The following is a 57,039-nucleotide window of genomic DNA, read 5'->3' as shown; positions in this document are numbered from 1 at the left end:
CGCAACGAAGAGATCCCTGAGGACAAAGAGGTTCAGGCCAAGGCCCGCCGCTTCCGCGATTTCATCATTGCCGCTTTTGCGGGCCTCGGGCTGGCGCTGATTTCTTATGCGCTGATGACCCGTCCGCTGATCCCCAATATCGGCGACTGGTTCCTTCGCAACGCCTATTATGAGGGCGGCGGCACCAATACCGTCAACGTCATCCTGGTCGACTTCCGCGCCTTTGATACCTTCGGTGAGATCACCGTTCTGGCGATCGTGGGTCTGACGGTCTATGCGCTGCTGCGCCGCTTCCGGCCTGCGCCGGAAAGCACTGTGCTGCCTTCGCAACAGGGGCCTTTCGTGGCTGAGGCGCTGAAGGATTATCTGATGATCCCCTCGCTCATCATGCGCTGGATGTTCCCGGTGCTGATGCTGGTGGCGGCCTATTTCTTCTTCCGGGGCCACGATCTGCCGGGCGGCGGCTTCTCGGCCGGTGTCACCATGGCGATTGCGTTCCTGCTGCAATATATCGCCCATAACGTCCGCTGGGTGGAAAGCCGCCTGACCGTGCTGCCGATCCGCTGGATGGGCTTTGGTCTGCTGATCGCGGGGGCGGCCGGGGTGGGGGCATGGCTCTTTGGCTATCCCTTCCTGACGGCCCATGCGCGCTACATTGATGTGCCGCTGATCGGCAAAGTGCCTGCCGCTTCGGCTATGATCTTTGACACCGGCGTCTTCGCGCTGGTCATGGGGGCCACTGTCCTCATGCTGATCGCCATCGCTCACCAGTCGCTGCGGTCATCGCGCCGCCGCGACCAGGCGGGCGAGGCAGAGAAAGACACCAACGCCAGGAAGGAGACCGCCTGATGGAATTCGTGCTGTCCTGCGCCATCGGGATACTCGCCGCCTCCGGCATCTGGCTGATGATGCGCCCGCGCACCTTTCAGGTGATCGTGGGGCTGTGCCTGGTGTCTTATGCGGTCAACCTGTTCATCTTCTCGACCGGCCGTCTGACCATGGGCGCGCCGCCGATCATGCCGAAGGGCTGGTTTGTGAACCCTGCTGCCTATGCCGATCCCCTGCCCCAGGCTCTGGTGCTGACGGCTATCGTCATCAGCTTTGCCACCACGGCGCTTTTCCTGGTCGTCATGCTGGCCTCGCGCGGGTTTACCGGCACCGACCATGTTGACGGGAAGGAGCGCGACTGATGATGGGACTGAGCGATCATCTGATCATCCTGCCGATCCTGATCCCGTTCTTCGCGGGCGCGATCATGCTGCTTTATGATGACCGGCAGCGCAAAGCGAAGCTTGGCATCAGCCTTGTGGCGACGCTGGCGACGCTGGTTGTGGCGATTGAGCTGCTGAACCGCTCTAAGGGGAACGCGCTGTCGGGCGGCAACGATATTGCCTTTTATCTGCTCGGCGACTGGGCGGTGCCTTATGGCATCATTCTGGTGATCGACCGGCTGTCGGCGATGATGCTGGTGCTGACCTCGCTGCTGGCGATCCCGGCGCTGCTTTATTCGGGCGCGGGCTGGCACCGGCAGGGGCAGAACTTCCAGTCACTGTTCATGTTCCTGCTGATGGGTCTGAACGGGGCCTTTCTGACCGGGGATCTCTTCAACCTCTTTGTGTTCTTCGAAGTGCTGCTGGCGGCCTCTTATGGGCTTTTGCTGCATGGCTCAGGCCAGCTGAGGGTGCGGGCGGGGCTGCATTACATCGCGATGAACCTTGCGGCATCGCTGCTGTTCCTGGTCGGCGTGTCGCTGATCTACGGGGTGACCGGCACGCTTTCCATGGCGCAGCTGTCGAACCTTGTGGCCACGGTTCCCGATGCGGACCGACCGCTTCTGCACGTCGGCACCGCCATGCTGGGGATCGCCTTCCTGGTGAAGGCGGGGATCTATCCGCTCTCGTTCTGGCTGCCGACCGCTTATATGGCCGGCTCGGCCCCGGTGGCGGCGATGTTTGCCATTATGACCAAGGTCGGGATCTATATCATCCTGCGCATCACCATGCTGGTCTTTGGCGCGGGCGCGGGCAGCTCTGCCGGTTTTGCGGCGGAGGTGCTGGTGGCACTGGGTCTGGCGACCATTGCCTACGGCAGCTTCGGGGTGCTGGCCTCGCAGGGGCTTGGCCGGGTGACGGGGCATCTGGTGATGATTTCGTCGGGCACGCTTTTGACGGTCAACGGCCTTGCGCTGATGGGCGGCGGCATCGGGATGCTGGCGGGGGCGCTTTATTATCTCGTCGGCTCGACGCTGGCGACCGGGGCGCTCTTTCTGCTGATTGAGCCATTAAGCCGCGAGGAGGGTGGCATTGCCGCCATGCTCGCGCTGACCGCCGATGCCTATGGCCTGGATCAGTCGGATGAAGACAGCACCGAGCAGGACGAGGAAGGCCTCGCCATTCCGGGCGTCATGACCATTCTGGGGCTTTTGTTCGGGGTCTGCCTGCTGATGCTGGCGGGGATGCCGCCGCTTGCAGGTTTTATCGGCAAGCTGGGGATCCTCGGCGGGGCGATGTCGGCCCCTGCCCTGCCTGCGGCGCTGGTCTGGGTCTTTGTGGCGCTGGTGATCGTCTCGGGCCTCGCCTCGCTGCTGGCGCTGGTGCGGATCGGCATTCAGACCTTCTGGGCAGCCGACGGCACGCCGCCGCGGGTGCTGGCGTCTGAGATTGCGCCCATCGGGGTGCTGGCGGGTCTGGTGATCCTGATGACCATCCAGGGCCAGGACATCTTCCGCTATATGGAGGCCACCTCCCGCGCCCTGCACGCCCCCGAGATCTACGTTCAGGGCGTGATTGAGGCCCCCCGCGTCGTTGACGGAGGAGACCGGCCATGATCCGTCTGATCCCGCATCCGCTGCTGTCGCTGGCGCTGGTCTTCATGTGGCTGCTGCTGACCAGCTTTTCGCTGGGGCATCTGGTGCTGGGCGCGATGCTGGGCCTGGTCATCGGCTGGATTTTCCGCCTGCTGGAGCCGGAGCGCCCGAAACTGCGCCGCATCTGGCCGCTGGTGAAGCTCTCGGGCATCGTGGCGCTGGATATCCTGCGCTCCAATATCGCGGTGGCGCGGCTGATCCTGACCCGTGGCCGCCACGGCAAGCGGCGCTCAGAGTTCCTTGAGGTCCCGCTGGAGCTGAAAGACCCCCATGCGCTGGCGCTGCTGGCGATGATCGTCACGGCGACGCCGGGCACGGCCTGGCTTTCGCATGACATGGACAGCGGCATTCTGATCCTGCACGTCTTCGATCTGGTCGAAGAGGATGACTGGCGCACGCTGATCCACAACCGTTATGAGACCCTGCTGATGGAGGCCTTCGGATGACAACCGGTCTGATCCTCTGGCTCGCGCTGACCTGGGCGCAGATCGCGCTGGCGCTGGCGGCCTGTTTCTCCTGCCTGCGCCTCTTTAAGGGCCCCCGCGCCCAGGACCGCGTTATCGGGCTGGATACGCTTTATTTCTGCGCCATGCTGATGCTGGTGGTGACCGGCGCAAGGCTGGGAACCCCCTTCTTCTATGAGGCCTCGATGGTCGTGGGCGTGGTGGGCTTTGTCGCCACCGTGACGGCGGCGAAATTCCTCATCCGCGGTGAGGTGATCGAATGAGCACGACCTATCTTGAGACCTTTCCCTGGTGGATCGCCCTTCCGGCCGCGTTCTTTATGGTCGTCGGCTCCACGCTGGCGCTGCTGGGCACCATCGGGCTCTGGCAGCTGAAAAGCTTTTATGACCGGCTGCATGCGCCGACGCTGGTTTCCAGCTGGGGTGCGGCGGCGATCCTGATCGGCTCGGTGCTTTTGTTCAGCTGGGGCGGCAGCCGCCTTGTGATCCACGAACTGGTGATCGGGGTCTTCCTTTTGGTCACCACGCCGATCACCCTGATGATGGTGGGCCGCGCCGCGCTATACCGCGACCGCGTCGCAGGCTCGCGCGAATTGCCCGAGCATCTGCACCTGCATGAGCCCGCCCCCCCTGAGGCCGCGCCTGCCGCTGCCCTGCCGGAGCGCAAAGCTGACTGAAACGGCATTTGCCAAAAAGGGCCGGATATGCGACTTCGGTCCCATGACGCGCCCGACCCCCCTGCTGCGGACGGCCAGCCCCCGGACAGTTCTGTCCGGGCTTCTGGTGCTGCTGCTGATGCTGGTCTGGCAGTTCGGCCCCGGCCTGCGTCTTTCGCGCACCGCCGGAGGGGCTGAGCGTGTCACCACGGTGCTGCGCACCGCGCTGCCGCCCGAGGCGGTGAAATCCCATCAGATCGCGCCCGCCGCCCGCTCGGGCGATGACGGGCTGCCGGAGGATCTGCCCTTCGCGGGGCTGCTGCCGCCGAGCAGCAGGGGCGCAGACCACCGCCCCCTGACGATCCGTGCCGCCGCAGAAGCTGAGGCCCGCCCGGCCAGCCGCCCGCTGCGGCCCGCTGTCCGCGCCCCGCCGGTTTTGCACCGCGCCTGACTTATTTTGCCCCTTATCACTGTGAGGGGCCCCGCCATATCCGCCGACCCAGAACCTGCCGCCAGGGGCCACAGCGCCCTCGCGTCCGGCCTTCGATTTACCGGAGTGCTCAATGCACAAGACCGCTCTCTGGAAGCGCCTCATTATTTGGGGGCTTTGCCTTTTCGGCCTGCTTTTTGCGATGCCGAACGCCTTTTATACCCGCGTCGAAACCCATAACGACGCCCATCTTGCCGTTGAGAAAGGCGAAAGCCTGACGCCTGAGCAGGTCGCAGCGCTTGACGACTGGCCGTCCTGGCTGCCCTCGGGGCTGGTCAACCTTGGCCTCGATCTGAGGGGTGGTGCGCATCTGCTGGCCGAAGTTCAGGTCACGGACGTGTATCAGGCCCGTATGGACAGCTTCTGGCCGCAGGTCCGCGACCGTCTGCGCGATATGCGCGATCAGGTCGGCGGCGTGCGCCGTCAGACCGCGGCCCCGCATGAGCTGCGCATTGAGCTGCAAAACCAGGAAGGCGTCCAGGCGGCTGTTGCCTCGATCCGTCAGCTCTCGACCCCGGTGGTCAGCCTGACCGGCGTGGGCCAGAACGACATCGAAGTGCGCGCCGAGGGCAAGGTCCTGGTCGTCTCGCTGTCGGAGGCCGAACGCGCCGCCATGGATGAGCGCACCATCGCGCAATCCCTTGAAATCATTCGCCGCCGCGTGGATGAAGTCGGCACCCGTGAGCCGACGATCCAGCGCCAGGGCGCCGACCGGATCCTGATCCAGGTCCCCGGCATCGGCTCGGCGGCAGAGCTGAAAAGCCTGATCGGCACCACCGCGAAGCTGACCTTCAACCCGGTTCAGGGCTCTGCCCGCGGCCCGGATGAAGTGGCGCCCCCCGGCTCCAAAGTCCTGCCCTCGATGAATGAGCAGGGCGTTTATTACATCATCGAGACCGCCCCGGTCGTCACCGGCGAAGAGCTGGTCGATGCCCAGCCGTCTTATGACCAGAACGGCCGCCCGGCGGTGAACTTCCGCTTTAACCCCTCGGGGGCGCGGACGTTCGGCGATTACACGGCGGCCAATATCGGCCGTCCCTTCGCCATTGTGCTCGATGAGCAGGTGATCTCGGCCCCGGTCATCCAGAGCCATATTCCTGGCGGCTCAGGCATCATTTCGGGCAATTTCACCCTGGAAGAAAGCACCGAGCTGGCCATCCTGCTGCGGGCAGGCGCCCTGCCCGCGGGCATGACCTTCCTTGAAGAACGCACCATCGGCCCGGAACTGGGCCAGGATTCGATCGACGCCGGCAAGCGCGCCGCCATCGTCGGCACCATTGCCGTCGCGATCTTCATGGTGGTGATCTATGGCGCCATGGGCGTCATCGCCAATGTGGCTCTGATCATCAACGGCGTGCTGCTGATCTCGATGCTCTCGCTGCTGGGGGCGACGCTGACCCTGCCGGGCATCGCCGGGATCGTGCTGACACTCGGCATGGCCGTGGACAGTAACGTGCTGATCTTTGAGCGGATCCGTGAAGAACTGAGGGCCGGAAAAGCCGCAGGCCGCTCGATTGAGCTGGGCTTTGACAAAGCGCTTTCGGCCATTATGGACGCCAATATCACCGCCGTGATCACGGCTGTGATCATGTTCGCCATCGGCTCGGGCCCGGTGCGCGGCTTTGCGGTGACCTTTGGTCTGGGCATCCTCACCACGATGTTTACGGCCGTCTATGTCACCAAACTGCTGATGTATATCTGGTTCACCCATATCAAGCCAAAGCGCGTCAGCGCCGATGGCGTGATCCGTCTGGTGCCCGATGACACGAAGATTAACTTCTTCCGCTGGCAGGGCGTGACCTTTGGCGGCACCGTCGGCGTCATGGTGGCAGCAATCCTGATCACCCTCACCATGGGGCTGAACTTCGGCATCGACTTCCGGGGCGGCACCACGATCCGCACCGAGTCCACCCAGCAGGTGAATATCGCCGCCTACCGCGACGCTCTGCATGAGCTGAACCTTGGCGATGTGAATATCTCGCAGGTGTTTGACCCCGCGTTCCGCGCTGACCAGCATGTGGCGATGATCCGCATTCAGGCGCAGGACGGCGCAGAGGCGGTGACGCCCGAAGTGATCGCTGCCGTGGAAGCTGCGGTCAAAACCGCCGATCCGCAGGTGATGATTGCCTCGGTGGAATCGGTCGGGCCCAAGGTCTCGTCTGAGCTGATCTGGCTGGCCATTGGCGCGGTGGCGGCAGGCTCTGTCGGGATCCTGATCTATATCTGGATGCGCTTTGAATGGCAGTTCGCCATTGGTCTGGTGGCGGCCTGTCTGCATGACGTGGTCATCACACTGGGGATCTTCTCGCTCTTCCAGATCCGGTTTGACCTGACCATCGTGGCGGCCCTGCTGACGATCCTTGGCTATTCGGTGAACGACACCGTCGTCATCTTCGACCGTCTGCGCGAGAATATGGCGAAATACCGAAGCATGGCGCTGCGCGATCTGATGAACCTGTCGACCAACGAGACGCTCGGGCGCACGGTGATGACCTCGGCCTCGACGCTGCTGGCGCTCTTTGCGCTGCTGTGGTTCGGCGGCGATGTGATCCGCGGCTTCGTCTTTGCGATGATCCTCGGGGTGATTCTCGGCACCTGGTCGACGCTTTATGTGGCAAAGAACATCGTTCTTTACCTCGGTGTGGACCGCGGCGACGACAGCGAGGGCGGTGAGGGTCCGGCGAAGAAGCCGAAAAAACGCCTCGACCACGAATTCGCAAATATCGACGCATAAGGAAAAGGCCGGGGACTTCCCCGGCCTTTCTCTTTGCCCTCAGCGGTCCAGCACCATCTGTGTCTGGGTCACTTTGGCCGCCAGCCGCCCGTCCTCCAGATAAAGCGAGACCTCCCAGACCATGGTGCGCCGCCCGATATGCAGCCCCCGCGCCACGGCGCGCACCTTTGTGCCCGCCGGGATCGGCCGGAAGAAATTGGTCTTGCTCTCCATGGTGACGGTATATTGCCCCGGTGCCATCTGCCGATAGGTCGCGGTGCCCGCAACATTATCCGCCAGCGTCATGATCGCCCCGCCATGGAGCATCCCGTTGCGGTTGGTCAGCTCTTCGCGAACCACAAGCTCCGCCACCACCTCATCGCTGCCATTGGCCTCAATCGTGCGGATATCAAGCAGCTTCGCGAAAGGCGGCTGCGCCAGTGCGATGGTCTCATCTGGTGTCAAAGTCATGAAAGTCCCCTCTTCGCGCGGCAGTATTGCCCCGACAAAGCCGGTGTCAATCCAAGGGAGCCAGCGCCCAGGCCATCTGCGCCCCGGTCTCAATCGCGCAGGGCCGCACCGCGCGCAGACGCGCCAGGGCCACCTGCCCCTCCTCGCCGGCCATCCGCATCAGCCTGAGCGCAATCATACCAGAGCGCCCGCAGCCGCCCATGCAGTGCAAAGCCAGATGCCCGCCGCCCCGCAGATGCGCCAGAGCCTGCTGCAGCACCCCACAATCCCCCTGCGGCACATCAAAGTCCCGTATCTCAAGCCGCAGATGCCGCAGACCCGCTAAAGCAGCCCGCTCCCCCAGATCCGCAAGACCAGCCCGCGCCTCTTCCTCCGGCTCGGTCAGGCTCAGCAGACAGCCCGCCCCCGCAGATGCCAGCCCCGCCAGCCCCTCCGCCGCCGGCAGCGGCGAAAGCGACAACCGCCCCCCCGCCACTTCCAGCGCCGCCGCAGGCCAGATCACAGCCGATCCGTATTAAAGGTATCACAGGCTGCCATTTTCCCCGCCTCATAGCCCCTGGTGAACCAGGAGGCCCGCTGCGCCGAACTGCCATGGCTGAAGGTATGGGGCTGCGGCACCCGCCCGGCGCGCCGCTGCAAAGTATCATCCCCGATCTGACGCGCCGCAGTGATCGCCTGCTCAATATCCCCGGGCTTCAGCAGCGAATTCACCGATTTCGCCCAGACCCCCGACAGACAATCCGCCTGCAGTTCAGTGCGCACCGACAACTGGTTCGACTGCACCTCTGAGGCCCGCGCCCGCGCCTGATTGACCTGGCCCAGAATCCCCAGCTCATTTTGCACGTGATGCGCCACCTCATGGGCAATCACATAGGCCGCCGCCAGCTCCCCCGGAGCCCCCAGCTCCCGCGAGAGCGTGGCAAAAAACGCCGTATCCAGATAGGCCTTCTGATCGCCCGGACAGTAAAACGGCCCCGTCGCCCCCGAAGCCCCCCCGCAGGGCGACTGCGTCACATCAGAAAACAGCACCAGCTTCGGCGGCCGGTAGCTCTGCCCCAGTTCCTGCTGAAACCGCGCCGTCCAGACATCCTCAGTGGTGCCCAGAACCTGGCTGACCCATTGCCCCACCTGCTGTTCTTCCTGGCTGAGCGGACGGTTCTCACTCACCTGATCCCCCCCGCCGCCCTGCATCCCGTTCAGCAGCGGCGTCACATCAATCCCGGTGAAATAACCGATCGCCAGAACCGCCAGCAGCGCCACCCCCGAGACACCCCCCACAGCGCCACCGCGCATGCCACCCCGGCCCCGCCGGTCTTCCACATTGCGGCTCTGCCGCTGCCCGCCAAATCGCATCTCATCCCCCGGAACAACGGCGCAATAATTGCCCGGGAAACCCCCGGCAGCAACAGGGGTTCCGCCGCCCGCCTCCGGCTTTGGCTTTTAAAAATACTCCCGGGGGTGCGGGGGCAGGCAGCCCCCGCTGCGACGCCGCCACCACGGGCGCGCTCTGGACCCTGGCCCCCCCGGGCTCTAGACTGCAGATCACCCCGAATCCCGAAGGACCCCGGATGACCGAGACCCCCCGCTACCAGGTGCTGGCCCGCAAATACCGCCCCGAGACCTTCGCGGATCTGGTGGGCCAGGATGCCATGGTGCGCACCCTCAAAAACGCCTTTGAGGCGGGCCGCATCGCCCAGGCCTTCATCATGACGGGGATCCGGGGCACCGGCAAAACCACCACGGCACGGATCATCGCCAAGGGGCTGAACTGCATCGGCCCCGACGGCCAGGGCGGTCCCACCACTTCGCCCTGCGGCGCATGCGAACACTGCAAAGCCATCATCGAGGGCCGCCACGTTGATGTCCTTGAGATGGACGCCGCCTCGCGCACCGGCGTGGGCGATATTCGCGAGATCATCGATTCGGTGCATTACCGCGCGGCCTCGGCGCGCTATAAAGTCTATATCATCGACGAAGTGCATATGCTCTCGACCAGCGCCTTCAACGCGCTGCTGAAAACCCTCGAAGAGCCGCCGCCCCACGTCAAATTCATCTTCGCCACCACCGAGATCCGCAAGGTCCCGGTCACCGTGCTCTCGCGCTGTCAGCGCTTTGATCTGCGCCGCATTGAGCCCGAGGTGATGATCGGCCTGCTGCGCAAAATCGCCACCTCTGAGGGCGCTTCCATTTCAGATGCGGCCCTCGCGCTGATCACCCGCGCGGCCGAAGGTTCGGCCCGGGATGCGACCTCGCTTCTGGATCAGGCGATTAGCCATGGCGCGGGGGAGACCGGCGCCGATCAGGTCCGCGCCATGCTGGGCCTTGCCGATCGTGGCCGCGTTCTTGATCTTTTCGAGATGATCATGAAGGGCGATGCCGCCGCCGCCCTCTCCGAGCTTGGCGCGCAATATGCCGATGGCGCGGATCCCATGGCGGTGCTGCGCGATCTGGCGGAAATCACCCATTGGATCTCGGTGCTGCAGGTCACGCCTGATGCCTCGGATGATCCCACCGTGCCGCCCGAAGAGCGCACCCGCGGCCTTGATCTCGCCGGGCGTCTCTCGAAACGCTCCATGAGCCGGATGTGGCAGATGCTGCTGAAAGCGCTCGAAGAAGTGGCGCTGGCCCCCAATGCCATGATGGCCGCTGAGATGGCGGTGATCCGCCTGACCCATGTCTCGGAACTCCCCGACCCCGGCAGCCTGATCCGCCAGCTGGAAGTGCTGAAAGCCCGGCCCGGTGGCCTCGCAGGCGCCCTGGGCGGCGCGGCCCCGCAGGGCGGCGGCGCAAGGATGCAGGCCGCGCCCATGATGCCCGCAGGCGCAGGCCAGGGCGGCTTTGGCGCGATCCATGCCTCAGGCGCGGCCACGGCGCTGGCTCAGGCGCGGATGCCCGTTATCACCTCGGTCGCGCAACTGGCCGAGCTGATCCATGAGCGCCGCGATATGAAGCTTTATCTCGAGGTCAAGGCCTGCCTGCGCCCGGTGCGCTTTGCGCCTGGCCGCATTGAGTTTCAGCCGACCCCGGATGCGCGCCCCGATCTGGCCGCCCGCCTTGCCGCCTCGCTGCAGCGCTGGACCGGGCAACGCTGGGGCATCTCGGTCACCGGCTCGGGCGGCGGCGCGACGCTGGACGAAGAAGAAAACGCCGAACTGATGGCCGCCAAAGCCGAAGCCGCGGCCTATCCGCTGGTCCAGGCCGTGCTGAGCGCCTTTCCCGGCGCGGAAATCCGCAAAATCCGTCCGGCCTCTGAGCTGGTGGAAGACGCCGCCGTGGAGGCTCTGGCCGAGGTTGAGGACGAATGGGACCCCTTTGACGAAGACTGAGGCCCCTGCCCTTGTGAGCAGGCCCCAGGCACCGTATCTGCTGCAGAGCAACTGACGAAGGGTGATCCACATGTTCAAAGGTCTGGGTGGTCTGGGCGGCCTTGGCGATATGGCCAAAATGATGAAAGCCGCGCAGGAAATGCAGGGCAAGCTGGCCGAAATGCAGGAAGAACTGGCCAGCCGCACCGTCACCGGCGAAGCGGGTGCGGGTCTGGTGAAGGTCACGGCCACCGCCAAAGGCGAAGTGCAAACGCTTGATATCGATCCCTCGATCCTGGTCGCCTCGGAAAAGGAAGTGGTCGAAGATCTGATCCTCGCCGCGATCCGCGACGCGCAGACCCGCGCGCAGGATGCACAGCAGCGCGAGACCGAGAAAATGGCGGAATCCCTCGGCCTGCCCCCGGGCATGAAGCTGCCGTTCTGAGCCGATGTCCGGGCCGCAAAGCGATATTGAGGCGCTGATCGGGCTGATGGCGCGGCTGCCGGGGCTGGGGCCGCGCTCCGCCCGCCGGGCGGTGCTGCATCTGTTGCGCAAGCGCAGCCTGCTGATGGCCCCGCTGGCCGAGGCCATGGCGCGGGCGGCCCGTGACACCCGCAACTGCGGGATCTGCGGCAATCTCACCGCCGGAGAATTCTGCGCGATCTGCCAGGACCCCGCGCGCAGCGACCGCGAGATCTGCGTGGTCGAAGAGGTCGCCGATCTCTGGGCCATGGAAGCGGCGGGGATTTTCCAGGGCCGCTATCATGTGCTCGGCGGCCGGCTCTCGCCGCTTGACGGCATCGGCCCCGAGGAGCTGCGCGTGCCCGATCTGGTAAAGCGCGTCACCATCAAAGCCAGCGATGAGGTGATCCTGGCGCTCTCGACCACGGTCGATGGCCAGAGCACGGCGCATTACATCGCCGATGCGCTGACGGGGACCGGGGTCAAAACCTCAACCCTCGCCCAGGGCGTGCCGGTGGGCGGTGAGCTGGACTATCTGGATGAGGGCACCATCAGCGCCGCCCTGCGCGCCCGCCGCAGCTTCTGACACGGTTCCGGAGAGCTTCTGAGGAGAGCTTCTCACAGCAGCAACAGCTAACGTCATCCCACCAAACAAAAAACCCGCGCTGACAGCGCGGGTTTCTGATCAAAAAGGGATCCGCGTCTCAGCGCAGATCGTCCTCGTCTTCGTCATCCGCCGCATCATTCGGCAGGTTGAAGAAGCTGTCCGCATCGGAGTAATCCGCCGCCGATTTGCTGTCTTTCTCTTCCGAAGCACCGCCGAAAAGGGCCTGGAGGTTCGCTTCATCCGAGATGCGGGCCTCAGGCGCCATGCCCAGCGAGGTCTCGGTCGAGACGAGCTTGCGACGCTCATCATCCGACATCACGCCGCCTTCGAGGGCTTTCTTCTTCACCGCGATCTGCACCTGAGCGTCGAGTTCGGACTGACGGCAAAGGCCCAGCGCCACCGGGTCAACCGGGGTGATATTCGCGATGTTCCAGTGGGTCCGCTCCCGGATCTGCTGGATGGTCGGCTTGGTGGTGCCGACCAGCTTCGAGATCTGGCCATCCGAGAGTTCCGGGTGGAACTTCACCAGCCACAGGATCGAGGCCGGGCGGTCCTGGCGCTTCGAGAGCGGCGTGTAACGCGGGCCACGGCGCTTTTCTTCGCCCACGGCAGCGGCGTTGAACTTCAGCTTCAGCTTATGCAGCGGGCTGGCTTCACCCTTGGTGATTTCCGATTGCTCAAGCTGGTTGTTGGCAACGGGGTCAAAGCCCTTCACGCCACCTGCAACGTCGCCGTCTGCGATGCCCTGCACTTCCAGCTCATGCATTCCGCAGAAATCTGCGATCTGCTTAAAAGTCAGCGTGGTGTTTTCCACCAGCCAGACGGCGGTCGCCCGGGCCATCAGCGGCTTTGTCATCGGATCACTCCTTTACAAATCTCTCCCGGGCCGGGAAAACGGCTGCGCACCCTGGGGTCCGCCGAGTCCTCGTTTTCGGGGAATTGACGACCCGTATACCCGCGCAACCTGATATAGGAAAGAGAAAATGCGTCTTTCAGCCCTGCTCGCCGCCCTGCTGCTCTCTGCACCCGCTGCGCAGGCTGATGTGGCGGGAGAGTTTGACTATTATGTGATGGCGCTCAGCTGGACGCCGAACTGGTGCGCGCTTGAGGGCGATAAACGCGGTGAGGCGCGCTGCGCGCGGGGCGGCGGTCACGGCTGGTCGCTCCACGGCCTCTGGCCGCAGCATGAACGGGGCTGGCCGGACTATTGCCGCACGCGTGAGCGCGACCCTTCGCGCGCCATGACGGCCTCGATGGATGACATCATGGGATCGGCGGGGCTGGCCTGGCATCAGTGGAAAAAACACGGCCGCTGCTCGGGGCTGTCGGCCCGCGCCTATTATGATCTGAGCCGGAAAGCCTATACCTCGGTGCAGATGCCGGAGGTGTTTGAAAAGCTCGACCGCGCGGTTCAGCTGCCTGCCCGCGTGGTCGAAGAGGCTTTTCTGGAGGCCAATCCGGGATTTCGCCCGGAAATGGTCACCGTGACATGCCGCCGTGACGACATTCAGGAAGTGCGTATCTGTCTGACAAAAGACCTCAGTCCCCGGACCTGTGGTCGTGATGTCAGCCGCGACTGCAGCTTAAGCAAAGCCAATCTGGCTCCGCCCCGCTGATGTCCGCATGTCCTGAGGCTGCACCGGCGGGCCGGTGCAGACCGGGAGACGATGCTCAGAGGAGAGTCAGTTCGCCCGCAGACGAGCGGCCATCGCGACCCGTCAACATTTCGAAGCTGATCTTCTGGTTGTCATTCAGGCCCTTCAGACCGGCACGCTCAACCGCAGAAATGTGAACAAATACATCTTTGCCACCATCATCAGGGGCAATAAAGCCGTAGCCTTTAGTCGAATTAAACCATTTTACGGTGCCGGTCGGCATTCCGTCTCTCCCAAAGTCGCGTTCCCCCGGGGTGACATACCGCGGGGACGTGAGACAGGCCGCTGAAATCCCGCACCCTGGTGAACAGGGAATTGCGCGGCAGGGGCTGAGGTCACTAACGGAAGTGTGAACGAAGAGCGAAAAAAATCAAGCGCGGGATTTCCTGCCTTTGAATTGGCAGAAAATCCCGCGCTTTTAGAGGATTAGCCCGAAATCAGCGCTGATCGGGTGCTTTGGCCAGCAAAGAAAGTTCGCCCAGAATCTCATCAAGCGAGACGGTTTCGGTGCGATTTTCGCCCAGACGGCGCACGGAAACGGTGCGGGTCTCGACCTCTTTCATGCCGATCGCAAGGATCACCGGAACCTTGGCGACCGAGTGTTCACGGACCTTATAGTTGATCTTCTCGTTGCGCATATCGGCCTCGGCCCGCACCCCGGCAAGGGTCAGCGCGGTGACGACCTCTTCCACAAAGGGATCCGCATCCGAGACGATCGAGGCCACAACAACCTGACGCGGTGCCAGCCAGAACGGCAGTTTACCGGCGTGGTTTTCGATCAGGATGCCGATGAAGCGCTCAAACGAGCCAAGGCAGGCGCGGTGCAGCATGACGGGGCGGTGCTTGGCGCCGTCTTCGCCGATATAGACCGCATCGAGACGCTCGGGCAGGTTGGGGTCAACCTGCAGCGTGCCACACTGCCAGTCGCGGCCGATCGCATCGGTCAGCACGAATTCGAGCTTCGGGCCGTAGAAAGCGCCCTCGCCCTCCTGCAGCTCATAGCTGTGACCGGCGGCGACCACGGCCTGCGCCAGCGCAGCTTCCGCATGGTCCCAGGCCTCTTCCGAGCCGATGCGCTTTTCCGGACGGGTCGAGAGCTTCACGCGCCATTTCTCAAAGCCGAGATCGGCATAGACCTTCGACAGGAAGGTGATGAATTTCTTCGATTCCGCCTCAATCTGCTCGGTGGTGCAGAAGATATGCGCATCGTCCTGGGTAAAGCCGCGCACCCGCATGATACCATGCAAAGCGCCCGAGGGCTCATAGCGGTTGCAGGCACCGAATTCGGCCATCCGCAGCGGCAGATCGCGGTAGCTCTTCAGACCGACGTTATAGACCTGCACGTGGCAGGGGCAGTTCATCGGCTTCAGCGCGTTGACGGTTTTCTGGCTGGCATGTTCTTCGTCCACTTCGACGATGAACATATTTTCCTGATAGTTCTGCCAGTGGCCCGATTTCTCCCAGAGCACGCGGTTCACCACCTGGGGGGTATTCACCTCCACATAGCCGTCGCGGCGCTGCTGGCGGCGCATATAGTCCTGGAGCTCGGTGTAGATCGTCCAGCCGTTCGGGTGCCAGAAGACCTGACCCGGGGCCTCTTCCTGCATATGGAAGAGGTTCATCTCACGGCCGAGCTTGCGGTGGTCGCGCTTTGCGGCCTCCTCCAGCATGGTCATATGGGCCTTCAGATCATCGCGGTTGCGGAACGCCAGACCATAGATGCGCTGCAGCATCGGGCGGCTCGAGTCGCCCAGCCAATAGGCACCGGCCACATGGGTCAGCTTGAAGGCATCGGCCGGAACCTGACCGGTGTGCTGCAGGTGCGGACCCCGGCAGAGATCCTGCCAGTCGCCGTGCCAATACATCCGCAGCGGCTCATTGCCGGGGATCTTATTGACCAGCTCAACCTTATAGGGCTCGCCGCGCTCTTCGTAGTAAGCCAGCGCACGGGCACGCTCCCAGATCTCGGTGCGGACCGGATCGCGGGCGTTGATGATCTTTTTCATCTGCGCTTCAATAGCGCCCAGATCTTCGGGGGTGAAAGGCTCAGCCCGGTCAAAGTCATAGAACCAGCCGTAATCACGGACCGGGCCGATGGTCACTTTGACATCGGGCCAGATCTCCTGAACGGCGCGGGCCATGATATGGGCCAGATCGTGACGGATCAGCTCAAGCGCCGCGCCTTCGTCCTGGAGGGTGTTGATCGAGATGCGGGCATCCGCCTCAATCGGCCACTGCAGGTCGTAATGCGCACCATTGATCATCGCTGAAATGGCTTTCTTGCCAAGCGAGGTCGAGATCGAGGCCGCGACCTCGCCAGCGGTCACACCCGCTGCAAACTCACGGATATTGCCATCAGGGAAGGTAAGAGAAATCTGGCTCATCTGGCCACTCCTCGTCGGTTTGGCGCCCACGGAACGCCCGGTTGCGGGTTAATGCGGCACATCTGAACGCCTGGGGGGAAAGCGTCAAGAGGAAAGACCAAAGGGGCGCTGCGCGTGGCGGACCGGCGCAGTGGCCGCGCATCCCGGGGGATGCTTCAGGGCCTGCCGCTGGCAACAGCTTTGAGGCCTGTCGATCTGACGCAACAGCAGGACGGCACGCGAAACACAGGCTTTAACCGTCGCCTGACGATGCGACGCAGGCGGCCGGGTAAAAAGAAGGGGCGTCGCCGCCCCCTCCCGTCTCAGAACACTTTGGTAAAGCGAACCTGCGCCAGTGGCTCGTTCTTAAAGCCGCCCCGCACTTCGGTGTCTTTGCCCAGCATCAGCTGCACCTGCGTGGTCGGGTTGACGAATTTCGACGCCAGCAGGCGGATCTGTTTGAAGTCCGTTTTCTGGCCCGCTGCCGCGCCGTTCACGAACAGATCGCCGCCCGATTTCTCAGTATAGCCCAGCGAGAAGGCGGTGGCCTCATCCCACTGATAGCGCAGATAGGCCTGGGCCTGATAAGTGGTGTCCTGGCTGATCGCCACGCCGTCTTTGCTGAAGTCGCGGTAGATATTTGCCTCTGCCGCCGCATCAAGGAAGAAGCCGTTGCCAAGGCCCTGGACCATGCCCAGCTGGGGCGTAAAGCTCCAGCCACCGGTGGCGACCGAGACATGGCCCGGCTCATAATTGCCGGTCGGCGCGGTCACAAAACCCGAGATCCCGAAGGTGGTGCCGGTCGGCTCTGCCGAGGTCATCGGGAACCAGGTCACGCCCAGCGTCAGATCGCCAAGGCCGTTTTTCACCGGCTGATCCGCGCCGCCAATGGTGGCGGTGCTGAATTTGCCCATCGGCGCAATGGCGTGGAAGGCAAACTTCTGCCCCGCCAGTTCGCGGTAGTGAACGGCCCGCAGGATCAGCACATTGGCGTCCAGCTTTGAGGCCGGAACATCGCTGCCATCCGCAGCACGGAAGCTTTTGGCCTGCTGGTTTTGCACATAGGCGATGGCCAGGGTGCGCCCGTCACCGACCCAGGCGTAATCGCCCGGCTGTACATCTGCCGCCAGGGCCGGCGCTGCGGAAAGGGTCATGGCCGCCAGGGCAGCCGATACAAAGTTTACTCGTGTCATGTCATATTCCTGCAGCCGCCTGACCCCTCCCGCCGTTATGCGGGAAAATCACAGGCCGCGACTGCCCGGCTGCGCGCTACGCCTGACAGCCGCGCGGCGCAATGGCTGTATACCGTCATATACCGCTGCGGGCGGACTTCTGACACTTTGCCGCAGCACACCGCCCCGCTGCCCTGAACCTGGCGCATATCCGCACTGTCAGGCCTGCAAGCCATGGCCGCAGCGCCACGGGGCTGCTAGGGTCCGGCCAGCCTATGAAGGAGCCTGTCATGCCCGAATTCCTGACCACCCCCGAGGGCCGCCGCATCGCCTATCACCGCACCCCCGGCACGGGTCCGGGGATCCTGTTCTGCGGCGGGTTTCGCTCGGATATGCAGGGCTCCAAGGCGCAGTATCTGGAGGACCGGGCCAGGGCTGAGGGCCGCGCTTTCCTGCGGTTCGACTATTCCGGCCATGGCGAAAGCGATGGCGCCTTCACCGATGGCGCGATCGGCGACTGGAAGCGGGACGCCGCCGCCGTGCTTGAGGCGCTGACCGAGGGGCCGCAGATCCTGGTCGGCTCTTCCATGGGCGGCTGGATCTCGCTTTTGCTGGCGCGCGAGACGCCAGAGCGCGTGGCGGGTTTTGTCGGCATCGCCGCCGCGCCGGATTTCACCGAGGATGGCTTCTGGGCCGGGTTCACCGAGGCTGAGCGCGCTGAGATTGCGGCAGGCCGCCCGGTTGAGATCCCCTCGGACTATGAGGCCCCCTATCAGATCACTCCGCGGTTGATCGCTGAGGGCCGTGAGAATCTGATCCTGCGCAGCCCGCTGCCCCTGCCCTGCGCCGCCCGGTTCCTTCTCGGCACCGCCGACACCGCCGTCTCGGTTGCGACCACGCTGCGGCTTCTCGATCATGTTGAGGGCAGTGATATCCGCCTGACCCTGGTGAAGGGCGCCGATCACCGCTTCTCAGACCCCGATTGCCTTGCGCTGATCTCTGAGGCGATTGACGATGTGACGCGGCGCGCGGGTTAAGATGCGGCGGCTGTTGCGGATGTTTTTCACCTCTATCGCCCTCATTGCCCTGCTGGCAGCCGCGCTGGTCTTCTGGCCCCGCGACCGCAGCCTGAGCCTGCCTTCCGTCGATCAGGCGGCCATCCTGCGCGACCCCGCCGCCTTTCTGGAGGCGCGCGAAGCGCAGTTCCCCGACATCGTGCCGGGCACGCAAAAGCGCATCCTGTGGCAGGGGGCTGCGGGGGACAAAACGCCCCTCTCGGTGGTCTATCTGCACGGCTTCACCGCAAGCTCTGAAGAGACCCGCCCGGTCTCCGATGAGGTGGCAAAGACGCTGGGGGCCAATCTCTATTTCACCCGCTTTGCCGGTCACGCCCGCGGCCCCGCCGCCATGGCCGAGGCCTCTGCCGATGACTGGATCACCGATCTGGCTGAGGCGTTAAGCGTCGGGGCCGCGATTGGCGAGCGGGTGTTGATTATCGCGACCTCGCAGGGGGCCTCGGTGCTGACGGCGGGTCTGGGCACGCCTGGTCTGCGCGAGGCGCTGCCCTTTACGGACCGCATTGCGGGGGTGGTGATGATCGCGCCGAATTTCCGGCTTGCTGATCCGCTGCGCGCGCTGGCCAGCGATCTGCCGGGAGCGGGGGTGCTGGTGCCGCTGCTGCTGGGCGATACCATCCGCGCCGGGGTGCGCAGCGAAGAACATGCGAAGTTCTGGAACACCAGCTATCCCACGCGCTCGGCCCTGCCGATGGCAAAGCTGTTGCGCGCGGCGCGGGCGGCGGAGACCGGATCGATTGATCTGCCCTTGCTGCTGCTGCGCTCGCCGCAGGATAAAGTGGTCAGCAATGCGGCTGCCGACCGGGTGCTCAAAAACTGGAAAGGCCCGGTCGAGCGGGTCGAGTTTCCCTTTGGCCCCGGCATGGATGCCGGCGCGCATGTGATTGCGGGGCGGATCCGCTCTCCCGGGATGACGCCTGCGGTGGTCTCGGCCATCACCCGCTGGGCGGCACAGCATCTGACCTGAAAAAGGCGGGTCCCGGGGGACCCGCCTTTTTCTGAACTCTGCCTGCCCCTCAGGCGCGGCGGCGCGGGGCGCGCGGGGCCGCAGCCTGTGTCGCAGCTTCAGGCGCAGCTGCAGCTTCAGGCACAGCCACAGCTTCAGGCACAGCCGGCGTATCAGGCACAGCCGGCGTATCAGGCGCTACGCTGCTGGCATCCATGAAACCCAGAACCAGTGGCCGGATGTTGTTGCGCCAGGACTTGCCCGCGAAGATGCCGTAATGCCCAGCCCCAGGCTCCAGATGACGGGCCTTTTTCGCCTCCGGCAGGCCGGTCAGCAGATCCAGTGCCGCAACGCATTGCCCCGGGGCCGAGATGTCATCATTCGCCCCCTCAACCGTCATCACCGAGACCGAGGTGACCGCGCCGATATCCACCCGGCGTCCCGCCACGGTGAAGGCATTGCGGGCGATCTCACCGTTTTTGAAGATCCGCTCAACGGTCGAGAGATAGAACTCAGCCGTCATATCCATCACGGCCAGGTATTCATCGTAGAAGGTGTTATGGGCGTCATGCTCACCGGCTTTGCCCATGGCAGCGGCATAGATCTGATCGCTGAAGGCCTTGCTATGACGCTCGGCATTCATCGACATAAAGCCCGCAAGCTGCAGAAGGCCCGGATAAACCAGACGCCCTGCCCCGGCATGTTTGAAGCCCACGCGCTGAATCGCGAACTGCTCCAGCTGGCCCATGGTGACACGGCGGCCAAAGTCGGTGACATCGGTCGCGGCGGCATCAGGATCGATCGGACCCCCGATCAGGATCAGGCTTCTGGGCTGCGCCTCCGGATCCTCAGCGGCAAGATAAGCGGTCGCGGCCAGCGCCAGCGGCGCGGGCTGACAGATCGCGATCACATGGGTATCGGGCCCCAGATGACGCAGGAAGTCGACCAGATAGAGGGTGTAATCCTCAATATCGAACTTGCCTTCCGAGACCGGAATATCGCGGGCATTGTGCCAGTCGGTGACATAGACATCACAATCGGGCAGCAGCGACAGCACGGTTGAGCGCACCAGCGTCGCGTAATGACCCGACATCGGCGCCACCACCAGCACTTTGCGCGGCCGCGATTCCAGGCCTGCGACCTTGAAATGCACCAGATCGCCAAAGGCACGCGGCACCACAATTTCGGTCGAGACCAGATGATCGCGGCCGTCATCGCCAAGGATGGTGCGGATGCCCCAGTCGGGCTTGATGACCATGCGCGCAAAGCTGCGCTCGGTCACACGCCCCCAGGCGGACAGCATCTTGAAAGCGGGATTTGGCGCCAGACCCCAGACGGGGTTTGAAGCAAAAGCCCGCGCCGTCGCACCCATCCATTCGTTGGTGTTGCGAACAGCTTCCATCATGTCATAGGTGGCCGTATACTTCATTCGGATCTCCTGTCCCCGCAGAGAGCGGCTGCAAAACTTCTCGCTTTTTAAGGGCCGGGGCCGTTATGCTGCACCAGCAAAATGATAGGGGGGATTTTTTTGCATGGCAACTGACGAATCCCGCAATGCCGTTATGTCAGAACGGATGCAACTGAACCTCGCCCGCATCGAGGAGTTGTCGCGCCGGATGATGACTGCAATGGCCGCGCGCCGCCCGCATGACCCGGGGCTGGATGCGCCAGGCCCTGATCTTCTGGCGGCAACCGGCATGGCAGCCTGGACCGATTTTGTTAAAAATCCTCAACGTTTACTGGAAGAACAGGCGAGCTGGTGGGGCAAGAGCCTGCAAAGCTATCTCAACGCCCAGACCGCCTTTGCTGCCAGTCAACCCGCAGAGCCGGTGATCGTTCCCCCCGCAGACCGGCGCTTCTCGCACCCCGCCTGGGAGAGCCATCCCTGGTTCAGCTATCTGCGTCAGCAATATCTGATCAACACGGAGACGCTGCAGCGCAGCATCGACCAGATTGAGGGCCTGCCCCCCCGGGATGAGCAGCGGCTGCGCTATTTCACCCGCGCGATCATCGATATGATGGCTCCGGTGAATTTTTTTGCAACCAACCCCGAAGCGCTGGAGCGGGCGCGCGACACCGAAGGTGAATCGCTGGTGCGCGGCCTTGAAAATCTGGTCCGCGACATTGAAAGCAACAACGGCGATCTGCTGGTCACGCTTTCGGACCCCGAGGCCTTTGAGGTCGGCCGCAACCTTGGGATGACGCCGGGTCAGGTGGTCTTTCGCAACCGCATTCTGGAACTGATCCAGATCACCCCGACCACCGACAAGGTGCATAAGATCCCGCTGGTGATCTTTCCGCCCTGGATCAACAAGTTCTACATCCTCGATCTGAAGCCGCAGAATTCGCTGCTGCGCTGGATCGCCGATCAGGGCTTCACGCTTTTTGTGGTCTCCTGGAAAAACCCCGATCCGACCTACGCCGACTTCGGCCTGGAGGACTACTACCGCGAGGGCTATCTTGAGACCTTTGCCGCGATCAAAGCGATCACCGGCGAGCCAAAGATCAATGCGGTGGGCTATTGCATCGCGGGCACCACGCTGTCGCTGACGCTGGCGCGGATGGCGAAAGACAAAGACGCTTCGGTCAAATCGGCGACTTTCTTTACCACGCTGACCGATTTTGAAGATCAGGGCGAGTTCACGCCCTTCCTGTCGAATGATTTCGTCGACGGGATTGAGCGCGAGGCGAAGGCCTCGGGCTGTCTGTCGTCGCAGATCCTGTCGCGGACCTTCAGCTTTCTGCGCGCCAATGATCTGATCTGGCAGCCCGCGATCCGCAGCTACATGCTGGGCGAAGCGCCCCCGGCCTTTGATCTTCTGCACTGGAACGGCGATGGCACCAATCTGCCCGGCAGGATGGCCATCGAATATCTGCGCAGGCTGTGTCAGGACAACAGCTTTGCCACCACCGGCTATGAGCTTGATGGTCAGGTGGTGCGCCCCTCTGACATCAAAATCCCCTTCTGTGCGGTGGCCTGCGAAGGCGATCACATCGCCGCCTGGGCTGCGAGCTATGCCGGTTTCCGCCGCTTCGGCTCTAAGGACAGGACCTTCATCCTCAGCCAGTCGGGGCATATCGCGGGCATCGTCAATCCGCCGGCCAAACTCAAATACGGCCATTACACCAGCCCTGCCCCGATGAGCACGCTCGCCCCGGCGCAGTGGCGCGAGGGGGCGGAGTTCACCCCCGGCTCCTGGTGGCCCCGCTGGGGGGCCTGGCTTGCAAAGCAGTCGGGCGCAAAAATTCCCGCGCATCAGCCCGGCAGCCACCCGGATTACCCCATACTCGGGGCGGCCCCCGGGGACTACGTGAAGCGACAATATGCCTGATTGCGCCGCGGCGCAGCATAAGTCTTGCAATGCTGCACCGCAGCGTGCTATGACCCTCGCAAGGGAGACATCTTCCCGCACCCCTCTAGCGGAAACCGGAGACTGAGAATGGCAGCCACGACTGACTTCACCCGTCTGTTTCAGGATATGATGCCGGCGTTCAACATGGACCCGACCGTATTCCGCAACGCTTTCGAAAAGCAGGCGGCTTTCGGTGAGAAACTCACCAAAATCGCCTTTGAAGCCGCAGAACGCTCCTGCGAGCTGCAGGCTAAGCTGAACCGCGAGACCCTGAACCGTCTCAGCGATGTGACCAAGGCCCGCACTGAGCCGGCGGATTACACCAAAGCGGCCTCGGATTTCGCGACCGCGAGCCGTGAAATGGCCTCCGACAGCATGGCCGCTTTCGCGGAAATCGCCAAGAAAGCCCAGATGGAAACCGTTGAGCTGCTGCTCTCGACCGGCAAGACCGCGCAGGAAAATGCTGCTGCTGCGATGCAGAAAGCAACCGGCGACATGGCGGCCACCATGCAGCGCCCGGCTGCTGCGGCTGCGAAGTAAACCGACCCGCCTTTCCCGGCCGGTTCCTCCCCTCCTCCTCCCCCATGGCCGGGAAAAGGCAAAACGCGGGCCCCTTTGCGGGCCCGCGTTTTCATCTGCAGCAACGGGCTTTCCATTTCAGCAGCCCTGGCTTAGGCTCAGATCTGACCACCATATTGAAAGAGCGACTATGTCCGCGACCGACAAACCGCTGCTGATCAAACGTTACGCCAGCCGCCGGCTCTATAATACCGAGACCAGCGATTACGTGACGCTTGATGACATCGCCGGTTTCATCCGCGCGGGGCGCGAGGTCACCATCATCGATCTGAAATCCGGCGACGATCTGACCCGTCAGTATCTGCTGCAGATCATTGCCGAGCATGAATCGCGCGGCGATTCGGTGCTGCCGGTGAATGTGCTGACCGATCTGGTGCGCAGCTATTCGACCGGCGTGCAAAGCATGGTGCCGCAGTTCCTGTCCTCCAGCTTTGAGATGCTGCGCGACAGCCAGTCCAAGATGATCGAAGGTCTGGGCGTGCTGCCCAATCCCATGGCCACGATGCCCGGACTTGAAGCCTTTCAGCGCCAGCAGGAAGCCTTCCTGAAGACCATGATGGGCGGCTGGCCCGGTGGCAAAGCCCCCGCCGCCGCTGAGATGCAGGAGGCCCCCGCCACCTCCAAAGATGAGCTGGGCGACATCAAAAAGCAGCTTGCCGAACTCCAGGCGAAACTTTCAAAACTCTGACGATCGGGCCCCCTGCGGGGCCCTTTTTCATTACAGCCCCAGGCGGTCGCGCAGCGCATACCAGGTCATCGCCAGCGCCAGAACCGGCTGGCGCGTCATCTGCCCGCCGGGGAATCGCGGCGTCGGAAACCGGGCCATCAGATCAAAGCGGTCACTTTCCCCGATCAGCGCCTCTGACAGGATCCGCCCTGCCATGGTCGCCATGGCCACCCCATGCCCCGAATAGCCCGAGGCCGACCAGATCCCCGGACGAACCCTGGTGAACAGCGGGCAGCGCGTGGCGGTGATCGCCAGAGTGCCGCCCCAGGCGTAGTCGATCTTCGCCTCGCGCAGCTGCGGATAGACCTCCAGCATGGGCTTTGAGACCGTGCGGATCAGATCGGGGAACTTATAGCCGTAGCTTTCGCCGCCGCCAAACAGGATGCGCCCCTCAGGCGTGCGGCGCCAGTAGTTCACCACAAAGCGCGAATCTGCGACCGCGATCTCGCGGCGCAGCGGCGCGAGATCGCCCAAGGGCTCGGTCGCGATGATAAAATTATTGATCGGCATGACCCGCGCCGAGACCGAAGGCTCAAGCCCGCCAAGATAGCCGTTGCAGGCGAAAATCACCTGCTCGGCCCGCACCTCGCCCGTGCGGGTGATGACCCGCGCGAGGGGGCCGGGTTCCACCTGCTCAACCGGGCTTTGCTGAAAGATCTTCGCGCCTGCCGCGACCGCCCGATGCGCCAGCCCAAGCGCGAAGTTCAGCGGATGAATATGGCCCGCGCCCATATCGAGATCGCCCCCCGCATAGGCCGGGGTGCCAAGCAGATCCGCCATTTCCAGCCGGTCGAGCGGGCGGATGCCCTCATAGCCGTAATCGCGGTTCAACTTTTCGGCATAGGCCGCCGCCTCCCGCACTTCTGAGGGGTGACGGCAGGCATGGGCCACGCCCGGGCGCCAGTCCACACCCGGCATCTCAGCGGCAAGGTCGCGCACCAGCGCCTTGGCCTCTTCGGCAATCTGCCACAGGCGGGCTGCATCCTCGCGCGAGAAGCGCCCCTCGATCCAGTCCTGATCGCGCCGCTGGCCAGAGCCCACCTGACCGCCATTGCGCCCCGAGGCCCCCCAGCCCGCGCGATGGGCCTCCAGCACCACGACTTTGCGGCCGCGCTCTGCCAGATGCAGCGCCGCCGAAAGCCCGGTATAGCCCGCGCCGATGATGCAGACATCCGCCCGCTCTTCGCCCTGCAGCATCTCCACCGGCAGCGCCTCTGTGGCACTGGCGGCATAATAGGAGGCGGGGTAGTGACCGGGCCGGTCATTGGCATAAAGCAGGTTCATCGCGCAGTCCTTCTGGGTCCTGCCATCTAACAAAGCCTGCCGCCGAAGGGAAAGCCCTCCCCCTTGCCGGAGGCGCGGGCGCGGGCTAGCATGAGCCGCTCCTCAACCCGAGAATATCATGCTTATTGGCATCCTGCAGACCGGCCATGTTACCGAATTCATTCGGGAACGGGCGGGTGATTTCCCTTCGCTTTTCATGAAACTTCTGGCCGGTCAGGGCTTTGAATTCCGCACCTGGTCCGTGGTGGATATGGAGTTTCCGACCTCTGTGCAGGACTGCGACGGCTGGCTTCTGACCGGCTCGCGCCACGGTGCCTATGAGGACCATGCCTTCATCCCCCCGCTTGAGGCCTTTATCCGCGAGGCCTATGCGGCCTCGGTGCCGACCGTGGGCATCTGCTTTGGCCATCAGATTATCGCCCAGGCCCTGGGCGGCCGTGTTGAAAAATTCAGCGGTGGCTGGTCGGTGGGCCGTCAGACCTATGAGTTTGAGGGTAAAAAGATCGGGCTGAACGCCTGGCACCAGGATCAGGTGGTGGAGCTGCCGCCGGGTGCCGAGGTGATCGGCTGTTCAGAGTTCTGCCAGAACGCCGCCCTGCTTTATGGCGACCGCATGCTGACCGTGCAGCCCCATCCGGAATTTGATCAAAGCTTCATCGGCCTGATGCTTGAGCAGTATAAATCCGGCAGCGTGCCGCCCGAGCTTTTGACCCGTGCAGAGGCGGCACTGACCGATGACCTTGACCGCGGGATGCTGGCCGCGCGCATCGGGGAATTCTTCCGCGCACCGCGTGCGGCCCTGCAGGAGGCATGAAAGATGGCGGATTGGACTGACACCCTGCCCGATGCGGCAAAGGACTATATCGCCGGACGCCGCCTCGATGAGGTCGAATGCATCGTCCCCGATATCGCCGGGGTGGCCCGCGGCAAAGCGATGCCTGCCTTTAAGTTTGAGCATCAGAAAAGCTTCTTTCTGCCGACCTCGATCTTTTTGCAGACCATCACCGGCGAATGGGCCGATGCCCCCAGGGGGGACGAGGAATATAAAGAGCCCGATATGACCCTGGTGCCGGATTTCAGCACCGTGGCGGCAGCGCCTTGGACGGCCGATGTGACGCTGCAGGTCATTCATGACGCCTATGACCAGCGCGGCAATCCGGTGGCCACAGCCCCGCGCAACGTGCTGCGCCGGGTGCTTGATCTTTATAAGGCCGAGGGTTTGCGCCCGGTGGTGGCGCCGGAGATGGAATTCTTCTTCGTGGCCCGCAACCTGGATCCGAATATGCCGATCCGCCCGCCGATGGGCCGCTCGGGCCGGGTGGCGGCGGCGAAACAGGCCTATTCGATGTCGGCGGTCGATGAATATGGCAAGGTGATCGACGATATCTATGATTTCGCCGAAGCCATGGGGCTTGAGATCGACGGCATTTTGCAGGAGGGCGGTGCGGGTCAGGTTGAGATCAATCTGGCGCATGGCAATCCGCTCGATCTGGCCGATCATATCTTCTACTTCAAGCGGATGATCCGCGAAGCGGCGCTGCGCCACGACTGTTTTGCGACCTTCATGGCCAAGCCCATTGAGGGCGAGCCCGGCTCGGCCATGCATATCCACCATTCGGTGGTCAATCTTGAAACCGGGCAGAATATCTTCTCGGCCCCGAACGGAGATGAGACTCCGGCCTTTCATCATTTCATCGCCGGGATGCAGAACCACCTGCCTGCGGGTGTGGCGCTGCTGGCGCCCTATGTGAACAGCTATCGCCGCTATGTGCCGGATTTTGCGGCTCCGATCAACCTGGAGTGGGGGCGTGATAACCGCACCACCGGGCTGCGGGTGCCGATCGCAAGCCCCGAGGCGCGGCGGGTGGAGAACCGTCTGGCGGGGATGGACTGCAACCCCTATCTCGGCATCGCGGTGAGCCTGGCCTGTGGCTATCTGGGGCTGAAGGAGGGGAAACTTCCGCGGGCGGAATGCACGGTCAACGCCTATATGGGCGAGGATGAACTGCCACTGAACCTCTCGGATGCGATTGATCTGCTGGAGGAGGATGCGGCGCTGGTCGAGGTGCTGGGGCCGGAGTTCGTGGCGCTTTATGCGGCGGTGAAGCGGCATGAGTATAAAGAGTTTCAGCAGGTCATCTCGCCCTGGGAGCGGGAGCATCTGCTGCTGAACGTCTGAGGGCGGTTTTTCCGGAGAGCGCCGGGGTGGGCCCTGCCCTCCCCGGACCCCGCCCGGAGTATTTTTAAAAGCCAAAATGAAGCAGGCCCCGGAGATGATCTCCGGGGCCTGTCTTTTATCAGCGCTTCGGGCCTTTCGGGCTGCGCGGCTTGCGCAGCGACTGGCTCGGGTCCGAGAAGTTCGGACGCGGGGCCGGGGCGCGGGCCGGGCGGCTGTCTGCGCCGAAGGCCGGTTTTGCGCTGCGCGGCTTGCGGTCACCGTCTTCGCGTTTCACGAAGGGTTTGCGATCGCCGTCTTCACGCTTGCCGAAGGGCTTACGGTCGCCGTCTTCGCGCTTGCCCCAGGGCTTGCGGTCGCCATCGGGGCGGTCGCCGAAGGATTTGCGCTCACCGAAGGGTTTGCGGTCACCATCGGGACGATCACCGAAGGATTTGCGCTCGCCGAAGGGCTTGCGCTCACCATAGGGTTTGCGGTCGCCCTCGGGGCGGTCACCGAAGGATTTGCGCTCGCCATAGGGCTTGCGGTCGCCGTCTTCGCGGGCCGGGCGGGCGCGGTAGCCGGCGTCGCCGGTTTCCATGGCGCGCGGCTTGAAGCTGCGGCGCTCGCCGCCTTCGTCGTCGCGACGGGGCGCGCGCTCGCGGCGCTCACCACGGTCTTCGCGGTCGCCACGGTCAAACGGCTTGCGGTTCAGACCCTGGGGACGATCGGAGGATTTGAACGCCGGGCGCGGGGCGCGCTCAAGGTTCGGGGCCTCGTCGAGACGGGTCAGCAGCAGGCCGTCGTCGATCTCGGCGGTGGCGCCGAATTTCGAGGCGACGTTGTCGGCGATCTGGACATAGGTTTCGCGCTGTTGGACGCGGATGGCACCGATGTCATTGCGGGTGATGCCGCCGTGATCGCAGATTTTCGGCAGCAGCCAGCGGGCTTCGGCGCGGCCTTCGTGGCCAACCGAGAGCGAGAACCAGACCGAGGGGCCGAATTCCTGACGCTCGCGCGGGGCGCGGGCTTCCGAGTTTGCCGCCGGGGGAGCGATATCGCCGACGATTTCCGGAGCCGAACGGCCGGCACGCCACATGCGCAGGAAGGCAGCGGCAGCGGCTTCCGGCGAGGAGACGCCGAGGATCGCTTCGACCAGCGGGGCTTCTTCTTCGGTCACCGGAGCGAGCAGGATGTCCGAGCCGACCATACGGGCGTCATCGGCGGCCTGAACTTCTTCGGCGGTGGGCGGCGAGGTCCATTCCGCATCAACCTTGGCGCCCTGCAGGATGCGGGTCGCTTTGCGGAAGTCCGCCGGCGGCACGACGAGCACGGCGGTGCCTTTCGAGCCCGCACGACCGGTCCGGCCCGAGCGGTGCAGCAGGGTTTCCGGGTTCGACGGCAGATCGAAGTGAACCACGAGATCCAGACCCGGAAGGTCGATACCACGGGCGGCCACATCGGTCGCGATGCAGACCTGAGCGCGGCCATCGCGCAGGGCCTGGAGGGCGTGGGTCCGCTCTGCCTGGCTCAGCTCACCCGAGAGGGCCACGACTTTGAAGCCGCGGTTCGCGAGACGGGCATGCAGATGGGTCACGGCTGCGCGGGTTTTCGCGAAGACGATCGACACACGGGCCTGCTGGATCAGCAGCAGGTTGATGATCGCGTTTTCTTTGTCGCGCGGACGTACCGACATTGCCTGATAGGTAATGTCGACGTGTTGTTTGGTGTCCGATTTGACCTGAACGCGCATGGAATCGTTCTGGTAGTTCTTGGCCAGATTCTCGATTTCACGCGAGACGGTGGCCGAGAACATCAGCGTGCGGCGGTCTTCCGGAGCGGCCGAGAGGATGAACTCAAGGTCTTCCTGGAAGCCGAGGTCCAGCATCTCATCGGCTTCATCGAGAACGGCAGCGCGCAGTTCCGACAGATCCAGCGAGCGGCGTTCGATGTGATCGCGCAGACGGCCGGGAGTGCCGACGACGATCGTGGCACCACGCTCAAGAACGCGGCGCTCATTGCGGGGGTCCATGCCGCCCACGCAGGTCGCAATGACCGCACCGGCTTCGGCATAGAGCCACTCAAGCTCACGGCTGACCTGCAGGGCCAGTTCACGGGTCGGGGCAATGATCAGGGCGCGCGGGGCGCCTGCAATCGCCAGATCACCGGTCAGGAGTTCCGGCGAGATGGCGAGACCAAAGGCCACGGTTTTGCCCGAGCCGGTCTGGGCGGAAACCAGCAGGTCGCGGCCGGCATAATCGTCACCCAGAACGGCATTCTGTACGGGGGTCAGCGTTTCGTAGCCCTTGGATGCAAGAGCGGCGGCCAAAGGGGCCGCGAGATCGGGAAGCGTCATCAGCGTCTTTCGCGTAAAAGGGGCCTGCCATGTAATATATAGGCCCGGTCATGGAGCACTGGCCCTGACTTCCCGGCCTCCCTGCCGGGGCACGAGGACGCTGGCACCCACAGGGGGTTCTACAGGAAAGCAGGCCTGCTGTGAAGGCGCATCCCATGCTTTTGATGACTTTCCCTGCGCCAATCTGATGTTTAGCCTGTGACAAACCGCCCGAAGCTGCTTTGTGGGCAGGGAAATTCAGAACGACGGAGCCCCGCCTTGCCCGAACTTACCCGGCGCAGCCTGATCCTTGGCATGAGCCTTCTGCCTTTGCCGCTGCATGCAGCCGGTGGCAAAAGCGCAGAGGCCGCTGCCGCGCTGCCCCACCCTGAGGGCGACGTCATTCTGACCGTGACCGGCGCGCTGCCGCGGCGCAACAGCGCCGAAGGGGCCGTCTTTGACCGCGCGATGCTGAAGGCGATGGGCGAGGTTGAATTCACCAGCGGCACGCCCTGGTCCGGGCAACCGCAGCGTTTTCGCGGCCCCTCTCTGCACAGCCTTGTCACCACCCTCGGGCTGAGCGACGGGAATTTCACCGCCCGGGCGGTCAATGATTATTCGATCCCGGTTCCGGTCAGTGAAGGCGTGCCCGGCGGGCCGATTCTGGCCATGGAGATCGACGGCCAGGTGCTGTCGCTGCGCGAGCGCGGGCCGCTGTGGCTGATTTATCCCTTCGATGAGGTTCCGGCCTATCGCAGTGAAGTCAGCTATATCCGCAGCATCTGGCAGCTGACGCGGCTGGAATGGCAAAGCCCGTCCGCCGAAGGGCAGGCCGGTTGATGCAATCCCCCGTAGTACGGCTGCGGCAGTGGCTGGTGCGGCTGGCGCTGGTCGTGCTGCTGGGCGCGGTTCTGATGCTTCTGCTGCTCGCGCGGGATGTACGCGATGAGATTCAGAACCTTGCACGGGCCAGCTCGGCCAATGCGCAGTGGAGCCTGTCGCAGCCCGATATGGAGCTGCTGCAGCTGATCCAATCAGCGCAGTCTGTGCGCTTTGGCGAGGGCAGCACCGCGGAATTTCGCCGCCGCTATGACATCTTTTACTCGCGCATCCGCCTGATGGAGGTGATGCCTTTCTACCCCGAAGATCTGGATCTGCCGGAAATTCGCGGTGGCATCGAAGCCGCGAGGGCCTTTCTCTCCCGCACGGAGGCGCTTTTTGACGGCTCGGACGCGGCGCTGAGCGAAGCTGCGCCCAATGTGCTTGCCGCCGCTGAAAAGCTGCGGCCGCTGCTGCGTGACCTGACGCTGCGCAGCCTGCAACAGCGCACGATCCGCGGCGATGCCCAGCGGGAGGCGCTGCGGGTGACGCTGGTGCGGCTGATCTCCTCAAGTGCGGCGCTGCTGCTTGCTTTGTTGCTGGTTGTGCTGGCTCTGGTTCGGATGGTGCGGCAGGCGCAGCTGCAAAACCGCCGTGTGCGCGCCGCTCATGCCCGGGTCCGCGCCATTATCACCGCCTCACAGGATGCGATTCTGGTCGTCGACACCACCGGGCGTATCGTGGATTCGAATGACGCGGCGCTGCAGCTTTTCGGGCTGCCGGCGGCAGAGCTTGAGGACCTGCCGGTTTCACGCTTTCTCGGCCCTGAGGAGGGCAGCAGCGATCCCGCCGCCCTGCCCCGCCCCGGCGCCCGCCTGGTGCGGGTCAGGGGCCGGCGCGGCACAGGCAGCAGCTTTCCGGCGGAATGCAGCCTCACCGCCATTGAGAGTGACGCAGGCCCCCTCAGGATCTGCTTTTTGCGCGATATCTCGGATCGGCTGGCCACAGAGGCCGCGCTGGTGGAGACCCGCGACCGTGCGCTGGCGGGCGAAAAGGCCAAGGATGAGCTGCTTGCCGTTATGAGCCATGAAATGCGCACGCCGCTGAACGGCATTCTGGGCACGCTGGAACTGATTGACGACGAGCTGCCCCCGGCGCAGCGGCGCCAGTATGACCGCGTCATCCGCAAATCTGCCGAGCAGCTGCTGGGCCATGTGAACGATGTGCTGGAAATCGCGCGCATGGATGCCTTCCGCACCCAGCTGCGCTGCGCGCCTTTTGACGCCTGCGCGCTGATGCGTGACATCGCTCATGCCCAGCAGGGCGTGGCGGCACGGGATGGCAACCGCCTCGCGCTGGATCTGCGCGACGACAGCCTTGCGCTGGTCATGGGGGATGGCAACCGCGTGCATCAGGTGCTGCTGAACCTGGTCAGCAATGCGCTGAAATTCACCCGCGACGGCCAGATCACCCTGAAAGCCTGTCGCGACACCGAGGGCCTTGCGGTCTTTGAGGTGCGCGACAGCGGCATCGGCATCGCGCCCGAAGATATGTCGCGCATCTTTGACGAATTTGTCACCCTCAACACCGAATACAACCGCAGAACTCAGGGCACCGGGCTGGGGCTTGCCATCTCGCGCCGTCTGGCCACCCTGATGGACGGCCGTCTTGAGGCGGAAAGCGTGCCCGGGCTGGGCAGCGTCTTTCGCCTGATCCTGCCCCTGCCCCCGGCGGTCCAGGCCCTGGCCGCGCCTGCCGCCAAAATCGACAGCTATCAGGTGCGACCGCTTTCGGTGCTGGTGGTGGAAGACAATCCGATCAACCGCTTCGTCGTGCGCAGCATGCTGGAGGCCGATGGCCACAGCGTGACCGAGGCGGAGACCGGCTATGAGGCCCTGAGGCTTTGCGGCCTCGAAAGCTTTGATCTGATCCTGATGGATATCTCGATGCCGGGCCTCGACGGAGTAGAGACGACCTGCCGGATCCGTCGGGCGGGCGGGGCGAATGCAACGACACCCGTGGTGGCGCTGACCGCCCATGCAAGGCCCGAAGATCTGCGCCGCTTTGCCGACAGCGGTATCGCGCGCAGCCTGACCAAACCTTTGCGCAGACAGGCGCTGCGGAACCTGCTGCGCGATTACGGGCCGCGGACTAAAGCGCCCGCCCGGGTCCCCGATCTGCCCGCCGCCCCGGCCAAAGCGGCCGTGGCCCTGACGGCACGCGCCCTCATCGAGGAGGCGACAGCGCGGGAAATGGCGGCGGCGCTTGGCAAGGATGTCTACGACGGCCTCAGGGCGCGGTTTGAGGCGGAACTGAACACCGGGCTGGAACTCATCAGCTCTGAACCGCAGCCGCCGGGACCTGAGATCGCCAGCACCGCCCATAAACTCGCCGGAGCGGCGGCGGTCTTCGGGCTGACGGCACTGTGCGAAGCGCTGGTGGCCCTCGAAGATCTGACCCGCGGCGGCGACAGCGAGACCGGGCCGGATGAGGTGCCAACGCCCCTGCTGCGCGAACTGGGCCGACTGCGCACGGACAGCCTGCGCGCGCTGCACGCCCTCTAGTCCGTGCGGACAGAAGATCAGTTCTGGCGCGCGCGCTGGCCTAAGGCGCTGCGCAGTTTGAGGCGGCGTCCGAACAGATACCAGACGGATACCCCCGCCCCTGCCCCAAGGATGGCGCCCAGAATATCCGCCAGCCAGTCGCGGATATCCATGCTGCGCCCGACAAAGGGCTGAATGATCTCGATAACCCCGCCATAGACCGCACTCACCAGCACCACCGCCGCCCACCAGCGCGGGCGCACCACGGTGACCGGAAAGGCCAGCGAGGCGAAGGCAAAGGCGTGGTAAACCTTGTCACTGACCTTCACCCCCGGCAGGCCGGAGACCGGCGCCAGGGTCAAAAAGGCGATCACCAGGGTAAGAAGTGCGCTCACCCCAAGGGCGATCAGAAGTGCCGTGCGATTTGTCATAAGGATCAGTGCCGTTTTGCCCGGAAATTAGCAAGCCTGAGACAGCCCCCTCAAGAGCCCGTGAAAAATCGTTATCCCGCGAAAGGCGGCCACAAAAGCAGAAAGCCCCGGCGGGGGCCGGGGCTTTCCATGTGATCTCAAAGATCAGTTTGCGTCGCCGTCGCTCGGTGCAACCAGAGCGGCTGCCGCTTCGGCTTCGGCGCGGCGGTCGTTGATGACCTTCTGGTCACGCTCGCCCGCAATGCGCTTCACGCGGCTGGTGGCACCACCGGTACCGGCCGGGATCAGACGGCCGACGATGACGTTTTCTTTCAGGCCGACCAGCTTGTCGCGTTTGCCCATAACCGAAGCTTCGGTGAGGACGCGGGTGGTCTCCTGGAAGGAGGCCGCCGAGATGAACGAGCGGGTCTGAAGCGAAGCTTTGGTGATCCCGAGCAGGACCGGTTCGCCCGAAGCCGGACGACCACCGCGCGCGATGACCTTGGCGTTTTCTTCTTCCAGCTCGGTCTTGTCGACCTGTTCGCCCTTCAGCAGCGTCGTTTCGCCCGAGTCGAGGATCTCGATCTTCTGCAGCATCTGGCGAACGATCACCTCGATGTGCTTGTCGTTGATCTTCACGCCCTGCAGACGATAGACGTCCTGCACTTCGTCGATGAGGTAGTTGGCCAGAGCCTCAACCCCAAGGATGCGCAGGATGTCGTGCGGCGCCGGGTTGCCATCCATGATGTAGTCACCGCGTTGCACGAAGTCGCCTTCCTGCACCGGGATGTGCTTGCCTTTCGGCACCATGTATTCAACCGACTCGGTCTTGTCGTCAGCCGACTCGATCGTGATGCGGCGCTTGTTCTTGTAGTCCTTGCCGAAGCGCACGTAGCCATCGCGTTCTGCGATGATGGCGTGATCCTTCGGGCGACGGGCTTCGAAGAGTTCTGCCACGCGGGGAAGACCCCCGGTGATGTCCTTCGTCCGGGCACCTTCGCGCGGAATACGAGCCAGAGTGTCACCGGCTTTGACTTCCTGACCGTCTTCGATCGAGAGAATCGCGTCCACCGACATCTGGTAGCTGACCGGGTTGCCCTGATCATTGCGCATGGGTTCACCGGTTGCCGGGTCCATAACAATGATTTCCGGCTTCAGATCCGACCCACGCGGCGCGTTGCGCCAGTCGGTCACGATCTTCTGGGTCATCCCCGTTGCATCATCGGTCTCGTCGCGGACCGAGAGGCCTGCCACGAGGTCAACGAAGCGTGCCACACCGGTTTTCTCGGCGATGATCGGCAGGGTATAGGGGTCCCATTCGAACAGCTTGGCGTTGCGTTTGACCGCATCACCCTCGCGCACGTGCAGCTTCGAGCCATAGGTCAGTTTGTGCACTGCACGTTCCTGACCGTTCTCGTCGATGATCGCGATCGACATGTTCCGGCCCATCACGATCAGATCGCCATTGGCGGCTTCCAGCGTGTTGGGGTTGCGGAACTCGATCTTGCCCTCTTGCGAAGCTTCGAGGAACGACTGCTGGCCACCCTGCGCAATACCACCAATGTGGAAGGTCCGCATGGTCAGCTGGGTGCCCGGCTCACCAATCGACTGTGCCGCGATGATACCGACCGCTTCGCCGGTGTTCACCATGGTGCCGCGCGCAAGGTCACGACCATAGCAGGTCGCGCAGACGCCTTCTTCGGCTTCACAGGTCAGCGGCGAACGGATTTTGACGCTTGCAACACCGGCTGCGTCAATCGCATCCGACTTGCGCTCGTCAATCAGCACGCCTTTGGCCAGCAGCACTTCGCCGGTTGCCGGATCCATCACGTCCTCTGCGGTCACACGACCCAGAACACGCTCAGAGAGCGGCGCCACGACTTCGCCATCGTTCACGGCTGCTTCCGCAGTGATGAACTTGTCGGTGCCGCAGTCGAGCGAACGCACGATGCAGTCCTGTGCCACGTCAACCAGACGACGGGTCAGGTAACCGGAGTTCGCCGTCTTCAGAGCGGTATCTGCCAGACCCTTACGGGCACCGTGGGTCGAGTTGAAGTACTCGAGAACGGTCAGACCTTCTTTGAAGTTCGAGATGATCGGCGTCTCGATGATCTCGCCGTTCGGCTTGGCCATCAGGCCGCGCATCCCGCCCAGCTGTTTCATCTGCGCAGGCGAACCCCGCGCACCGGAGTGCGACATCATATAGACCGAGTTCGGCTCCTGCTCTGCACCTTCATCGGTGTAGCGCACGGCCGAGATCTCTTTCATCATCTCGCCTGCGACAGCGTCCGAGCATTTCGACCAGGCGTCGACAACTTTGTTGTACTTTTCGCCCTGAGTGATCAGGCCGTCCATGTACTGTTGTTCGAACTCTTTGACCTGATCGCGAACGCCGTTGACGATGTCCCATTTGTTTTCCGGGATCAGCATGTCGTCCTTACCGAACGAGATACCGGCGCGGAATGCTTCTTTGAAGCCCAGGGTCATGATCTGGTCACAGAAGATCACCGATTCTTTCTGACCGCAGTAACGGTAGACAGTATCGATGACGCTCTGGACGTCTTTCTTACGCAGCGCGCGGTTGACCAGGTCAAACGGTGCTTTGGCGTTCAGCGGCAGCAGGTTGCCCAGACGCAGACGACCAGGGGTCGTCTCATAGCGCTTCCAGACTTCGTTGCCATGCTCGTCGATCTGCTTGATCCGCGCGGTGATCGAGGCGTGCAGATGCACTTCCCCGGCCTGCAGCGCATGCTCAACTTCATCGAGATCACGGAACTTCATGCCTTCGCCGACCATGCCCTTACGGTTCATGGTGACGTAGTAGAGACCCAGAATCATATCCTGCGACGGAACGATGATCGGTGCGCCGTTGGCCGGCGACAGAACGTTGTTCGTCGACATCATCAGAACGCGGGCTTCCAGCTGGGCTTCCAGCGAGAGCGGCACGTGAACGGCCATCTGGTCACCGTCGAAGTCAGCGTTGAACGCCGAGCAGACGAGCGGGTGCAGCTGGATCGCTTTGCCTTCGATCAGTTGCGGCTCAAAGGCCTGGATCCCGAGGCGGTGCAGCGTGGGTGCGCGGTTCAGCAGAACCGGGTGCTCACGGATGACCTCATCAAGGATATCCCAAACCTCGGGACGCTCTTTTTCGACCAGCTTCTTCGCCTGTTTGACGGTGGTCGACAGACCCTTCGCCTCAAGACGCGAGTAGATGAACGGCTTGAACAGCTCGAGCGCCATCTTCTTGGGCAGACCACACTGGTGCAGCTTCAGCTCAGGCCCGGTCACGATGACCGAACGACCCGAGAAGTCGACGCGTTTACCTAGAAGGTTCTGACGGAAGCGACCCTGCTTACCCTTCAGCATGTCCGACAGCGACTTCAGCGGGCGCTTGTTGGTCCCGGTGATGACGCGGCCACGACGGCCGTTGTCGAAGAGCGCGTCCACAGCTTCCTGCAGCATACGCTTCTCGTTGCGCACGATGATATCGGGCGCACGCAGCTCGATCAGGCGCTTCAGACGGTTGTTGCGGTTGATCACACGACGATAGAGGTCGTTGAGATCCGACGTCGCAAAACGGCCGCCATCGAGCGGAACCAGCGGGCGCAGTTCCGGCGGGATCACCGGCAGAACGGTGAGGATCATCCACTCAGGACGGTTGCCCGACTCGAGGAAATGCTCAACGACCTTCAGACGCTTGATGATCTTCTTCGGCTTCAGCTCGCCGGTGGCCTCTTTCAGCTCTTCGCGCAGGGTCTGCGCGGTCGCATCCAGATCGATCATCGACAGCATTTCGCGGATCGCTTCAGCGCCGATATTGGCGGTGAAGCTGTCAGCGCCCCACTGGTCCTGCTTGTCGAGGAATTCTTCCTCGGTCAGCAGCTGACCATAGGTCATGTCGGTCAGACCCGGCTCAATGACGACGTAGTGTTCGAAATAGAGGATGCGCTCAAGATCGCGCAGCGTCATGTCGAGCATCAGGCCGATACGGCTCGGCAGCGACTTCAGAAACCAGATGTGAGCAACCGGCGATGCCAGCTCAATATGGCCCATACGTTCGCGGCGCACTTTTTGCAGCGTGACTTCCACGCCGCATTTCTCGCAGACAACGCCGCGATACTTCATGCGCTTATATTTGCCGCAGAGGCATTCGTAGTCTTTGATCGGCCCGAAGATCCGGGCGCAGAACAGACCGTCGCGCTCGGGTTTGAAGGTCCGGTAGTTGATCGTTTCCGGCTTTTTGATTTCGCCATACGACCACGACAGGATCCGCTCAGGCGAAGCCAGCGAGACCTTGATCTCGTCAAAGGTCTTCGGCTGCGCCATCGGGTTGAAGGGCGAGGCGCCGTGGGTGAGTTCCTGGTTCATCTTGAATCCTTAATTAAGGGAAGGGGGAAAGTGAGGGCGCTTACGCCCTCACTCCTCCTCGCTATCCAGGAGTTCCATATTCAGGCCGAGGCCACGGACTTCCTTCACAAGAACGTTGAAGGATTCCGGGACGCCTGCCTCGAAGTTGTCTTCGCCTTTGACGATCGACTCGTAGACCTTGGTCCGGCCAGCGACGTCATCCGACTTCACGGTCAGCATTTCCTGCAGGGTGTAAGCGGCGCCGTAAGCTTCGAGAGCCCAGACTTCCATCTCACCCAGACGCTGACCACCGAACTGCGCCTTACCACCCAGCGGCTGCTGCGTGACGAGCGAGTACGGACCGGTCGAACGGGCGTGCAGCTTGTCGTCGACGAGGTGGTGCAGCTTGAGGAAGTATTTCACCCCAACCGTGACCTTACGGGCGAATTGCTCACCCGAACGACCATCGAAGACCACCGACTGACCCGATTGATCGAAGCCCGCACGACGCAGAGCGTCGTTGATGTCGGCCTCTTTCGCGCCGTCGAAAACCGGAGTTGCGATCGGAACGCCACGGGTGACGGCCTGAGCGCTTTCCAGGAAGGACTCTTCGCCCATATCCGTGAAGTTCTCGTCGTAGGTCTCATCGCCATAAGCGATGCGCATGGCTTCCTGCACCGGGGTGAGGTCGCCGTTGCGACGGTAGTCCTGCAGCGCCTCATCAATCTTGATCCCCAGACCACGGGCAGCCCAGCCCATGTGGGTTTCAAGAATCTGACCGACGTTCATACGCGACGGCACGCCGAGCGGGTTCAGAACCAGGTCAACCGTGGTGCCATCCGCAAGGAACGGCATGTCTTCCATCGGCACGACCTTCGAGACAACGCCTTTGTTGCCGTGACGGCCTGCCATCTTATCGCCCGGCTGCAGCTTACGCTTCACCGCGACGAAGACTTTGACCATCTTCATCACGCCCGGAGGCAGATCGTCGCCGCGACGGACCTTCTCAACCTTGTCCTCGAAGCGGTGGTCGAGCTGACGCTTCTGGTGGTTGAACTGCTCGTTGAGCGCTTCAACTTCCTTGGCCAGATCTTCCTCAGCAACGGCAAGCTGCCACCACTGACCTTTCGAGAGCGTGCCGAGCAGCTCGTCGTTGATCTCGGAACCCGAGCGGATGCCTTTCGGGCCTTTGACAGCCGTCTTGCCCATGATCAGGGTCTTGAGACGCGAGTAGATGTTGCGCTCAAGGATCGCGAGTTCGTCGTCACGGTCGCGCGACAGACGCTCAACTTCTTCACGCTCGATCTGCAGAGCACGCTCGTCTTTGTCCACACCATGACGGTTGAAGACGCGGACTTCGACGATGGTACCATAGGCACCCGGCGGCAGACGCAGAGAGGTATCGCGGACGTCGGACGCTTTTTCACCGAAGATGGCGCGCAGCAGCTTCTCTTCCGGGGTCATCGGCGATTCACCCTTCGGGGTGATCTTACCGACGAGGATATCGCCCGGCTGCACTTCGGCACCGATGTAAACGATGCCGGCCTCATCGAGGTTGCGCAGCGCTTCTTCACCGACGTTCGGAATGTCGCGGGTGATCTCTTCCGGCCCAAGCTTGGTATCACGGGCGGCGACTTCATATTCCTCAATGTGGATCGAGGTATAGACGTCGTCGCGCAGGATGCGCTCGGAGATCAGGATCGAGTCTTCGTAGTTGTAGCCGTTCCAGGGCATGAACGCGACGACCACGTTACGGCCCAGTGCCAGCTCGCCGCCATCGGTCGACGGACCATCCGCGATCACCTGGTGACGCTGAACGGTATCGCCCACTTTGACGATCGGACGCTGGTTGATGCAGGACGACTGGTTCGAACGCTTGAACTTGCGCAGACGGTAGATGTCCACGCCCGCTTCGCCCGGTTCCAGGAACTCAGTTGCGCGCACAACGATACGCTGCGCGTCCACCTGGTCGATGATACCACCGCGGCGCGCCATGATCGCCGCACCCGAGTCGCGGGCCACAACGCCCTCGATGCCGGTGCCGACGAAAGGAGCGTCCGACTGCAGCAGCGGAACGGCCTGACGCTGCATGTTCGAGCCCATGAGAGCGCGGTTAGCGTCGTCGTTTTCAAGGAACGGGATCAGCGATGCTGCGACCGAAACCAGCTGTTTCGGCGAAACGTCGATCAGATCCACGGCTTCCGACGGGTTCAGCATGAACTCGCCCGCTTTACGGGTCGAGACCAGGTCCTGAACGAAGGCGCCGGTGTCATCAAGCTGTGCGTTGGCCTGAGCCACGGTGTGACGCATCTCTTCGGTGGCCGAGAGATAGATCACTTCGTCGGTGACTTTGCCGTCGATCACCTTGCGGTACGGGGTCTCGATGAAGCCGTATTTGTTCACGCGGGCAAAGGTGGCCAGCGAGTTGATCAGACCAATGTTCTGACCTTCCGGCGTTTCAATCGGGCACATCCGGCCGTAGTGGGTCGGGTGAACGTCGCGAACCTCAAAGCCCGCACGCTCACGGGTCAGACCACCCGGGCCAAGCGCCGAGAGACGGCGTTTGTGGGTGACTTCCGACAGCGGGTTGGTTTGGTCCATGAACTGCGACAGCTGCGAAGCGCCGAAGAATTCACGAACGGCAGCCGCCGCCGGTTTCGCGTTGATGAGGTCCTGCGGCATGATCGTGTCGATCTCAACCGAGGACATACGCTCTTTGATCGCGCGCTCCATGCGCAGCAGACCAACGCGGTACTGGTTCTCCATCAGCTCGCCGACCGAACGCACACGACGGTTGCCGAGGTGGTCGATGTCGTCGATCTCGCCCTTGCCGTCGCGCAGTTCAACAAGGCCCTTGATGCAGGCGATGATGTCTTCGCGGCGCAGCGTACGCTGGGTATCCGGCGCATCGAGGTCGAGGCGCATGTTCATTTTCACGCGGCCGACCGCCGAGAGGTCATAACGCTCGGAATCGAAGAACAGCGTGTCAAAGAGCGAGGCCGCCGCATCAACGGTCGGCGGTTCACCCGGACGCATCACGCGGTAGATATCCATCAGCGCGCCATCGCGGCCCATGTTCTTATCGGCTGCGAGCGTGTTGCGGATGTAGGGACCGACGTTGATATTGTCGATGTCGAGGATCGGAAGCTCAAGAATGCCCTGATCGAGCAGGGTCTTCAGGCTGCCGCCTTTGACTTCGCCGTCACGGTCGAGTTCCCAGGTCAGCTCATCACCGGCTTCGACCCAGATCTCACCGGTCTCTTCGTTGATGATGTCTTTTGCGACGAATTTGTTGATGATGTGATCGAAGGGAACCAGCAGTTCCTTGATCGAAGCTTCATCAATCCACTTTTTGACCATACGCGGGGTCGCTTTGTCGCCCGCTTTCAGGATGATTTCGCCCGAAGCGGCATCAACCAAGTCATAGGTCGGGCGGGTGCCGCGCACACGCTCGGGGAAGAACTTCGTGACCCAGCCGCGGTTGCGCTCATAGCGGTAGGACACGGTGTTGTAATAGGCGTCCATGATCGCTTCCTGATCCATGCCAAGGGCATAGAGCAGGGTCGTCACCGGCAGTTTGCGGCGACGGTCGATACGTGCGAACACCAGATCCTTGGCGTCAAACTCAAAGTCCAGCCAGGAGCCGCGGTAGGGAATGATGCGGCAGGCGAACAGCAGTTTGCCCGAGGAGTGGGTTTTGCCTTTGTCGTGATCGAAGAACACGCCGGGGCTGCGGTGCATCTGGCTGACAACGACACGCTCGGTGCCGTTGACCACGAAGGTCCCGTTCGCGGTCATCAGCGGCATGTCGCCCATGTAGACATCTTGTTCTTTGATGTCTTTAACCGAGCGCGCACCGGTGTCTTCGTTCACATCAAATACGATGAGACGCAGGGTGACTTTCAGCGGCGCAGCATAGGTCATGTCGCGCTGCATGCATTCTTCAACGTCGTACTTCGGCTTTTCCAGTTCGTATTTCACGAACTCAAGCACCGCGGTGTCGTTGAAGTCCTTAATCGGGAATACCGATTGGAAAACGCCCTGGATGCCTTCGCCGTCGGAGGCACGCTGCCCCTCGCCCGAACGCAGGAACAGGTCGTAAGAAGATTTCTGAACCTCAATGAGGTTCGGCATTTCGAGGACTTCGCGGATCTTGCCGAAGTAACGGCGGATACGCTTCTGGCCAACGTAAGCTTGCGCCATGCTCGTGGTCACCTTTCGTCATCACGACGCGCCATCCCGTCGGGCCACGGGAGGAACGCCTTTCGAACGCGGATATCGCGGATTCCATGCCTGCCCGCCGTCCCACCGGCGAACTCCCGAATCCGGACCTTTCCGGAAGGGGGCATTCACAAATGCACCCTTCGAGACAGGTCGAGCCGGACCCGGGGGATACCCCGGATCCGGCCTGGAAGATAGTGTCAGAATGCCTCAGGCATTCAGATCACAATCACTTCAGCTCGATTTTAGCGCCAGCTTCTTCGAGTTTCTTTTTCATGGCTTCAGCGTCAGCTTTCGAAGCGCCTTCTTTGACCTTGCCGCCAGCTTCGACGAGGTCTTTAGCTTCTTTCAGGCCCAGGCCGGTGATGGCGCGGACTTCTTTGATGACGTTGATTTTGTTCGCGCCAGCGTCGGTCAGGACGACGTCGAACTCGGTTTTCTCTTCAACTGCTTCAGCAGCTGCAGCCGGGCCGGCAACCATAACAGCGCCACCAGCAGCCGGCTCGATGCCGTACTCGTCTTTCAGGATGGTTTTCAGTTCCTGAGCTTGCAGGAGGGTCAGACCAACGATTTGTTCGGCAAGTGCTTTAAGATCAGCCATTTTTTAGCTTCCTAGTATCAAAGATGGGGTTCCGGCGACGTGTTGAACACATCTCCGGCACGAGAGGGTGTGGCTCAGGCAGCCGCTTTGTCCTCGATAGTCGAGAGGATGCCAGCGATGTTCGCCGCAGGCGCGCCGATCGCACCAGCGATGTTCGAAGCCGGGGCACCGATGCACGAAACGATCTGAGCGATAAGCTCTTCACGCGACGGCATAGCTGCAACAGCTTTAACACCAGCCTGGTCGAGAACCGTTTCGCCCATAGCACCGCCGAGAATCACGAACTTGTCGTTTTTCTTGGCATATGCTTCGGAGATCTTCGCCGCAGCGACCGGATCTTCCGAATAAGCGAAAGCAGTCATACCCTTGAGCAGAGCGGCGATCCCCGACTGGGGTTTGCCTTCAAGGGCGATCTGAGCGAGCTTGTTCTTGGCGACGCGAACGCCACCGCCTACGGAACGCATTTCCGCACGCAGGGCCTGCATCTGAGCAACCGTCATGCCTTCGTAGTGGGCAACCACCACGACGCCAGAGCTTGCGAAGACCTGGCCGAGTTCCTCGACCAGTTGTTCTTTCTGGGCTCTATCCACAGGTTTACTCCAAGTTTGGGGATTGCTCCCCGGCTCGTTTTCGCCACCACCTTTGTGGGATGGCAGCGGTCGGGTCCGTGAGGGTCCCGGTCAGATCACCCGAGGCAGCGCCTCCGGCTTCGTTCCCGTTTCCCATCTCAGGAAGGACATTAAGCGTATGGGTCATACGCACCCTCCGTCTCGGACAGGACGGGGCATTGCTGCCCCGTCTCCCTGAACTCTTGCGAGTCAGGAATTCTTTTGCCGTGACTTACTTCGAAGTCGAGGCGAGGTCAACGCTTACGCCAGGACCCATGGTCGAAGCAAGCGAGACTTTTTTCAGGTAGGTGCCTTTGGCGCCAGCCGGTTTCGCTTTGACAACCGCGTCCACGAAGGTGCGGATGTTTTCAGCGAGCTTCGCTGCGTCGAAGGAGACTTTGCCGACGCCGCCGTGGATGATCCCGGCTTTTTCGACTTTGAACTGCACTTCGCCGCCCTTAGCGTTGCCGACAGCGGTCGCGACATCCATGGTCACGGTGCCCACTTTCGGGTTCGGCATCAGGTTGCGCGGGCCGAGGATTTTGCCCAGGCGGCCAACCAGCGGCATCATGTCCGGGGTCGCGATGCAGCGATCGAACTCGATGACACCCTTCTGGATGGTCTCCAGCAGGTCTTCTGCACCAACGATGTCTGCGCCGGCTGCTTTGGCTTCATCAGCCTTGGCGCCACGGGCGAAAACAGCGACGCGCACGGTTTTACCGGTGCCGTTCGGCAGGCCGACAACGCCGCGGACCATCTGGTCTGCGTGACGCGGGTCAACGCCGAGGTTCAGCGAGATCTCAACGGTCTCGTCGAATTTCGCGGTCGCAGCCGATTTGATCAGCGCAACAGCGTCTTCAACGGTCAGGTTCGACTTGCCGTCAAACAGAGCGCGGGCGGAGGCGGTGCGTTTTGCAACTTTGGTCATTACAATCAGCCCTTCACTTCGATGCCGCAGGAGCGGGCCGAACCCACGATGATCAGCATTGCTGCTTCGATATCGTTGGCCGACAGGTCTTTCATTTTCGCTTCAGCGATCGCGCGAACCTGAGCAACGGTCACGGTGCCCTGGACAACGCGGCCCGGCTTCGGCGAACCCTGCATACGGGCGCGCTTGCCCTGCGGCTTCAGACCGGCTGCTTTTTTCAGCAGGAACGATGCCGGTGCGGTTTTCAGCTCAAGCGTGAACGACTTGTCTGCGTAGTAGGTGATGACGACCGGGGTCGGCGAACCTGCTTCGATGTCTGCGGTCTTGGCGTTGAATTCTTTGACGAACGCCATGATGTTCAGGCCGCGCTGACCCAGCGCCGGACCAACCGGCGGCGACGGGTTGGCTTGCTGAGCCTTCACCTGCAGCTTCAGCTGCCCCATAATCTTCTTGGCCATCTGGCCCTCTCCTTATCACTGTGCCACCGGATTATCCGACAGCAAGTTTAGCGGTCGGGCGGCCCGGATTGCTCCGTCCGCCTCCCGCGCATCCTCAGATAACCTTGGTCACCTGAGTGAATTCCAGCTCAACCGGGGTTGCCCGGCCGAAGATCGAGACGGTCACTTTCAGGCGCGAGACAGCCTCATCGACCTCCTCGACCATACCGTCGAAGCCCTCAAACGGGCCATCGTTCACTTTGACGCGCTCACCGATCTCAAAGCGGATCAGGTTGCGCGGAGCGACCTCACCCACCGTTTCGGTGCGGTTCAGCATCCCGTTCACTTCTTCATCGCGCATCGGCATCGGGCGGCCCTGCGGACCCAGGAACCCGGTGACGCGGTTGATCGAGGTGATCAGGTGATAGCCGCGGTTCGACATATCCATGTGCACCAGCACATAGCCCGGCATGAAGCGACGCTCAGAGGTCACTTTCTTGCCACGACGGATCTCGATCACCTCTTCCGTGGGGACCAGAACTTCGTCAATTTCTTCCTGCAGACCGGCGTCCGCAACGGCGGTACGAATCTGTTCGGCGACCTTTTTCTCGAAGTTCGAGAGGACGCTCACCGAATACCAGCGCTTTGCCATGCGTGTCACCTGTCGCTATATCCGGAGGCCCGGACGTTTGGTCATTCTCAGCCGAAATGGCCCTTCCGGGAACAAAACCGCGGCGCGCAGGCGAATCGCTCGCACGCCGCTGTCCGGAAGTTCCGGCCCCTTCTAACGAAGCAGGGGCCTGATCGCAAGTCGTTCCGGATCAGGAGAAAAGACCCAGGAGCGCGCGCAGACCAAGGTTGATGCCGCTGTCGACCATAAAGAAAAATACGGCCGCAATCGTGGACAGGATGAAGACCATGATGGTCGTCAGTGTCACTTCGCGACGGTTCGGCCAGTGGATCTTGCCGATTTCGTTCCGGGTCTGCTGAATAAACTGTGCCGGGTTGGTCTTCGCCATGATCTGCCTCTGCTCTCCGCAATAAGGCCAGATAGGCCGAAGACGCGGCAAATTCAAGCGAAGACCCCGCCTCAGCCCTTCGAGATCACCCAGTCGAGCGCAGATCCCGGCAAAAGACGGCGGCAGATCGCCATCAGCCATGTCGGCGTGGTGACAAAATACCGCGCTTTGGGCCGCAGAGATTCGGCCGCATGGATCAGCGCTTTCGTCACATCCCCCGCCGGACGCTCAAACGCATCCTTCTGTGCCCCCTCTGCCAGATACAGCCGTCCAACCAGCCCGCGCTCATAATCCGCCGCCCGAACTGAGCCCTTCCAGTCAATCCAGCGCTCAAAGCCCGGGATCTGATTGACGCGAAACCGGCTCGTCACCGGCCCCGGCTCAATCAGGCTGACCCGGATCGGCTCGCCGCGCATCTCAAGGCGCAACACATCCGTCAGCCCCTCCAGCGCATATTTTGACGCCACATAGGCCCCGCGCCACTTCCGCGGCACCAGGCCCAGAACCGACGACACCGTCACAATCCGCCCGCTCCCTGCGGCCCGCATCCGCGCAATCACCGCCCGCGTCAGCTCATGGGTGCCAAAGACATTGGTGGCAAAAACCTCCTCCAGCGCGCCGCGCGGAAGATCCTCCACCGCACCCGGAATGGCAAAGCCTGCATTGTTATAAAGCACATCCAGCCGACCACCGGTCCGCAGGTCAATCTCCTCCAGCGCCCGCGCAATACTGTCTGAGCTGGCGATATCCAGAAGAAAGCTCTCAAAACCCTCCGCCTCCAGCCGCGCCACATCCTGCGCCTGCCGCGCCGTCGCCAGCACCCGCCAGCCGCGCGCCCGCATGGTCTTTGCCGCATCATAACCAATGCCCGAGGAGGACCCCGTAATAAGAATGACCCGCTCCATCTCGCCCCCGACCGCCGTTTCCCCCGCTATGCCAGCCGCCGCCCCGCGCTCCAAGCCCTCGCTTTGGCTTTTTCAAAATACTCCGGGGTCCGGGGCAGCGCCCCGGCCTCGCCCCGAAAAGCCCGGCTGCAAGTATGAGAGAAATTCATATAAACGTTGTGATCTGTGAATTTCACATTCAGCTCCCCCTGCCCTATAGCAAAGCCTGACGAGGCCCCGGCCTCCTGATTTCGCGCAAGGTGACCCATGCAGATCTTCCAGCTTCCCCGCTCGGCCGCCTTCGGGCAGCTTGAACGCCTTGCGCGTGACCGCATTCTCGTTCTCGACGGCGCCATGGGCACCCAGATCCAGGGCCTCGGCCTCGGAGAGGACGACTACACCGGCCATGGCTCGGGCTGTGCCTGCCGCCACCACTCGGAAAAGCCCCAGAAGGGCAATAATGATCTGCTGATTCTCAGCCAGCCCGGGGCCATTGAAGAGATCCACTTCAAATACGCCATGGCCGGCGCCGATATTGTTGAAACCAATACTTTCTCCGCCACCACCATCGCCCAGGCCGATTACGGCATGGAAGAGGCGGTCTGGGATCTGAACTATGAAGGCGCGCGCGTGGTCCGCCGCGCGCTCGACCGCGCCACCGCGATCGACGGCAAACCGCGCTTTGTTGCAGGCGCCGTCGGCCCCACCAACCGCACCGCCTCAATCTCGCCGGACGTCAATAACCCCGGCTACCGCGCCGTCAGCTTTGATGAGCTGCGCACCGCTTACGGCCAGCAGGTCCGCGGGCTGATCGCGGGCGGTGCCGATCTCATCCTCATTGAGACGATCTTTGACACGCTGAACGCCAAAGCCGCGATCTTCGCGACCTTTGAAGCCTTTGCCGAACACGGAAGCCGCCTGCCGATCATGATCTCGGGCACCATCACCGATGCCTCGGGCCGCACGCTGACCGGACAGACGCCGACCGCCTTCTGGCATTCGGTCGCCCATGCCCGCCCCTTCTCGGTCGGTCTGAACTGCGCGCTCGGTGCCTCGGCCATGCGGCCGCATATCGCCGAACTCGCAGCCGTGGCCCCGACGCATATCTGCGCCTATCCCAATGCGGGCCTGCCCAATGCTTTCGGCCAATATGACGAAGGCCCGGAAGACACCGCCCGCCAGATCGCCGATTTCGCCCGTGCGGGCCTTCTCAATATCACCGGCGGCTGCTGCGGCACCACGCCTGAGCATATCCGCGCGATCGCCGAAGCCGTCGCCCCCTTCGCCCCGCGTGAGGTAAAAGCCTGATGACCACCCCTTACCTGCGCCTTTCGGGCCTTGAGCCCTTCGTTCTGACACCCGACATCCCCTTCGTGAACGTCGGCGAGCGGACCAATGTCACCGGCTCGGCCAAATTCCGCAAACTGGTCACCAACCGCGACTATGCCGCCGCCCTCGAAGTGGCCCGCCAGCAGGTCGAAAACGGCGCGCAGATCATCGACATCAATATGGATGAGGGTCTGATCGACTCGCAGGCCGCGATGATCGAATATCTGAACCTCGTCGCCTCAGAGCCCGATATCGCCCGCGTCCCGGTGATGATCGACAGCTCAAAATGGGAGGTCATCGAGGCTGGTCTGAAATGCGTGCAGGGCAAGGCCATCGTCAACTCGATCTCGCTGAAAGAGGGCGAAGAGCAGTTCCGCCACCATGCCTCGCTCTGCCTTGCCTATGGCGCGGCGGTCGTGGTCATGGCCTTTGATGAAAAAGGCCAGGCCGACAGCTACCAGCGCAAGGTTGAGATCTGCGCCCGCGCCTATAAGATCCTGACCGAAGAGCTGAGCTTCCCGCCGGAAGACATCATCTTTGACCCCAATGTCTTCGCCATCGCCACGGGCATCGAAGAGCACAACAACTACGGCGTTGATTTCATTGAGGCCACGGCCTGGATCCGCCAGAATCTGCCCCATGCCCATGTCTCGGGCGGGGTGTCGAACCTGTCGTTCTCCTTCCGCGGCAATGAGCCGGTGCGCGAAGCCATGCATGCCGTTTTCCTATACCACGCCATTCAGGCGGGGATGGATATGGGCATCGTCAACGCGGGCCAGCTGGCGGTCTACGACCAGATCGACCCCGACCTGCGCGAGGCCTGCGAGGATGCCGTTCTGAACCGCCGCGCCGACGCCACCGAGCGTCTGCTGGAAGTGGCCGAGAAGTACCGCGGCACCGGCGGCAAAGAGGCCAAAGAGCGCGATCTCGGCTGGCGCGACTGGCCGGTCGCCAAGCGGATCGAACATGCGCTGGTCAATGGCATCACCGAATTCATCGAAGCCGATACCGAAGAGGCGCGGCAGAATTACGACCGCCCCCTGCATGTCATCGAAGGCCCGCTGATGGCGGGGATGAACGTGGTGGGCGATCTTTTCGGCGCGGGCAAAATGTTCCTGCCCCAGGTGGTGAAATCCGCCCGGGTGATGAAACAGGCCGTGGCCGTGCTCCTGCCCTATATGGAGGCCGAAAAGCTTGCCAATGGCGGCTCGGGCGAACGCCAGGCGGCGGGCAAAATCCTGATGGCCACGGTGAAAGGCGATGTCCATGACATCGGCAAAAACATCGTCGGCGTGGTTCTCGCCTGCAACAATTATGAGATCATTGATCTCGGCGTCATGGTGCCGCCGCAAAAGATCCTGCAGGCCGCGCGCGAACACAATGTCGATGTGATCGGGCTCTCCGGCCTTATCACCCCCTCGCTCGATGAGATGGTCCATATGGCCGCCGAGATGGAGCGTGAGGGTTTTGACATCCCGCTGATGATCGGCGGTGCCACCACCTCGAAGATCCATACCGCCGTCAAGATCGCCCCCCGCTATCTCAGCGGTCAGGCGGTCTATGTCACCGATGCCTCCCGCGCCGTGGGCGTGGTCGGCCAGCTTCTCTCGCCCGAGATGAAGCCCGGTTATGTCGAAGGGCTGCGCGCGGAGTATAAAGCCGTAGCCGAGGGCCATGAGCGCGCCGAGCGCCTGAAGCAGCGCCTGCCGCTGACGGCGGCCCGTGCCAATGCCTTTAAACCCACGGGCTTTGCCCCTGCAGCGCCGTCTTTCACCGGCACCCGCGTGATCGCGGACTGGGATCTGGCCGAGATCGCGCGCTATATCGACTGGACCCCCTTCTTCCAGACCTGGGAGCTGAAGGGCGTCTATCCGAAGATCCTCGACGACGAAAAACAGGGCGAGGCCGCCCGCGCGCTCTTTGCCGATGCCCAGGGGATGCTGGCGCAGATCATCTCGGAGAAATGGTTCAAGCCCCGCGCCGTCATCGGCTTCTGGCCGGCCAATGCGGTGGGCGATGACATCCGCCTCTTCACCGGCGAGGACCGCAGCAGCGAGCTTGCAACGCTGCACACGCTGCGCCAGCAGACCACCAAGCGCGAAGGCCGCCCCAATGTGGCGCTCTCGGACTTCGTGGCGCCTGAGGGCACGTCGGACTGGGTGGGCGGCTTTGTCGTCACCGCCGGTCCCGAGGAGATCGAAATCGCCGATCGCTTTGAAAAAGCGAATGACGATTACGCCTCGATCATGGTGAAGGCCCTCGCCGACCGCTATGCCGAAGCCATGGCCGAGATGCTGCATGAGCGCGTGCGCCGCGAGCACTGGGGCTATGCCAGGGATGAGACCTATGCCCCCCAGGAGCTGATCGGCGAGCCCTATGCCGGCATCCGCCCTGCCCCCGGCTATCCCGCGCAGCCCGATCACACCGAGAAAGTCACCCTCTTTAAGCTGCTCGACGCCGAAGCCCAGGCCGGTGTGCAGCTGACGGAAAGCATGGCGATGTGGCCCGGGTCTTCGGTCTCCGGCCTCTATCTCTCGCATCCTGAGAGCTATTATTTCGGCGTCGCCCGGATCGAGAAAGACCAGGCCGAAGACTACGCCCGCCGCAAAGGCATGGATCTGTCAGAGGCCGAACGCTGGCTTTCGCCGATCCTGAACTACACCCCCGCGTCATGATCCCTGCCCGGCCGTTGCATCCCCGCAGCGGCCGGGGCATTTTGCAGAAAACCCCGCTTTACGCCTGCGCGGGGATATGCTTAAACCCCCGCAACCGGACGGCTCACTGAGCGCCGTCAAAGCACGGAAGTGTGGCCGAGTGGTTTAAGGCTCTGGTCTTGAAAACCAGCGTGGGGGAGACTCCACCGTGGGTTCGAATCCCACCGCTTCCGCCATATACATCTGAAATAAATCAATTATTTCGCGGTTATGACAACTGCCCGCCAAAGCGCCGTCGCTTCGATGCGACAGCGTTCTGGCGTGATCCGGCCTCAGCCCCCCCTGCCCTCACAGACACCTCTGGCCCCATAGCGCGCAGGACCGCGGAGCCCCGGGTTTGCGGCACCTTAGCGTGGCAAAGACTCCCAGCGAAACATAGCACACGCGGCCGGGGGTATTGCCTCCTGCCTGCGATCACGGCTGGAAAATGCAGGAATTTCCCAAAAAGGTAAGGATCTGGAGATCCCGGCGCCCGGTCGTTCAGCCTCAGTATCCCTCACGGCAGGGCAAGCACACCTATTCCGCGACCAATCGCACATACCACCTTGTGACAGTGCCCTCTTATCTTATCAGTCCGAATTTCTCTTAAAAGGTTCCGGCCTGTCTTCCCTGGTCTTCTTTGACACTCACCCATACCAAGGATATGAGATCCTCGGATTATCGTAGGATGAGAACCTTGATGGACAATGCGCCTCAAAAAATAGATCTCCCAGTGAAAGTAAATGCTGGTTCGCATCAACTTGAGGCGGATCTTATCTCTGCCCTGCAGGAGGGACGATCCTTCCAAAGTGAGATCAACAGACTCCGCAAAGAAATTGCCAACGCCCGGAATTACCCCCTCAAAGAATTTTACAATCGAAATATATACAAGATACTAAAAAGCCTGTCAAAAAAATCATACCTTTTCTCTGAACGCCGAAGACTTCGTTTTCTGCAATCAGCCGCTAAGCTCGACCCGAACAGGAGCTTAGTTGGAACTCCCAATCAGTATGAGTTGAAATCTGAAATTACCGGAAATGAACTCAGCATCAAAGGATTCCAAGCCTTTGATGCCGGAAAAAAGAACGTTTTGGTCGTGGCCCACGAAGCCAGTCAAACCGGGGCCCCGATTCTGAGCTATAACATATCCAAACACCTCACCAGTCAGTATAATGTTACGGTAATATTCTTACGCGGAGGAATACTTTCTAACGTTTTCCGCGACGTAGCCTGTCACGTAGAAGTCCTCCAAAACCGACCGCGCGGAGATAATAGCAGCGCCCGCCGTGTGCGGGGATTAGTGGCAAAAACAAAATTTCATTTTGCCATCATAAACTCAATCGAGTCCCGCTCTATCCTTCCAATACTTAAGTCTTCAAATGTAGCGAGTGTATCTTTGATACATGAGTTCGCCACATACACCTCCCCACGCCATTCTTTTGACGAAGTTTTCGAAGCGGCGGACGAAATTGTATTCTCCAGCGAAGTTACTATGTCCAACGCAATTGAGTTGACCAATTTATCTGCGAACCCGCAGATTCACATTATTCCGCAAGGAAAAACTCAGGTGCCAAAGTTAGACACCACAGAAGAGGCAACGAATCTCGAGAAGAAACGTTTGAAATATTTAATGCGTGCTGGCGAAGAAAACAAAGATTTTGTTGTGATTGGATCGGGCACAGTAGATTTCCGTAAAGGGGTCGATCTGTTCATTGAGGCAGCACGCGTCGCATCGGCGAGAGCTCCAAGTATTCGAATGCGTTTCTATTGGTTCGGAGCTGGATATGATGTCGCCCGCGACCAAAATTATTCGGTCTATCTGGAGGATCAGATAAAACGCGCTGGTTTATCTGACAAATTAACCATTGCAGGGCACACGACAGAGATCGATTACGCTTATTCCTTAGCTGACGCCTTTCTCCTTAGCAGTCGCCTCGACCCCTTACCAAATGTTGCCATGGATGCAATGATTTATGGCATTCCGATGATCTGCTTTGACAATGCAAGCGGATTTTCACCAATTTTAAATTCCAATGGACTGGGTGATAGTTGCGTAGCTTCTTATCTGGATGCTGCAGATATGGGGTACAAACTCGCTGAGATCGCGAAGGATCAGGACCTCTGCCGGAAAATTGGCTTGCAGTCAAAGCAGATCGCCTTTGATAATTTCAACATGCAGAAATATGTAGAAAGCCTTTCCGAATTAGGAGAACACGCGGCAAAGAAAATTAAAGCCGGTTAATGAGTTCGCCCTAATCAATCATTAAGTGTTTGTTTTCACCGTAGGTGCTCAGTCCGGCATCTGCTGGATAGGATTAAGGATGAAGCGTTGCGATTCTGAAGTCCGGATTTTGCAGATGTATTCGTGTGGCGTGAGACCATTCAGGGTCTTCAGCCTGTGGGCATAATTATAGGCGGCCATGTCGTCGCCGGGATGAGCCTAGGCTGTGTGGAAACTCTCGCGTGTGAGGGTACCTGGTGTCAGTGAGCGAAGTCATTTCTCTGGAAGGCAATAGATTTCGGCCGAACGCGCTTCGGCCATCCTCTTTCAGGCCTTCACCGCAGCCATCAGGCCACGGATACCGATCAGTGCCACCATCCGCTTGATGTTGTAGGCGAGGACGTTCAGCGCGATTTCTGTCTTCACGTTCCTCAGCCGACGCGTCAGGAAGTGGGTTGTGCCCATCCAGGCCTTGAGGGTGCCGAACGGGTGCTCGACGGTGCTGCGCCGGACTGTCATCGGCTCTGAAGGGCTGATCAGTCGGGCCCGTGCCGCTTCGATCAGATGCTCGTGCGCCCACCGGGTGATCCGGCGCTCCTTGCCGGTTGTGCAGCGGGCCTTCATGGGGCATCCGCCGCACTCCCCGGTCCAGTAGCGGCGTAGTTCCAGCCCGTCCTCCTCGGTGGTGTAGCGGTAGGTCAGTGCCTCCCCGGCCGGGCAGCGGTAGATGTCCGCTTCGGCCTCGAAGGCGAAGTCGGGCTTCACATACATGCCCTTGATCCGGTTGCCTGATGTCTCGGGGCGCGGAATTGTGGTGGTGATGCCGGCCTCGTGGCAGGTCAGGATCTGCCGCCCGCTGAAGTATCCCTTGTCAGCCAGCACATGTATCTCGTCGCGGTGAAGCGCCTCTTTCGCAGCACCTGCCATTGGCACCAGAAGGTCACGATCATGGCCTTGGTTCGTAACATCCTGCGCGACGATCAGATGCGTCTCGGCATCGACGGCGGTCTGGACATTATAACCAACCATGCCGCTGTTCCGAGCGCTGGTCGCCATGGCGCGGGCGTCAGGATCTGTCAGGGATATCTGTCCGTCCTGAGCATCCGCCAAGGCCCGATCCATGGCTTTCAGATACTGAATGTGTTGGCGGAAGCGCCCGTAACGCCTGGCCAGATGCGCGACCTTCTCGGCACGGACCTCGCTGTCCTCCTGCCGGTCAACGCGCACCATCTCATTGATATAGCGTTCGACGTCGGCCTCCAGATGGGCGATGCGGCTGGAGATCTTGCCCTTGGTGAAGTTGCGGTCGCGGGCATTCACCGCGCGGAACTTGCTGCCGTCGATGGCGACGCAGGCGCCCTTCAGCACGCCGATGCGCCGGCACAGCTCCACGAATTGCGCACAGGTGCGTCGGATGCCGGGGCCGTTGTCCCTGCGGAAATCGGCGATGGTTTTGTGGTCGGGAACGAGGCGTCCCGTCAGCCACATCAGCTCGACATTGCGGCCAGCTTCGCGCTCCAACCTTCGGCTCGACGGGATCCGGTTCAGATAACCGTAGATGAACAGCTTGAGCAGAACTGCAGGATGATAGCCGGGCCGACCGGTGCGGGAATGCAGAGCACGCACGAACCCCAACTCCGCCAGATTGAGCTCTTCGACGAAAAAATCGACGACACGGACCATGTGATCCTCATCGATCCAGTCTTCGAGACGATCCGGAAAAAGGACCGTCTGACCGCGCGCCACACCTTCGATGAAACCCGACATGCCGATCCTCCACCACCAGGGAAAAGGTTACCACAAAACGGAGTTTCCACACAGTCTCAGCCCTGAGCTGCTGGTTATCCTGATACTTGAAGCGTTTGACCGTTCAGCGGGCAAACGATCCCTTGGATCGTTTACTGCTCCGCCGTAAGCGCTGTGCCGTTCACACGTCCAGCTTGAATGCCCATGGCATGAGTTGATCGATCTCAGACTGCTTATGTCCCTGAACGATGGTTGTCAGCGTAGCGCTGAGCCATGCGAAGGGATCGACCTTGTTGAGCTTACAGGTCTCGATCAGTGTAAGGGGTCGCTGGCCCCCACATTGTCTGGCTCTGCCATACCTGCGAGGCGTTCTCCCATTGTTTGAAGGGGAGTGCGTTTTGCAATGTGTGCTCAACATGCGTTTCTCACATCGCTGGGTGTGGATGTGTTTGCCTCTGGTCATCGCCGATGGCCCGCCGTGGTGAAGGCACGGATCGTGGCGGAGACGCTGGAGCATGGGGCCTCTGTCGGCAGCGTTGCGCGGCGCTATGGCCTTCAGCCCAACCAGCTGTCCGCCTGGCGACGCTTGGCCAAGACCGGCAAGCTGGTGCTGCCGGCGCTGCGGGGGGACGCGGCTGAGCCCATCTTCGCCCCGCTTGTGGTGCGGGATGAGGCGCCACCTGTCGCGCCAGGCGCGTCGCCACCGATCCGGCTGCTGTCGGGAAGCGTCGTGGTGGAACTGGCCGGCGATACGCCCGCCGTGCGGATCGCCGAGATCGCCCATGCTTTGGCCATGCAGCCATGCTGATACCCACCCAAGGCGTGCGCATTCTGATCGCCACGCGTCCGGTCGACTTCCGCAAAGGCCATGATGGCTTGGCCGCGCTCGTGCAGAACATGCTACGCGAGGCACCCTTCACGGGAACGGTCTTTGTGTTCCGCTCCAAACGGGCGGACCGGTTGAAGCTGTTGTTCTGGGACGGCACGGGGCTGGTCATGGCCTATAAACGCTTGGAAGCGTCAAGCTTCGTCTGGCCGGCAGTGCGCGACGGAGCGATGACCCTCAATCGGGCGCAGTTCGAGGCTCTGTTCGCGGGCTTGGACTGGCGTAAGGTGCGGCCATTGGAGGTCAAAGCACCTGCATGGGCAGAGTAAAATCCAACCGAAATATACTGATTTTACGTGATTTTATTGGGCATCTCCGCTAATGTCCGACCATGTCAAAAGCGCCCGTCCTCGACCTCTCGGCCATCCCCGCGCGTGAGCGTGCGGCGGTTGAAGCCCTGCTCGCAGAGGTCGCGGCGCTCAAAGAGATCACCCGCCGCCAAGAACATCTGATCGCCGAGTTGAACCATGCCCTGCACGGCAAAAGGTCCGAGAAGCTGTCCGAAGACGACCGCCAACTGGCCTTCGAAGACCTCTCCATCGCGCTGGCCGAAGTCGAAGAGGCCAAGCTGCAGCGGGGCATGGCGCCTGATCCCGATCTGAAGGCCGCCAAGCCCGCGATCAAACGCACCATCGGCAATCTGCCGGCCGACCTGCCGCGCATCGTGCAAGTGATCGAACCCGACAGCCTCATTTGCCCGTGCGGCTGCGGCGTCGTCCTGCCGCTCGGACCGATGGCGCGGCATGACGACTGCACAAGATCGGCGAGGACCGCAGCGAACGGCTGGATATCGTGCCCGCCCAGCTGCGCGTCATCGTCACTGTGCGCCCGAAGTATGCCTGCCGCGCCTGCACCGACGGCGTGGTGCAGGCGCCGGCTCCGGCGCATCTGGTGACGGGCGGTTTGCCGACCGAGGCGACCATTGCCCATGTGCTGGTCTCAAAATATGCCGATCATCTGCCGCTCTATCGCCAGAGCCAGATCCTTGCCCGGAACGGCCTGGAGCTGCACCGCGCGGTGCTTGCCGACTGGGTCGGCAAGGCCGCCTTCCATCTGGCTCCAATCGTGGATCGGATGGCACAGGAGCTGAAGCGCTCCACCAAGCTCTTCATGGACGAAACCACCGCGCCGGTCCTCGATCCCGGAAGAGGAAGCACCAAGACGGGTTACCTGTGGGCACTGGCCCGCGATGATCGGGCCTGGGGGGGAGAGGATCCGCCCGGCGTGGTTTATTCCTATGCACCCGGCCGGTCCGGCGAACATGGCGAGGCGTTCCTTGTCGGCTTCAACGGTATCCTGCAGACTGAGGAGGGTCACAAAACGCTCCGGGGGAGCGTTTTGCCGACGAAGGGCTATACCGGCTACAACCGCCTGACCAAGGTCACGCGCAAAGGCGGCGACCCTATCCGTGTGGCCCATTGTTGGGCCCATGCGCGGCGCAAGCTGAAGGAAGTCTTCGACAGGGACGGCTCTGAGATCGCGCGCGAAGGCCTCAGGCGCATCGCCGAGATCTATGCTATCGAGGCCGATATCCGCGGTGTCTCGCCCGGCCAACGCCTGTCCGCACGCCAAACCCGATCAGCGCCCTTGGTCGCCGCATTCGGCGCATGGCTGCAAGATGAACGCCGCAAGATCTCGGCCAAATCGCGCTTGGGCGAGAAGCTCGCC

General features: G+C 62.2%; 47 protein-coding genes, 1 tRNA gene and 3 pseudogenes (1 of these 51 only partly in view). 28 read left to right on the top strand and 23 right to left on the bottom strand.

Features of this window, described 5'->3' with window-relative positions; all coding sequences use genetic code 11:
- The 8 genes from EG244_RS13175 to secD form a co-directional block, all read left to right on the top strand.
- On the top strand, positions 1 to 849 hold the 3' portion of the coding sequence (locus tag EG244_RS13175) for a monovalent cation/H+ antiporter subunit A (protein WP_124965458.1). The gene continues 2,052 nt to the left of window position 1, outside the view; 849 of the gene's 2,901 nt are visible here — the last part of the coding sequence; the start codon falls outside the window, past its left edge; its stop codon occupies positions 847 to 849.
- Entirely contained in the window at positions 849 to 1,190 is a 342-nt protein-coding gene (locus EG244_RS13170; protein ID WP_124965457.1) for a Na+/H+ antiporter subunit C, read from the top strand. The genes EG244_RS13175 and EG244_RS13170 overlap by 1 nt, the downstream gene beginning before the upstream one ends.
- Positions 1,190 to 2,827, top strand: coding sequence for a monovalent cation/H+ antiporter subunit D (locus EG244_RS13165; protein ID WP_124965456.1), 1,638 nt, complete (start codon positions 1,190 to 1,192; stop codon positions 2,825 to 2,827). Before EG244_RS13170 ends, EG244_RS13165 begins: the two co-directional genes overlap by 1 nt.
- Positions 2,824 to 3,312 carry a Na+/H+ antiporter subunit E gene (locus tag EG244_RS13160; protein WP_124965455.1) on the top strand — a complete coding sequence of 163 codons (489 nt, stop codon included), beginning with the start codon at positions 2,824 to 2,826 and terminating at the stop codon, positions 3,310 to 3,312. Before EG244_RS13165 ends, EG244_RS13160 begins: the two co-directional genes overlap by 4 nt.
- Entirely contained in the window at positions 3,309 to 3,593 is a 285-nt protein-coding gene (locus EG244_RS13155; protein WP_124965454.1) for a K+/H+ antiporter subunit F, read from the top strand. The genes EG244_RS13160 and EG244_RS13155 overlap by 4 nt, the downstream gene beginning before the upstream one ends.
- The gene (gene mnhG / locus EG244_RS13150) at positions 3,590 to 4,006 is read left to right on the top strand and encodes a monovalent cation/H(+) antiporter subunit G (protein ID WP_124965453.1); all 417 of its coding nucleotides are present in this window, start codon (positions 3,590 to 3,592) and stop codon (positions 4,004 to 4,006) included. The genes EG244_RS13155 and mnhG overlap by 4 nt, the downstream gene beginning before the upstream one ends.
- A gap of 43 nt (positions 4,007 to 4,049) precedes the next feature.
- On the top strand, positions 4,050 to 4,436 hold the full coding sequence (locus EG244_RS13145; RefSeq protein ID WP_124965452.1) for a hypothetical protein: 387 nt from the start codon (positions 4,050 to 4,052) through the stop codon (positions 4,434 to 4,436).
- Between the two features lie 112 nt (positions 4,437 to 4,548).
- Complete coding sequence (gene secD, locus EG244_RS13140) at positions 4,549 to 7,209, top strand: protein translocase subunit SecD (protein WP_124965451.1); 2,661 nt, start codon at positions 4,549 to 4,551, stop codon at positions 7,207 to 7,209.
- Between the two features lie 39 nt (positions 7,210 to 7,248).
- Here secD and EG244_RS13135 read toward each other — a convergent pair whose 3' ends face one another.
- The 3 genes from EG244_RS13135 to ypfJ are packed head-to-tail and all read right to left on the bottom strand — an operon-like array spanning position 7,249 to position 9,012.
- Positions 7,249 to 7,659, bottom strand: a complete 411-nt coding sequence (locus tag EG244_RS13135; RefSeq protein ID WP_124965450.1) for a PaaI family thioesterase — start codon at positions 7,657 to 7,659, stop codon at positions 7,249 to 7,251.
- A gap of 46 nt (positions 7,660 to 7,705) precedes the next feature.
- Positions 7,706 to 8,161, bottom strand: a complete 456-nt coding sequence (locus EG244_RS13130; protein ID WP_124965449.1) for a phosphatase domain-containing putative toxin — start codon at positions 8,159 to 8,161, stop codon at positions 7,706 to 7,708.
- Complete coding sequence (gene ypfJ / locus EG244_RS13125; RefSeq protein WP_124965448.1) at positions 8,158 to 9,012, bottom strand: KPN_02809 family neutral zinc metallopeptidase; 855 nt, start codon at positions 9,010 to 9,012, stop codon at positions 8,158 to 8,160. Before ypfJ ends, EG244_RS13130 begins: the two co-directional genes overlap by 4 nt.
- A gap of 215 nt (positions 9,013 to 9,227) precedes the next feature.
- Between ypfJ and EG244_RS13120 the strand changes: the two genes are divergently transcribed.
- The 3 genes from EG244_RS13120 (at position 9,228) to recR (ending at position 12,013) form a co-directional block, all read left to right on the top strand.
- Positions 9,228 to 10,985 carry a DNA polymerase III subunit gamma/tau gene (locus EG244_RS13120; RefSeq protein ID WP_124965447.1) on the top strand — a complete coding sequence of 586 codons (1,758 nt, stop codon included), beginning with the start codon at positions 9,228 to 9,230 and terminating at the stop codon, positions 10,983 to 10,985.
- Between the two features lie 70 nt (positions 10,986 to 11,055).
- Entirely contained in the window at positions 11,056 to 11,409 is a 354-nt protein-coding gene (locus tag EG244_RS13115; RefSeq protein WP_124965446.1) for a YbaB/EbfC family nucleoid-associated protein, read from the top strand.
- 4 nt (positions 11,410 to 11,413) lie between these two features.
- Positions 11,414 to 12,013, top strand: a complete 600-nt coding sequence (gene recR, locus EG244_RS13110; RefSeq protein WP_124965445.1) for a recombination mediator RecR — start codon at positions 11,414 to 11,416, stop codon at positions 12,011 to 12,013.
- Positions 12,014 to 12,131: 118 nt separating this feature from the next.
- Here recR and EG244_RS13105 read toward each other — a convergent pair whose 3' ends face one another.
- Positions 12,132 to 12,890, bottom strand: a complete 759-nt coding sequence (locus EG244_RS13105; protein WP_124965444.1) for a DUF1013 domain-containing protein — start codon at positions 12,888 to 12,890, stop codon at positions 12,132 to 12,134.
- A gap of 127 nt (positions 12,891 to 13,017) precedes the next feature.
- On the opposite strand from EG244_RS13105, the gene EG244_RS13100 reads away from it, so the two are divergent.
- On the top strand, positions 13,018 to 13,650 hold the full coding sequence (locus EG244_RS13100; RefSeq protein WP_124965443.1) for a ribonuclease T2 family protein: 633 nt from the start codon (positions 13,018 to 13,020) through the stop codon (positions 13,648 to 13,650).
- Positions 13,651 to 13,705: 55 nt separating this feature from the next.
- Here EG244_RS13100 and EG244_RS13095 read toward each other — a convergent pair whose 3' ends face one another.
- The 3 genes from EG244_RS13095 to EG244_RS13085 all read right to left on the bottom strand — a co-directional run bounded on the left by EG244_RS13095 (position 13,706) and on the right by EG244_RS13085 (position 17,245).
- On the bottom strand, positions 13,706 to 13,912 hold the full coding sequence (locus EG244_RS13095) for a cold-shock protein (RefSeq protein ID WP_124965442.1): 207 nt from the start codon (positions 13,910 to 13,912) through the stop codon (positions 13,706 to 13,708).
- 214 nt (positions 13,913 to 14,126) lie between these two features.
- A complete protein-coding gene (gene thrS / locus EG244_RS13090) occupies positions 14,127 to 16,073 on the bottom strand; it encodes a threonine--tRNA ligase (protein ID WP_124965441.1) in 1,947 nt (648 codons plus the stop codon).
- Positions 16,074 to 16,375: 302 nt separating this feature from the next.
- The gene (locus EG244_RS13085) at positions 16,376 to 17,245 is read right to left on the bottom strand and encodes a transporter (RefSeq protein WP_124965440.1); all 870 of its coding nucleotides are present in this window, start codon (positions 17,243 to 17,245) and stop codon (positions 16,376 to 16,378) included.
- A gap of 269 nt (positions 17,246 to 17,514) precedes the next feature.
- Here EG244_RS13085 and EG244_RS13080 point away from each other — a divergent pair, with 269 nt between their 5' ends.
- Together EG244_RS13080 and EG244_RS13075 are read left to right on the top strand one after the other, a co-directional pair.
- Entirely contained in the window at positions 17,515 to 18,261 is a 747-nt protein-coding gene (locus tag EG244_RS13080; RefSeq protein ID WP_124965439.1) for an alpha/beta hydrolase, read from the top strand.
- A gap of 19 nt (positions 18,262 to 18,280) precedes the next feature.
- Positions 18,281 to 19,267 carry an alpha/beta hydrolase gene (locus tag EG244_RS13075; protein WP_199737962.1) on the top strand — a complete coding sequence of 329 codons (987 nt, stop codon included), beginning with the start codon at positions 18,281 to 18,283 and terminating at the stop codon, positions 19,265 to 19,267.
- Between the two features lie 49 nt (positions 19,268 to 19,316).
- Here the strand turns inward: EG244_RS13075 and phaZ are convergent, their stop codons facing one another.
- A complete protein-coding gene (gene phaZ, locus EG244_RS13070; protein ID WP_124965437.1) occupies positions 19,317 to 20,675 on the bottom strand; it encodes a polyhydroxyalkanoate depolymerase in 1,359 nt (452 codons plus the stop codon).
- Positions 20,676 to 20,778: 103 nt separating this feature from the next.
- Here phaZ and EG244_RS13065 point away from each other — a divergent pair, with 103 nt between their 5' ends.
- From EG244_RS13065 to phaR, 3 genes are all read left to right on the top strand, one after another.
- Positions 20,779 to 22,578: a PHA/PHB synthase family protein gene (locus tag EG244_RS13065; protein WP_124965436.1), complete on the top strand. Its 1,800-nt coding sequence runs from the start codon at positions 20,779 to 20,781 to the stop codon at positions 22,576 to 22,578.
- 108 nt (positions 22,579 to 22,686) lie between these two features.
- On the top strand, positions 22,687 to 23,139 hold the full coding sequence (locus EG244_RS13060; protein WP_124965435.1) for a Phasin: 453 nt from the start codon (positions 22,687 to 22,689) through the stop codon (positions 23,137 to 23,139).
- A gap of 169 nt (positions 23,140 to 23,308) precedes the next feature.
- Positions 23,309 to 23,866, top strand: coding sequence for a polyhydroxyalkanoate synthesis repressor PhaR (phaR, locus tag EG244_RS13055; RefSeq protein WP_124965434.1), 558 nt, complete (start codon positions 23,309 to 23,311; stop codon positions 23,864 to 23,866).
- Between the two features lie 30 nt (positions 23,867 to 23,896).
- Here the strand turns inward: phaR and EG244_RS13050 are convergent, their stop codons facing one another.
- Complete coding sequence (locus EG244_RS13050; RefSeq protein ID WP_124965433.1) at positions 23,897 to 25,189, bottom strand: NAD(P)/FAD-dependent oxidoreductase; 1,293 nt, start codon at positions 25,187 to 25,189, stop codon at positions 23,897 to 23,899.
- A 118-nt stretch (positions 25,190 to 25,307) separates the two neighbouring features.
- Between EG244_RS13050 and EG244_RS13045 the strand changes: the two genes are divergently transcribed.
- A complete protein-coding gene (locus tag EG244_RS13045; protein ID WP_124965432.1) occupies positions 25,308 to 26,003 on the top strand; it encodes a type 1 glutamine amidotransferase in 696 nt (231 codons plus the stop codon).
- Positions 26,004 to 26,006: 3 nt separating this feature from the next.
- Positions 26,007 to 27,368 carry a glutamine synthetase family protein gene (locus EG244_RS13040; RefSeq protein ID WP_124965431.1) on the top strand — a complete coding sequence of 454 codons (1,362 nt, stop codon included), beginning with the start codon at positions 26,007 to 26,009 and terminating at the stop codon, positions 27,366 to 27,368.
- Positions 27,369 to 27,486: 118 nt separating this feature from the next.
- Here the strand turns inward: EG244_RS13040 and EG244_RS13035 are convergent, their stop codons facing one another.
- Positions 27,487 to 29,700 carry a DEAD/DEAH box helicase gene (locus EG244_RS13035; RefSeq protein ID WP_124965430.1) on the bottom strand — a complete coding sequence of 738 codons (2,214 nt, stop codon included), beginning with the start codon at positions 29,698 to 29,700 and terminating at the stop codon, positions 27,487 to 27,489.
- Between the two features lie 258 nt (positions 29,701 to 29,958).
- On the opposite strand from EG244_RS13035, the gene EG244_RS13030 reads away from it, so the two are divergent.
- Entirely contained in the window at positions 29,959 to 30,519 is a 561-nt protein-coding gene (locus EG244_RS13030; protein WP_124965429.1) for an oxidoreductase, read from the top strand.
- Positions 30,519 to 33,062 carry an ATP-binding protein gene (locus tag EG244_RS13025; protein ID WP_158617305.1) on the top strand — a complete coding sequence of 848 codons (2,544 nt, stop codon included), beginning with the start codon at positions 30,519 to 30,521 and terminating at the stop codon, positions 33,060 to 33,062. Before EG244_RS13030 ends, EG244_RS13025 begins: the two co-directional genes overlap by 1 nt.
- A gap of 17 nt (positions 33,063 to 33,079) precedes the next feature.
- On the opposite strand, the gene EG244_RS13020 is transcribed toward EG244_RS13025, so the two are convergent.
- The 10 genes from EG244_RS13020 to EG244_RS12975 all read right to left on the bottom strand — a co-directional run bounded on the left by EG244_RS13020 (position 33,080) and on the right by EG244_RS12975 (position 46,517).
- Complete coding sequence (locus EG244_RS13020; RefSeq protein WP_124965427.1) at positions 33,080 to 33,472, bottom strand: VanZ family protein; 393 nt, start codon at positions 33,470 to 33,472, stop codon at positions 33,080 to 33,082.
- Positions 33,473 to 33,616: 144 nt separating this feature from the next.
- A complete protein-coding gene (gene rpoC, locus EG244_RS13015) occupies positions 33,617 to 37,819 on the bottom strand; it encodes a DNA-directed RNA polymerase subunit beta' (RefSeq protein ID WP_124965426.1) in 4,203 nt (1,400 codons plus the stop codon).
- 48 nt (positions 37,820 to 37,867) lie between these two features.
- On the bottom strand, positions 37,868 to 42,001 hold the full coding sequence (gene rpoB, locus EG244_RS13010) for a DNA-directed RNA polymerase subunit beta (protein WP_124965425.1): 4,134 nt from the start codon (positions 41,999 to 42,001) through the stop codon (positions 37,868 to 37,870).
- Between the two features lie 247 nt (positions 42,002 to 42,248).
- Entirely contained in the window at positions 42,249 to 42,620 is a 372-nt protein-coding gene (gene rplL / locus EG244_RS13005) for a 50S ribosomal protein L7/L12 (RefSeq protein ID WP_124965424.1), read from the bottom strand.
- Positions 42,621 to 42,694: 74 nt separating this feature from the next.
- Positions 42,695 to 43,210: a 50S ribosomal protein L10 gene (gene rplJ / locus EG244_RS13000; protein WP_124965423.1), complete on the bottom strand. Its 516-nt coding sequence runs from the start codon at positions 43,208 to 43,210 to the stop codon at positions 42,695 to 42,697.
- A 250-nt stretch (positions 43,211 to 43,460) separates the two neighbouring features.
- Positions 43,461 to 44,156: a 50S ribosomal protein L1 gene (gene rplA / locus EG244_RS12995; RefSeq protein ID WP_124965422.1), complete on the bottom strand. Its 696-nt coding sequence runs from the start codon at positions 44,154 to 44,156 to the stop codon at positions 43,461 to 43,463.
- A 5-nt stretch (positions 44,157 to 44,161) separates the two neighbouring features.
- Positions 44,162 to 44,614, bottom strand: coding sequence for a 50S ribosomal protein L11 (gene rplK / locus EG244_RS12990; protein WP_124965421.1), 453 nt, complete (start codon positions 44,612 to 44,614; stop codon positions 44,162 to 44,164).
- Between the two features lie 94 nt (positions 44,615 to 44,708).
- Complete coding sequence (nusG, locus tag EG244_RS12985) at positions 44,709 to 45,245, bottom strand: transcription termination/antitermination protein NusG (RefSeq protein ID WP_124965420.1); 537 nt, start codon at positions 45,243 to 45,245, stop codon at positions 44,709 to 44,711.
- A 169-nt stretch (positions 45,246 to 45,414) separates the two neighbouring features.
- The gene (gene secE / locus EG244_RS12980) at positions 45,415 to 45,612 is read right to left on the bottom strand and encodes a preprotein translocase subunit SecE (protein WP_124965419.1); all 198 of its coding nucleotides are present in this window, start codon (positions 45,610 to 45,612) and stop codon (positions 45,415 to 45,417) included.
- 71 nt (positions 45,613 to 45,683) lie between these two features.
- On the bottom strand, positions 45,684 to 46,517 hold the full coding sequence (locus EG244_RS12975) for an SDR family NAD(P)-dependent oxidoreductase (RefSeq protein ID WP_124965418.1): 834 nt from the start codon (positions 46,515 to 46,517) through the stop codon (positions 45,684 to 45,686).
- A 246-nt stretch (positions 46,518 to 46,763) separates the two neighbouring features.
- Between EG244_RS12975 and EG244_RS12970 the strand changes: the two genes are divergently transcribed.
- The 4 genes from EG244_RS12970 (at position 46,764) to EG244_RS12955 (ending at position 52,760) form a co-directional block, all read left to right on the top strand.
- Entirely contained in the window at positions 46,764 to 47,804 is a 1,041-nt protein-coding gene (locus EG244_RS12970) for a homocysteine S-methyltransferase family protein (RefSeq protein WP_124965417.1), read from the top strand.
- Positions 47,804 to 50,500, top strand: a complete 2,697-nt coding sequence (gene metH, locus EG244_RS12965; RefSeq protein ID WP_124965416.1) for a methionine synthase — start codon at positions 47,804 to 47,806, stop codon at positions 50,498 to 50,500. The genes EG244_RS12970 and metH overlap by 1 nt, the downstream gene beginning before the upstream one ends.
- Before the next feature lie 125 nt (positions 50,501 to 50,625).
- A tRNA-Ser gene (locus EG244_RS12960) sits at positions 50,626 to 50,715 on the top strand.
- Between the two features lie 503 nt (positions 50,716 to 51,218).
- Positions 51,219 to 52,760, top strand: a complete 1,542-nt coding sequence (locus EG244_RS12955; RefSeq protein ID WP_158617304.1) for a glycosyltransferase family 4 protein — start codon at positions 51,219 to 51,221, stop codon at positions 52,758 to 52,760.
- A 48-nt stretch (positions 52,761 to 52,808) separates the two neighbouring features.
- Here the strand turns inward: EG244_RS12955 and EG244_RS21645 are convergent.
- The 3 genes and pseudogenes from EG244_RS21645 to EG244_RS20975 form a co-directional block, all read right to left on the bottom strand.
- A pseudogene (locus tag EG244_RS21645) lies at positions 52,809 to 52,955 on the bottom strand (IS481 family transposase); the annotation flags it as partial.
- 111 nt (positions 52,956 to 53,066) lie between these two features.
- Positions 53,067 to 54,506: an IS1182 family transposase gene (locus EG244_RS12945; protein WP_124965414.1), complete on the bottom strand. Its 1,440-nt coding sequence runs from the start codon at positions 54,504 to 54,506 to the stop codon at positions 53,067 to 53,069.
- A gap of 160 nt (positions 54,507 to 54,666) precedes the next feature.
- A pseudogene (locus EG244_RS20975) lies at positions 54,667 to 54,804 on the bottom strand (transposase domain-containing protein); the annotation flags it as partial.
- A gap of 84 nt (positions 54,805 to 54,888) precedes the next feature.
- Here EG244_RS20975 and tnpA point away from each other — a divergent pair.
- From tnpA to tnpC, 3 genes and pseudogenes are all read left to right on the top strand, one after another.
- On the top strand, positions 54,889 to 55,293 hold the full coding sequence (gene tnpA / locus EG244_RS21310) for an IS66-like element accessory protein TnpA (protein WP_267900277.1): 405 nt from the start codon (positions 54,889 to 54,891) through the stop codon (positions 55,291 to 55,293).
- The gene (tnpB, locus tag EG244_RS12930) at positions 55,287 to 55,640 is read left to right on the top strand and encodes an IS66 family insertion sequence element accessory protein TnpB (protein WP_124965413.1); all 354 of its coding nucleotides are present in this window, start codon (positions 55,287 to 55,289) and stop codon (positions 55,638 to 55,640) included. The genes tnpA and tnpB overlap by 7 nt, the downstream gene beginning before the upstream one ends.
- A 62-nt stretch (positions 55,641 to 55,702) precedes the next feature.
- A pseudogene (gene tnpC, locus EG244_RS12925) lies at positions 55,703 to 57,039 on the top strand (IS66 family transposase); the annotation flags it as partial.

It is taken from the genome of Falsigemmobacter faecalis (genome assembly GCF_003863335.1).
Classification (GTDB): Bacteria; Pseudomonadota; Alphaproteobacteria; order Rhodobacterales; family Rhodobacteraceae; genus Wagnerdoeblera; species Wagnerdoeblera faecalis.
This window is presented reverse-complemented; position numbering and strand designations above follow the sequence as displayed.

What these genes read in the sequence shown, in the direction of transcription:
- EG244_RS13170 (WP_124965457.1), top strand. Translation starts at nt 849, where the DNA reads ATGGAATTCGTGCTGTCCTGCGCCATCGGGATACTCGCCGCCTCCGGC.
- EG244_RS13165 (WP_124965456.1), top strand. Translation starts at nt 1,190, where the DNA reads ATGATGGGACTGAGCGATCATCTGATCATCCTGCCGATCCTGATCCCG.
- EG244_RS13160 (WP_124965455.1), top strand. Translation starts at nt 2,824, where the DNA reads ATGATCCGTCTGATCCCGCATCCGCTGCTGTCGCTGGCGCTGGTCTTC.
- EG244_RS13155 (WP_124965454.1), top strand. Translation starts at nt 3,309, where the DNA reads ATGACAACCGGTCTGATCCTCTGGCTCGCGCTGACCTGGGCGCAGATC.
- mnhG (WP_124965453.1), top strand. Translation starts at nt 3,590, where the DNA reads ATGAGCACGACCTATCTTGAGACCTTTCCCTGGTGGATCGCCCTTCCG.
- EG244_RS13145 (WP_124965452.1), top strand. Translation starts at nt 4,050, where the DNA reads ATGACGCGCCCGACCCCCCTGCTGCGGACGGCCAGCCCCCGGACAGTT.
- secD (WP_124965451.1), top strand. Translation starts at nt 4,549, where the DNA reads ATGCACAAGACCGCTCTCTGGAAGCGCCTCATTATTTGGGGGCTTTGC.
- EG244_RS13135 (WP_124965450.1), bottom strand. Translation starts at nt 7,659, where the DNA reads ATGACTTTGACACCAGATGAGACCATCGCACTGGCGCAGCCGCCTTTC.
- ypfJ (WP_124965448.1), bottom strand. Translation starts at nt 9,012, where the DNA reads ATGCGATTTGGCGGGCAGCGGCAGAGCCGCAATGTGGAAGACCGGCGG.
- EG244_RS13120 (WP_124965447.1), top strand. Translation starts at nt 9,228, where the DNA reads ATGACCGAGACCCCCCGCTACCAGGTGCTGGCCCGCAAATACCGCCCC.
- EG244_RS13115 (WP_124965446.1), top strand. Translation starts at nt 11,056, where the DNA reads ATGTTCAAAGGTCTGGGTGGTCTGGGCGGCCTTGGCGATATGGCCAAA.
- recR (WP_124965445.1), top strand. Translation starts at nt 11,414, where the DNA reads ATGTCCGGGCCGCAAAGCGATATTGAGGCGCTGATCGGGCTGATGGCG.
- EG244_RS13105 (WP_124965444.1), bottom strand. Translation starts at nt 12,890, where the DNA reads ATGACAAAGCCGCTGATGGCCCGGGCGACCGCCGTCTGGCTGGTGGAA.
- EG244_RS13100 (WP_124965443.1), top strand. Translation starts at nt 13,018, where the DNA reads ATGCGTCTTTCAGCCCTGCTCGCCGCCCTGCTGCTCTCTGCACCCGCT.
- EG244_RS13095 (WP_124965442.1), bottom strand. Translation starts at nt 13,912, where the DNA reads ATGCCGACCGGCACCGTAAAATGGTTTAATTCGACTAAAGGCTACGGC.
- thrS (WP_124965441.1), bottom strand. Translation starts at nt 16,073, where the DNA reads ATGAGCCAGATTTCTCTTACCTTCCCTGATGGCAATATCCGTGAGTTT.
- EG244_RS13085 (WP_124965440.1), bottom strand. Translation starts at nt 17,245, where the DNA reads ATGACACGAGTAAACTTTGTATCGGCTGCCCTGGCGGCCATGACCCTT.
- EG244_RS13080 (WP_124965439.1), top strand. Translation starts at nt 17,515, where the DNA reads ATGCCCGAATTCCTGACCACCCCCGAGGGCCGCCGCATCGCCTATCAC.
- EG244_RS13075 (WP_199737962.1), top strand. Translation starts at nt 18,281, where the DNA reads ATGTTTTTCACCTCTATCGCCCTCATTGCCCTGCTGGCAGCCGCGCTG.
- phaZ (WP_124965437.1), bottom strand. Translation starts at nt 20,675, where the DNA reads ATGAAGTATACGGCCACCTATGACATGATGGAAGCTGTTCGCAACACC.
- EG244_RS13065 (WP_124965436.1), top strand. Translation starts at nt 20,779, where the DNA reads ATGGCAACTGACGAATCCCGCAATGCCGTTATGTCAGAACGGATGCAA.
- EG244_RS13060 (WP_124965435.1), top strand. Translation starts at nt 22,687, where the DNA reads ATGGCAGCCACGACTGACTTCACCCGTCTGTTTCAGGATATGATGCCG.
- phaR (WP_124965434.1), top strand. Translation starts at nt 23,309, where the DNA reads ATGTCCGCGACCGACAAACCGCTGCTGATCAAACGTTACGCCAGCCGC.
- EG244_RS13050 (WP_124965433.1), bottom strand. Translation starts at nt 25,189, where the DNA reads ATGAACCTGCTTTATGCCAATGACCGGCCCGGTCACTACCCCGCCTCC.
- EG244_RS13045 (WP_124965432.1), top strand. Translation starts at nt 25,308, where the DNA reads ATGCTTATTGGCATCCTGCAGACCGGCCATGTTACCGAATTCATTCGG.
- EG244_RS13040 (WP_124965431.1), top strand. Translation starts at nt 26,007, where the DNA reads ATGGCGGATTGGACTGACACCCTGCCCGATGCGGCAAAGGACTATATC.
- EG244_RS13035 (WP_124965430.1), bottom strand. Translation starts at nt 29,700, where the DNA reads ATGACGCTTCCCGATCTCGCGGCCCCTTTGGCCGCCGCTCTTGCATCC.
- EG244_RS13025 (WP_158617305.1), top strand. Translation starts at nt 30,519, where the DNA reads ATGCAATCCCCCGTAGTACGGCTGCGGCAGTGGCTGGTGCGGCTGGCG.
- EG244_RS13020 (WP_124965427.1), bottom strand. Translation starts at nt 33,472, where the DNA reads ATGACAAATCGCACGGCACTTCTGATCGCCCTTGGGGTGAGCGCACTT.
- rpoC (WP_124965426.1), bottom strand. Translation starts at nt 37,819, where the DNA reads ATGAACCAGGAACTCACCCACGGCGCCTCGCCCTTCAACCCGATGGCG.
- rpoB (WP_124965425.1), bottom strand. Translation starts at nt 42,001, where the DNA reads ATGGCGCAAGCTTACGTTGGCCAGAAGCGTATCCGCCGTTACTTCGGC.
- rplL (WP_124965424.1), bottom strand. Translation starts at nt 42,620, where the DNA reads ATGGCTGATCTTAAAGCACTTGCCGAACAAATCGTTGGTCTGACCCTC.
- rplA (WP_124965422.1), bottom strand. Translation starts at nt 44,156, where the DNA reads ATGACCAAAGTTGCAAAACGCACCGCCTCCGCCCGCGCTCTGTTTGAC.
- rplK (WP_124965421.1), bottom strand. Translation starts at nt 44,614, where the DNA reads ATGGCCAAGAAGATTATGGGGCAGCTGAAGCTGCAGGTGAAGGCTCAG.
- nusG (WP_124965420.1), bottom strand. Translation starts at nt 45,245, where the DNA reads ATGGCAAAGCGCTGGTATTCGGTGAGCGTCCTCTCGAACTTCGAGAAA.
- secE (WP_124965419.1), bottom strand. Translation starts at nt 45,612, where the DNA reads ATGGCGAAGACCAACCCGGCACAGTTTATTCAGCAGACCCGGAACGAA.
- EG244_RS12975 (WP_124965418.1), bottom strand. Translation starts at nt 46,517, where the DNA reads ATGGAGCGGGTCATTCTTATTACGGGGTCCTCCTCGGGCATTGGTTAT.
- EG244_RS12970 (WP_124965417.1), top strand. Translation starts at nt 46,764, where the DNA reads ATGCAGATCTTCCAGCTTCCCCGCTCGGCCGCCTTCGGGCAGCTTGAA.
- metH (WP_124965416.1), top strand. Translation starts at nt 47,804, where the DNA reads ATGACCACCCCTTACCTGCGCCTTTCGGGCCTTGAGCCCTTCGTTCTG.
- EG244_RS12955 (WP_158617304.1), top strand. Translation starts at nt 51,219, where the DNA reads ATGGACAATGCGCCTCAAAAAATAGATCTCCCAGTGAAAGTAAATGCT.
- EG244_RS12945 (WP_124965414.1), bottom strand. Translation starts at nt 54,506, where the DNA reads ATGTCGGGTTTCATCGAAGGTGTGGCGCGCGGTCAGACGGTCCTTTTT.
- tnpA (WP_267900277.1), top strand. Translation starts at nt 54,889, where the DNA reads ATGTGTGCTCAACATGCGTTTCTCACATCGCTGGGTGTGGATGTGTTT.
- tnpB (WP_124965413.1), top strand. Translation starts at nt 55,287, where the DNA reads ATGCTGATACCCACCCAAGGCGTGCGCATTCTGATCGCCACGCGTCCG.